The sequence below is a fragment of the Streptomyces sp. NPDC015125 genome (genome assembly GCF_043080045.1).
Classification (GTDB): Bacteria; Actinomycetota; Actinomycetes; order Streptomycetales; family Streptomycetaceae; genus Streptomyces.
On the sequence record NZ_JBIBVF010000015.1, the window covers coordinates 57,672 to 112,671 of the forward strand.

56 protein-coding genes and 1 pseudogene (2 of these 57 only partly in view) are annotated in these 55,000 nt (G+C 70.8%); 17 read left to right on the forward strand and 40 right to left on the reverse strand.

Going from position 1 to position 55,000, the window contains the following annotated elements; genetic code table 11:
• Together ACF088_RS27025 and ACF088_RS27030 are read right to left on the reverse strand one after the other, a co-directional pair.
• Positions 1-266, reverse strand: partial view of a Rossmann-like and DUF2520 domain-containing protein gene (locus ACF088_RS27025; protein ID WP_392378423.1) — the start only. The gene continues 817 nt to the left of window position 1, outside the view; the window shows 266 of its 1,083 coding nt (coding positions 1-266); it begins with the start codon at positions 264-266; its stop codon lies beyond the left edge, outside the window.
• Between the two features lie 518 nt (positions 267-784).
• The gene (locus ACF088_RS27030) at positions 785-1,039 is read right to left on the reverse strand and encodes a hypothetical protein (protein WP_392378424.1); all 255 of its coding nucleotides are present in this window, start codon (positions 1,037-1,039) and stop codon (positions 785-787) included.
• A 100-nt stretch (positions 1,040-1,139) separates the two neighbouring features.
• Here ACF088_RS27030 and ACF088_RS27035 point away from each other — a divergent pair, with 100 nt between their 5' ends.
• Positions 1,140-2,249: a DUF5937 family protein gene (locus ACF088_RS27035; RefSeq protein WP_392378425.1), complete on the forward strand. Its 1,110-nt coding sequence runs from the start codon at positions 1,140-1,142 to the stop codon at positions 2,247-2,249.
• A 239-nt stretch (positions 2,250-2,488) separates the two neighbouring features.
• On the opposite strand, the gene ACF088_RS27040 is transcribed toward ACF088_RS27035, so the two are convergent.
• Entirely contained in the window at positions 2,489-3,172 is a 684-nt protein-coding gene (locus tag ACF088_RS27040) for a response regulator (protein WP_392378426.1), read from the reverse strand.
• Positions 3,173-3,300: 128 nt separating this feature from the next.
• Entirely contained in the window at positions 3,301-4,506 is a 1,206-nt protein-coding gene (locus tag ACF088_RS27045; RefSeq protein ID WP_392378427.1) for a sensor histidine kinase, read from the reverse strand.
• 173 nt (positions 4,507-4,679) lie between these two features.
• Here ACF088_RS27045 and ACF088_RS27050 point away from each other — a divergent pair, with 173 nt between their 5' ends.
• Together ACF088_RS27050 and ACF088_RS27055 are read left to right on the forward strand one after the other, a co-directional pair.
• Positions 4,680-5,711: an SAM-dependent methyltransferase gene (locus ACF088_RS27050; RefSeq protein ID WP_392378429.1), complete on the forward strand. Its 1,032-nt coding sequence runs from the start codon at positions 4,680-4,682 to the stop codon at positions 5,709-5,711.
• A gap of 44 nt (positions 5,712-5,755) precedes the next feature.
• Positions 5,756-6,898 (forward strand): NADH-quinone oxidoreductase subunit D, encoded by a 1,143-nt coding sequence (locus ACF088_RS27055; RefSeq protein WP_392378430.1) that lies wholly within the window; start codon positions 5,756-5,758, stop codon positions 6,896-6,898.
• A 124-nt stretch (positions 6,899-7,022) separates the two neighbouring features.
• Here ACF088_RS27055 and ACF088_RS27060 read toward each other — a convergent pair whose 3' ends face one another.
• Together ACF088_RS27060 and ACF088_RS27065 are read right to left on the reverse strand one after the other, a co-directional pair.
• Positions 7,023-8,222: a hypothetical protein gene (locus ACF088_RS27060; protein ID WP_392378569.1), complete on the reverse strand. Its 1,200-nt coding sequence runs from the start codon at positions 8,220-8,222 to the stop codon at positions 7,023-7,025.
• 190 nt (positions 8,223-8,412) lie between these two features.
• The gene (locus ACF088_RS27065) at positions 8,413-9,327 is read right to left on the reverse strand and encodes an ABC transporter substrate-binding protein (protein WP_392378432.1); all 915 of its coding nucleotides are present in this window, start codon (positions 9,325-9,327) and stop codon (positions 8,413-8,415) included.
• Between the two features lie 422 nt (positions 9,328-9,749).
• Between ACF088_RS27065 and ACF088_RS27070 the strand changes: the two are divergent.
• Positions 9,750-10,118, forward strand: a pseudogene (locus tag ACF088_RS27070) (hypothetical protein); the annotation flags it as partial.
• A gap of 107 nt (positions 10,119-10,225) precedes the next feature.
• Here the strand turns inward: ACF088_RS27070 and ACF088_RS27075 are convergent.
• From ACF088_RS27075 to ACF088_RS27100, 6 genes are all read right to left on the reverse strand, one after another.
• Positions 10,226-10,717 carry a DUF3180 domain-containing protein gene (locus tag ACF088_RS27075; protein WP_350252714.1) on the reverse strand — a complete coding sequence of 164 codons (492 nt, stop codon included), beginning with the start codon at positions 10,715-10,717 and terminating at the stop codon, positions 10,226-10,228.
• A gap of 123 nt (positions 10,718-10,840) precedes the next feature.
• On the reverse strand, positions 10,841-11,488 hold the full coding sequence (gene folK / locus ACF088_RS27080) for a 2-amino-4-hydroxy-6-hydroxymethyldihydropteridine diphosphokinase (RefSeq protein ID WP_392378434.1): 648 nt from the start codon (positions 11,486-11,488) through the stop codon (positions 10,841-10,843).
• Positions 11,485-11,844 carry a dihydroneopterin aldolase gene (folB, locus tag ACF088_RS27085; RefSeq protein ID WP_392378435.1) on the reverse strand — a complete coding sequence of 120 codons (360 nt, stop codon included), beginning with the start codon at positions 11,842-11,844 and terminating at the stop codon, positions 11,485-11,487. Before folB ends, folK begins: the two co-directional genes overlap by 4 nt.
• Before the next feature lie 418 nt (positions 11,845-12,262).
• A complete protein-coding gene (locus tag ACF088_RS27090; protein ID WP_392378436.1) occupies positions 12,263-12,742 on the reverse strand; it encodes a nuclear transport factor 2 family protein in 480 nt (159 codons plus the stop codon).
• 5 nt (positions 12,743-12,747) lie between these two features.
• Positions 12,748-13,677, reverse strand: a complete 930-nt coding sequence (folP, locus tag ACF088_RS27095; RefSeq protein WP_392378437.1) for a dihydropteroate synthase — start codon at positions 13,675-13,677, stop codon at positions 12,748-12,750.
• Positions 13,678-13,813: 136 nt separating this feature from the next.
• Positions 13,814-15,661 carry a phosphatidylglycerol lysyltransferase domain-containing protein gene (locus ACF088_RS27100; protein ID WP_392378438.1) on the reverse strand — a complete coding sequence of 616 codons (1,848 nt, stop codon included), beginning with the start codon at positions 15,659-15,661 and terminating at the stop codon, positions 13,814-13,816.
• Between the two features lie 141 nt (positions 15,662-15,802).
• Between ACF088_RS27100 and ACF088_RS27105 the strand changes: the two genes are divergently transcribed.
• Entirely contained in the window at positions 15,803-16,918 is a 1,116-nt protein-coding gene (locus ACF088_RS27105; RefSeq protein WP_392378439.1) for an alpha/beta hydrolase, read from the forward strand.
• Positions 16,919-17,066: 148 nt separating this feature from the next.
• Here ACF088_RS27105 and folE read toward each other — a convergent pair whose 3' ends face one another.
• The 6 genes from folE to dacB all read right to left on the reverse strand — a co-directional run bounded on the left by folE (position 17,067) and on the right by dacB (position 25,045).
• Entirely contained in the window at positions 17,067-17,672 is a 606-nt protein-coding gene (folE, locus tag ACF088_RS27110) for a GTP cyclohydrolase I FolE (RefSeq protein ID WP_392378441.1), read from the reverse strand.
• 115 nt (positions 17,673-17,787) lie between these two features.
• Complete coding sequence (gene ftsH, locus ACF088_RS27115; protein WP_392378442.1) at positions 17,788-19,800, reverse strand: ATP-dependent zinc metalloprotease FtsH; 2,013 nt, start codon at positions 19,798-19,800, stop codon at positions 17,788-17,790.
• A gap of 282 nt (positions 19,801-20,082) precedes the next feature.
• Positions 20,083-20,622 carry a hypoxanthine phosphoribosyltransferase gene (gene hpt, locus ACF088_RS27120; protein ID WP_129298546.1) on the reverse strand — a complete coding sequence of 180 codons (540 nt, stop codon included), beginning with the start codon at positions 20,620-20,622 and terminating at the stop codon, positions 20,083-20,085.
• An 86-nt stretch (positions 20,623-20,708) separates the two neighbouring features.
• On the reverse strand, positions 20,709-21,767 hold the full coding sequence (gene tilS / locus ACF088_RS27125; protein WP_392378443.1) for a tRNA lysidine(34) synthetase TilS: 1,059 nt from the start codon (positions 21,765-21,767) through the stop codon (positions 20,709-20,711).
• Positions 21,768-21,955: 188 nt separating this feature from the next.
• Positions 21,956-23,104: a zinc-dependent metalloprotease gene (locus ACF088_RS27130; protein WP_392378444.1), complete on the reverse strand. Its 1,149-nt coding sequence runs from the start codon at positions 23,102-23,104 to the stop codon at positions 21,956-21,958.
• 366 nt (positions 23,105-23,470) lie between these two features.
• Positions 23,471-25,045 carry a D-alanyl-D-alanine carboxypeptidase/D-alanyl-D-alanine-endopeptidase gene (gene dacB, locus ACF088_RS27135; protein ID WP_392378445.1) on the reverse strand — a complete coding sequence of 525 codons (1,575 nt, stop codon included), beginning with the start codon at positions 25,043-25,045 and terminating at the stop codon, positions 23,471-23,473.
• 86 nt (positions 25,046-25,131) lie between these two features.
• On the opposite strand from dacB, the gene ACF088_RS27140 reads away from it, so the two are divergent.
• Positions 25,132-25,626 (forward strand): inorganic diphosphatase, encoded by a 495-nt coding sequence (locus ACF088_RS27140; protein WP_018514302.1) that lies wholly within the window; start codon positions 25,132-25,134, stop codon positions 25,624-25,626.
• 155 nt (positions 25,627-25,781) lie between these two features.
• Here the strand turns inward: ACF088_RS27140 and ACF088_RS27145 are convergent, their stop codons facing one another.
• Both ACF088_RS27145 and ACF088_RS27150 read right to left on the reverse strand, forming a co-directional pair.
• Complete coding sequence (locus ACF088_RS27145; RefSeq protein WP_392378446.1) at positions 25,782-27,530, reverse strand: threonine/serine exporter family protein; 1,749 nt, start codon at positions 27,528-27,530, stop codon at positions 25,782-25,784.
• A gap of 255 nt (positions 27,531-27,785) precedes the next feature.
• Positions 27,786-28,493 carry a DedA family protein gene (locus ACF088_RS27150; protein ID WP_392378447.1) on the reverse strand — a complete coding sequence of 236 codons (708 nt, stop codon included), beginning with the start codon at positions 28,491-28,493 and terminating at the stop codon, positions 27,786-27,788.
• Positions 28,494-28,702: 209 nt separating this feature from the next.
• On the opposite strand from ACF088_RS27150, the gene ACF088_RS27155 reads away from it, so the two are divergent.
• Positions 28,703-29,071 carry a YbjQ family protein gene (locus ACF088_RS27155; RefSeq protein WP_392378448.1) on the forward strand — a complete coding sequence of 123 codons (369 nt, stop codon included), beginning with the start codon at positions 28,703-28,705 and terminating at the stop codon, positions 29,069-29,071.
• Positions 29,072-29,168: 97 nt separating this feature from the next.
• On the opposite strand, the gene ACF088_RS27160 is transcribed toward ACF088_RS27155, so the two are convergent.
• Complete coding sequence (locus ACF088_RS27160) at positions 29,169-29,927, reverse strand: MerR family transcriptional regulator (RefSeq protein ID WP_392378449.1); 759 nt, start codon at positions 29,925-29,927, stop codon at positions 29,169-29,171.
• Positions 29,928-30,042: 115 nt separating this feature from the next.
• Between ACF088_RS27160 and leuE the strand changes: the two genes are divergently transcribed.
• The 3 genes from leuE to ACF088_RS27175 all read left to right on the forward strand — a co-directional run bounded on the left by leuE (position 30,043) and on the right by ACF088_RS27175 (position 32,935).
• Entirely contained in the window at positions 30,043-30,708 is a 666-nt protein-coding gene (gene leuE, locus ACF088_RS27165; protein WP_392378450.1) for a leucine efflux protein LeuE, read from the forward strand.
• Positions 30,709-30,879: 171 nt separating this feature from the next.
• On the forward strand, positions 30,880-31,503 hold the full coding sequence (wrbA, locus tag ACF088_RS27170) for an NAD(P)H:quinone oxidoreductase (protein WP_392378451.1): 624 nt from the start codon (positions 30,880-30,882) through the stop codon (positions 31,501-31,503).
• A 16-nt stretch (positions 31,504-31,519) separates the two neighbouring features.
• Positions 31,520-32,935 (forward strand): glutamate decarboxylase, encoded by a 1,416-nt coding sequence (locus ACF088_RS27175; protein WP_392378452.1) that lies wholly within the window; start codon positions 31,520-31,522, stop codon positions 32,933-32,935.
• Between the two features lie 148 nt (positions 32,936-33,083).
• Here ACF088_RS27175 and ACF088_RS27180 read toward each other — a convergent pair whose 3' ends face one another.
• From ACF088_RS27180 to ACF088_RS27205, 6 genes are all read right to left on the reverse strand, one after another.
• Positions 33,084-33,875: an ABC transporter permease gene (locus tag ACF088_RS27180; protein WP_392378453.1), complete on the reverse strand. Its 792-nt coding sequence runs from the start codon at positions 33,873-33,875 to the stop codon at positions 33,084-33,086.
• Positions 33,872-34,933 carry an ATP-binding cassette domain-containing protein gene (locus ACF088_RS27185; RefSeq protein WP_392378454.1) on the reverse strand — a complete coding sequence of 354 codons (1,062 nt, stop codon included), beginning with the start codon at positions 34,931-34,933 and terminating at the stop codon, positions 33,872-33,874. The genes ACF088_RS27180 and ACF088_RS27185 overlap by 4 nt, the downstream gene beginning before the upstream one ends.
• Before the next feature lie 85 nt (positions 34,934-35,018).
• Positions 35,019-35,771 carry a PadR family transcriptional regulator gene (locus tag ACF088_RS27190; RefSeq protein ID WP_392378455.1) on the reverse strand — a complete coding sequence of 251 codons (753 nt, stop codon included), beginning with the start codon at positions 35,769-35,771 and terminating at the stop codon, positions 35,019-35,021.
• Between the two features lie 61 nt (positions 35,772-35,832).
• Entirely contained in the window at positions 35,833-36,381 is a 549-nt protein-coding gene (locus tag ACF088_RS27195) for a DinB family protein (protein ID WP_392378456.1), read from the reverse strand.
• Positions 36,382-36,514: 133 nt separating this feature from the next.
• Complete coding sequence (locus tag ACF088_RS27200; protein WP_392378457.1) at positions 36,515-37,972, reverse strand: aldehyde dehydrogenase family protein; 1,458 nt, start codon at positions 37,970-37,972, stop codon at positions 36,515-36,517.
• 84 nt (positions 37,973-38,056) lie between these two features.
• The gene (locus ACF088_RS27205; protein WP_381654467.1) at positions 38,057-38,920 is read right to left on the reverse strand and encodes a helix-turn-helix domain-containing protein; all 864 of its coding nucleotides are present in this window, start codon (positions 38,918-38,920) and stop codon (positions 38,057-38,059) included.
• A gap of 313 nt (positions 38,921-39,233) precedes the next feature.
• Between ACF088_RS27205 and ACF088_RS27210 the strand changes: the two genes are divergently transcribed.
• Complete coding sequence (locus tag ACF088_RS27210) at positions 39,234-39,716, forward strand: ATP-binding protein (protein ID WP_350252671.1); 483 nt, start codon at positions 39,234-39,236, stop codon at positions 39,714-39,716.
• Positions 39,717-39,883: 167 nt separating this feature from the next.
• On the opposite strand, the gene ACF088_RS27215 is transcribed toward ACF088_RS27210, so the two are convergent.
• From ACF088_RS27215 to rpmG, 5 genes are all read right to left on the reverse strand, one after another.
• Positions 39,884-40,123, reverse strand: a complete 240-nt coding sequence (locus tag ACF088_RS27215) for a DUF397 domain-containing protein (protein WP_129294942.1) — start codon at positions 40,121-40,123, stop codon at positions 39,884-39,886.
• A 428-nt stretch (positions 40,124-40,551) separates the two neighbouring features.
• Positions 40,552-40,788, reverse strand: coding sequence for a 30S ribosomal protein S18 (gene rpsR / locus ACF088_RS27220; protein ID WP_392378458.1), 237 nt, complete (start codon positions 40,786-40,788; stop codon positions 40,552-40,554).
• Between the two features lie 89 nt (positions 40,789-40,877).
• A complete protein-coding gene (locus ACF088_RS27225) occupies positions 40,878-42,026 on the reverse strand; it encodes a CobW family GTP-binding protein (RefSeq protein ID WP_392378460.1) in 1,149 nt (382 codons plus the stop codon).
• Positions 42,026-42,280 (reverse strand): type B 50S ribosomal protein L31, encoded by a 255-nt coding sequence (locus ACF088_RS27230; protein WP_392378461.1) that lies wholly within the window; start codon positions 42,278-42,280, stop codon positions 42,026-42,028. The genes ACF088_RS27225 and ACF088_RS27230 overlap by 1 nt, the downstream gene beginning before the upstream one ends.
• A gap of 5 nt (positions 42,281-42,285) precedes the next feature.
• Positions 42,286-42,450, reverse strand: coding sequence for a 50S ribosomal protein L33 (gene rpmG / locus ACF088_RS27235; RefSeq protein WP_006604069.1), 165 nt, complete (start codon positions 42,448-42,450; stop codon positions 42,286-42,288).
• 73 nt (positions 42,451-42,523) lie between these two features.
• On the opposite strand from rpmG, the gene rpmB reads away from it, so the two are divergent.
• The 3 genes from rpmB to tatA all read left to right on the forward strand — a co-directional run bounded on the left by rpmB (position 42,524) and on the right by tatA (position 43,426).
• Positions 42,524-42,760, forward strand: coding sequence for a 50S ribosomal protein L28 (gene rpmB / locus ACF088_RS27240; protein WP_392378463.1), 237 nt, complete (start codon positions 42,524-42,526; stop codon positions 42,758-42,760).
• Complete coding sequence (rpsN, locus tag ACF088_RS27245) at positions 42,760-43,065, forward strand: 30S ribosomal protein S14 (RefSeq protein WP_392378464.1); 306 nt, start codon at positions 42,760-42,762, stop codon at positions 43,063-43,065. The genes rpmB and rpsN overlap by 1 nt, the downstream gene beginning before the upstream one ends.
• A 109-nt stretch (positions 43,066-43,174) precedes the next feature.
• Complete coding sequence (gene tatA / locus ACF088_RS27250; protein WP_392378465.1) at positions 43,175-43,426, forward strand: Sec-independent protein translocase subunit TatA; 252 nt, start codon at positions 43,175-43,177, stop codon at positions 43,424-43,426.
• 35 nt (positions 43,427-43,461) lie between these two features.
• Here tatA and ACF088_RS27255 read toward each other — a convergent pair whose 3' ends face one another.
• From ACF088_RS27255 to ACF088_RS27285, 7 genes are all read right to left on the reverse strand, one after another.
• The gene (locus ACF088_RS27255) at positions 43,462-44,307 is read right to left on the reverse strand and encodes a nitrilase-related carbon-nitrogen hydrolase (protein WP_392378467.1); all 846 of its coding nucleotides are present in this window, start codon (positions 44,305-44,307) and stop codon (positions 43,462-43,464) included.
• A 395-nt stretch (positions 44,308-44,702) separates the two neighbouring features.
• Positions 44,703-45,320, reverse strand: a complete 618-nt coding sequence (locus ACF088_RS27260; protein ID WP_392378468.1) for a chaplin family protein — start codon at positions 45,318-45,320, stop codon at positions 44,703-44,705.
• Positions 45,321-45,463: 143 nt separating this feature from the next.
• A complete protein-coding gene (locus ACF088_RS27265; protein ID WP_392378469.1) occupies positions 45,464-45,859 on the reverse strand; it encodes a rodlin in 396 nt (131 codons plus the stop codon).
• Between the two features lie 481 nt (positions 45,860-46,340).
• On the reverse strand, positions 46,341-46,739 hold the full coding sequence (locus ACF088_RS27270) for a rodlin (RefSeq protein ID WP_392378471.1): 399 nt from the start codon (positions 46,737-46,739) through the stop codon (positions 46,341-46,343).
• A 350-nt stretch (positions 46,740-47,089) separates the two neighbouring features.
• Entirely contained in the window at positions 47,090-47,377 is a 288-nt protein-coding gene (locus ACF088_RS27275; RefSeq protein ID WP_392378472.1) for a hypothetical protein, read from the reverse strand.
• A gap of 278 nt (positions 47,378-47,655) precedes the next feature.
• A complete protein-coding gene (locus ACF088_RS27280; RefSeq protein ID WP_392378473.1) occupies positions 47,656-47,889 on the reverse strand; it encodes a chaplin in 234 nt (77 codons plus the stop codon).
• Positions 47,890-48,254: 365 nt separating this feature from the next.
• The gene (locus ACF088_RS27285; protein WP_392378474.1) at positions 48,255-48,656 is read right to left on the reverse strand and encodes a rodlin; all 402 of its coding nucleotides are present in this window, start codon (positions 48,654-48,656) and stop codon (positions 48,255-48,257) included.
• Between the two features lie 480 nt (positions 48,657-49,136).
• Here ACF088_RS27285 and ACF088_RS27290 point away from each other — a divergent pair, with 480 nt between their 5' ends.
• The 3 genes from ACF088_RS27290 to ACF088_RS27300 all read left to right on the forward strand — a co-directional run bounded on the left by ACF088_RS27290 (position 49,137) and on the right by ACF088_RS27300 (position 53,425).
• Positions 49,137-50,819 carry a bifunctional 3'-5' exonuclease/DNA polymerase gene (locus ACF088_RS27290; RefSeq protein WP_392378476.1) on the forward strand — a complete coding sequence of 561 codons (1,683 nt, stop codon included), beginning with the start codon at positions 49,137-49,139 and terminating at the stop codon, positions 50,817-50,819.
• Between the two features lie 211 nt (positions 50,820-51,030).
• Positions 51,031-52,170 (forward strand): alpha/beta hydrolase, encoded by a 1,140-nt coding sequence (locus tag ACF088_RS27295; RefSeq protein ID WP_392378477.1) that lies wholly within the window; start codon positions 51,031-51,033, stop codon positions 52,168-52,170.
• A gap of 766 nt (positions 52,171-52,936) precedes the next feature.
• Positions 52,937-53,425 carry a RidA family protein gene (locus ACF088_RS27300; RefSeq protein WP_392378479.1) on the forward strand — a complete coding sequence of 163 codons (489 nt, stop codon included), beginning with the start codon at positions 52,937-52,939 and terminating at the stop codon, positions 53,423-53,425.
• A gap of 340 nt (positions 53,426-53,765) precedes the next feature.
• Here the strand turns inward: ACF088_RS27300 and ACF088_RS27305 are convergent, their stop codons facing one another.
• Positions 53,766-55,000, reverse strand: the 3' portion of a protein-coding gene (locus ACF088_RS27305; protein ID WP_392378481.1) for an acyltransferase family protein. 46 nt of this gene lie beyond the right edge of the window; 1,235 of the gene's 1,281 nt are visible here — the last part of the coding sequence; its start codon lies off the right edge, out of view; its stop codon occupies positions 53,766-53,768.

The following is a 55,000-nucleotide window of genomic DNA, read 5'->3' on the forward strand; positions in this document are numbered from 1 at the left end:
AGGTCGGCCAGGGCATCGTCGGGGACGGTCAGCAGCACGAGGTCGGCGCGGGCGAGCACCTCGGCCGGGGTGACCAGCGGGACATCGGGCAGCAGGTCGGCGGCGCGCCGTACGGAGGCATCGGAGACGCCCGACACGGCAACCGGACGATGCCCTGCGAGCTGCAGCGAAGCAGCGAGGGCGGGCCCGACACGGCCCGCGCCGACGACTCCGACGGTCAGCCGGGCGGGGCGGTCCTGGGCCTCGGTGGGTGGCATTGCATTCACGCGGCGATGGCCTTCCGTTCCAGTCCGCGGGGGGTACCGGACGATTCCTCGCCATGCTACGCGAGTGTTTCCGGCGGCCTTCAGAGCTGTACGGAAGGTGAGACGGGGGTCTCTCACGAGGTTATCCACAGGGGTCGCGGCTTCGCGCAGGTCTGAGCAATGCTCGGTGCAGTGCCGCGCAGAGGCGCGGCAGCGGCGTGGCAGAGGCGTGGCAGCGGGCCGTGAGAGAACAGCAGCCAGGGGGGCGCATGAAACACATGAAGCACATGAGGGAAGCGGGCGAAGGGGGCACGGGCACAGGTGTCACGGACACGGGTGTCACGGACGCGGGCTCGCGGGAAGCGCCGGAGGGCGATGCGGGTCGTCCTTCCGGGAGCACGCGCCGGAGGGTTCCGGGACAGCGCGGTTCCAGAGGTGGTTCGAGCCCGCCCCGGGCGGACCGCCCGGGGCGGCGTCGGCAGAGGTGACGGTTGCCGCCTCCGCCATGGCCTGGGCGGTCGGCGAGGTGTGGGCGGCCGTCAGGGAGTTCGTGGGGTTCGTTGGCCGGATCGGGCGGTGAGGCGGCGCAGCAAGGCCACGATGCCCGGTCGCCCGCCCCGCCGGGCACGTCCCCGAAGACGGCTGTCGGGGTCCGTGACGACGGCTTGGAAGCGGCGCCACTGCTGGATCTCGTGCGCGGTGCGGACGGTGTGGGTGCCCGGTGCGGGTGGGGCTGCTTCGCCTCGCCGGGCGGCCCGGTAGGTGTCGAGGAGGTGCTGCTGAGCGGCGTTCATGTCCCTCACTGTGGGGCGGCCCCGTGGCCGGTGGCCCGTCGATTGACGGGAGCCGTCAATCGACGTCCGTGCAGGTGGCGGCCTCGCGCATGATGGGCGCATGGCCAACGTCATCGACATCACCGGGCTGCCGCCGGAGCGCGTCGTCTTCTCCCCTTCGCCGTTGGCGGAGCTGGGCGCCGCGCTGCATGCACTCTCCGAGCCGGGCCACCACCCCGGGCTGCACGGCTGGGTCACCGCCACCAACGCGGCGCTGAAGCCCGACCTGGCCGACCGGCTGTGCGAGGCGGACTTCCTGTGGCGGTCCTCCCGTGCCGACATCCTGCTGCCGGCCCGTCCCGGGGCGACACTGGCCGGGGAGCTGGACGAGCTGGACACGATCGACGACGAGCGCTTCGTGGCCGCCGCGTTCGAGATCACCTGCTCGGCGCGCTACACCCGCCCCACCCCCTCGCCCCTCGTCGATGCGGACGAGCGGGCGCGGGTACGGGAGATGGCCGCCGCGCGCGGTCCGCGGCAGGCGGCCTTCACCGACCGGATGCTCACCGACCCCGACGGCCTGCGGGTATGGCTGCGCCGCCTGTTCGAGGACTGCGAGGAGGCGTTCTTCGGGGACATCTGGCGGCGGGTGGGCATCCAGTTGGCGGCGGATGCCCGGCACAAGACCGAGCTGCTGCGCCACAAGGGCCTGGCCGAGACGCTGTCCGCGACGTCGAAGGCGTTGTCCCTGGAGGACGCGCAGGGCGGCAGCGGCGGTACCCGCATCCTGGTCGACAAGCTGGCCCGGGGGCGTACGACGGCCTTTGCCAGTCCCGCGGATCCGGGCGTCACCTTCCTGCCGACGTCGTTCGGCTGGCCGCATCTGGTGTTCGGCCACGCCCCGGGCTGGCGCCCCGTGCTCCAGTACCCGGTCGCCGACCCGGAGTTGCCGGCGCCGGCCGCACTGGAACTCGTCCAGCAGCGGCTGGAGGCGCTGGGCCACCCGATGCGGATGCAGCTGTGCCGGACGCTGTCACGGGGGCCGCATACGACGGGAGAGCTGGCGCACGCGTTCGGGATCACCTCGCCGGAGGTCTCGCGGCATATCGCCACACTGAAGAAGGCCGGGCTGATCCAGACGCGCCGTCGCGGGCGCTATGTGCTGCACCAGCTGGACCTCCAGGTGGTGGCCCGGCTGGGCAGCGACTTCCTTGAAGGCGTGCTGCGTTGACGGCGTGATGCGTTAGCGGCGCGATGCGTTGACGGCGTGATGCGTTGACGGCGGCCCGCCCGGCGGAGGCCGGAGCGCGCAGAAGCAGAGCGCGCAGACGGCGTACGCCGTGGAGGGACACGGCGGGGGGAAAGCGGCCGGACGGCCCGGAGCCGCGGGGTGCGTCCCCCCGGCGCCCGCCCTGCGCCCGCCCCGGCGCCCGCGCCGCGCGCCCCTGCTACGCCCCTGCTACGCCCCGGCTACGCTCCCGCTCCCCCCGCCCGCACCAGCCCCGTCTCATACGCGAGTACCACTGCCTGGACCCGGTCCCGCAGGCTCAACTTGGTGAGGATGCGGCCCACATGGGTTTTGACGGTGGCCTCCGAGAGCACCAGCCGTGCCGCGATCTCACCGTTGGACAGGCCCTGGGCGACCAGCAGCAGCACCTCCCGCTCGCGCTCCGTCAGCCGCTCCAGCTCGGGCCGGGCGGGCTCGGCGGAGGTGGCGGGCAGCATGGGGGTGAAGCGGTCGAGGAGCCGGCGGGTGGTGGACGGGGCGACGACCGCGTCGCCGCTTTCCACCGCCCGGATCGCGGCGAGCAGGTCACCGGGCGGGACGTCCTTGAGCATAAAACCGCTGGCCCCGGCCTTCAGCGCGGAGAAGGCATACTCGTCGAGGTCGAAGGTGGTCAGGATGAGGACCTTCGGAGCGCCCTCCTTCTGCCCGCCCTCGCAGATCCGGCGGGTGGCCTCCACACCGTCGAGCTGCGGCATCCGTACGTCCATGAGGATCACGTCGACCTGGGTGGCGCGCAGCACCTCCAGGGCTTCCACACCGTTCCCCGCCTCCGCGACGACCTCCATGTCGGGCTGTGCGGCCAGCACCATCCGGAAACCGGTGCGCAGCAGCACCTGGTCGTCGACGAGCATCACACGGATGGTCATGGGCAGGGGGTCCTTTCGGGCAGGAGTGGGGGCCGAGCGTACGGGGTGAAGTGCGGCGGGGCGGATTCCCGGGTGAGCGTCGCCGGGCCGGCCGGCCGCAGCACCGTCCCGGTCGCCCCGCTCACCGCTCACCGCTCCGGTTTGAGCGGCAGGACGGCGCTGACCCGGAAGCCGCCCCCCGGCCGCGGTCCGGCCGCCAGGGTGCCGCCGACCATCCCGACCCGCTCGCGCATCCCGATCAGGCCGTGGCCGAGGCCGTCCGCCCCACCCTCTTCGTAGAGCTCGCGCTGCGCGCCCCGTCCGTCGTCCTCGATGAGCAGATCGAGATCGTCGTCCTGGTAGGAGAGCCGGACGGTCGCGGCGACAGCGGGGCCGCCGTGTTTGCGGGTGTTGGTGAGTGCTTCCTGGACGATGCGGTAGGCGGTGAGTTCGACGCTGCTGGGCAGCTCCCGCGGCTCGCCCCCGACCTGGAAGTCGACCGGCAGTCCGGCGCCGCGTACCTGCTCGATGAGGTCGCTGAGCTGGTCCACGCCCGGCTGGGGGACGTATTCGCCGCCCTCGGCCTGTTCGCCGGTGCGCAGGACGCCCAGCAGCCGGCGCATTTCGGCCAGCGCCTGGCGTCCCGTGCCGGAGATCGTCTCCAGGGCCTGCCGGGTCTGCTCGGGCGCGGCGTCGAGGACGTATGCGGCGCCGTCGGCCTGGACGACCATCACCGAAACGTTGTGGGCGACGACATCGTGCAGTTCACGGGCGATACGGGCGCGCTCGGCCGCGACCGCGATCCGGGACTGTGCCTCGCGCTCCTTCTCCAGCCGGGCGGCCTTCTCCTCCAGCTGCGCCCAGTAGGCGCGGCGGGTGCGCATGGAGTCGCCGAGCACCCAGGCCAGGACGAAGGGCACGGCGAGCAGCGTGGTGCCGAACAGGCTCTGCCCTATCGTCCGCCCGCCGAACACGTCGTTGAAGCGCACGGCGGAGAGGGCGGGGCCGAAGAGGGCGCCGGCGAGGGCGCAGCGGGAGGCCCAGCGGGGGACGGCGGGTGCGGACGCGACGGTGTAGGCGATCACGAACATCGCGAAGTCGGCGGGCATGGTCTGGATGCCGCAGATCAGTTGGCCGGTGCCGATGGCCGCCGTCAGCAGCAGCATTTTCACCGGCGCCTTGCGGCGCAGCGCGACGACGAGGCACAGGCCGACCGTGAAGATCGCGGCGCAGATCTGCCGGAGGCCACTGGCCTCGCTCGCTACCCACAGGACGCCGAACCCGAGCAGGAGGACGGCCCAGAAGGTGTCCACTCCCGTCGGGTGCCTGCGGAGGAAGTCATAGAGGCGCTGCACGTAACCCAGCGTAGGCACCGTGCATACGTGTACGAGTCAACCGGAGGAGCGATCCTGTGCGCCGGGCCTACTCCCCAAGGTGGAGACTCCATGCGCCAAATGTGTGGGAAGGGGGGACGGCCTGCGTGCCACCCCGTCCGCGCGGGGCGGTACCCGCCCGTACCGTGGGGCGCGTGACGAACGAGTGGTGCGGGTGGCGCGAGGCCACGGAACGGGCGCTGTACGGTCCCGACGACGGCTTCTACACACGCCCCGGGGGCCCCGGTCCGGCCGGCCATTTCCGTACCTCCGTGCACGCCTCCCCCCTGTACGCCGATGCCGTCGCCACCCTCCTGCGCCGGGTGGACACCGCGCTGGGCCGTCCGGACGAGCTGGCGCTGGTCGATGTGGGCGCGGGGCGCGGCGAGCTGCTGACCGGCGTGCTGGCCGCGCTGCCCGAAGAGGTCGCCGCGCGGCTGCGCCCGTGCGCGGTCGAGCGCGCCGTGCGCCCCGAGGGCCTCGATCCGCGGATCGCCTGGCGCGGCGAGCTGCCCGCCCCCGGCTCGGTCACCGGCCTGCTGTTCGCGAACGAATGGCTCGACAATGTGCCGGTGGACGTCGTCGAGACGGATGCGGACGGGGTGCCGCGCCGGGTTCTCGTACGCGCCGACGGCACGGAGCGGCTGGGCGAGCCGGTGGACGGCGGGGACGCACAGTGGCTCGGCCGGTGGTGGGCACCCCCGCCGGCCCCGGATGGCGCCGTCTCCCCCGGGCTGCGCGCCGAGATCGGCCGGCCCCGGGACGAGGCCTGGGCGCGGGCCGTCCGTGCGCTGCGCGCCGGGCTCGCCGTCGCCGTCGACTATGCGCACGAGCGGGGCGGCCGACCGCTCTTCGGCACGCTCACCGGCTTCCGCGACGGCCGCGAGGTGGCACCCGTTCCGGACGGGAGCTGCGACATCACGGCGCATGTGGCGCTGGACGCCTGCGCCGGGCCGTCGGCGCAGCGGCTGACCCAGCGCGCGGCGCTGCGCGCCCTGGGGGTGGACGGCCGGCGTCCGCCGCTCGCCTTGGCCGCCACCGACCCGGCCGGCTACGTACGGGCCCTGAGCGCGGCCGGGGCGGCGGCGGAACTGACCGATCCGGCGGGCCTCGGCGGCTTCGGATGGCTCCTGGAGCCGGTGGGCGAGGCGTGCGCGGGCCTGCTCGGGCCGCCGGACGCCGCCTGAGGGCCAGGGCGGCTCCCGCGGCGGCGTGCTGCAAGACTGTTCCCATGACGGAGACGACGGTCGGCATCGGCGGCGCGGCGGAGAGCACCGACATGGTGCTGAACATCGGCCCGCAGCATCCCTCGACGCACGGCGTGCTGCGGCTGCGCCTCGTCCTGGACGGCGAGCGCATCCAGCACGCCGAACCGGTGATCGGCTATATGCACCGCGGCGCCGAGAAGCTCTTCGAGGCGCGCGACTACCGCCAGATCATCATGCTCGCCAACCGGCACGACTGGCTGTCGGCGTTCTCCAACGAGCTGGGCGTGGTGCTGGCCGTCGAGCGGATGCTGGGCATGGAGGTGCCCGAGCGCGCCGTCTGGCTGCGGACGCTGCTCGCCGAGCTGAACCGGGTGCTGAACCATCTGATGTTCCTGGGCTCGTACCCCCTGGAGCTCGGCGGCATCACCCCCGTCTTCCACGCCTTCCGTGAGCGGGAGGAACTCCAGACCGTCATGGAGGAGATCTCCGGCGGCCGGATGCACTACATGTTCAACCGCGTCGGCGGCCTCAAGGAGGACCTGCCGGCGGGCTGGCCGGGCCGGGCCCGGCACGCCGTCGCCGAGGTGCGCTCCCGGATGGACGTCTTCGACAATCTGGTCCTGGGCAACGAGATCTTCCGCGGCCGTACCCGCGGGGTCGGTGTGCTCGCGCCGGAGACGGTGCACGGATTCGGCGTCTCCGGACCGATCGCCCGTGCCTCCGGTGTGGACTTCGATCTGCGGCGTGACGAGCCGTATCTGGCATACGGGGAGCTGCAGTCCACGCTCAAGGTCGTCACCCGCGAGGAGGGCGACTGTCTGGCCCGCTTCGAGTGCCTGCTGGAACAGAGCCACAACGCGCTGGATCTCGCGGACGCCTGCCTGGACCGGATCGCGGAGCTGCCGCCCGGGCCGGTCAATCAGCGCCTGCCCAAGGTGCTGAAGGCCCCCGAGGGCGCGACGTACGCCTGGACCGAGAACCCCCTGGGCATCAACGGCTACTACCTCGTCTCCAAGGGCGACAAGACCCCCTACCGTCTCAAGCTGCGCTCGGCGTCGTTCAACAACATCCAGGCACTGGTGGAGCTGCTGCCGGGCACGCTGGTCGCCGATATGGTCGCCATTCTCGGCTCGTTCTTCTTCGTCGTTGGGGACATCGACAAGTAATCGACACGTAGGCAGGCTGCGCGGCTTTGCGCCCTGCTCGTCACGGCCGGATCGGGCCCGACTGACAGCCGCCTGGCCCCGGAGCCGGTGAACGCTCCGAGGCCAGGCGGCTGTCAGTTCAGGGTCAGGAGATGGCGCTGCGCAGTGCGCCGAAGTCGAACTGCTCGGTCTCGTCGTGCGCGGTCAGGTCGATGACCTCGCCGGTGCCTGCGGTCGTTTCGCCGTCGGCCTGCTCGTCCGCGCGCTCACCGTCCGCCTGCTGCTCGTCGCGGGTGTGCCCGTCGCGGGTGTGCCCGTCACGGGTGTGCCCGCCGTCGGCCGCGGCGCCCTCCGTGGACGGCTGCGGCCGCGCGTCGGTACGGGCCGCGCGGGCCGTACGCGCCCGCGCCCGGGCCGACTGTTCGGCGAGGGCCTCGTCGCCGACGACATCCGCCAGGTCGTCCTCCAGCGGCGCGGTCAGCTCCCGGGGGCCGGAAGCGGTCGCATTGCCGAAGAAGTCGAAGCCGCCCTGCGCGCGGGATGCGCGGGATGCGGTGGGGCGGGACGGTGCAAGGGCGGCGGCGGTGGCCGGGACCGGGCGGAGCGCGGGTCCGAAGGCGGCGGCCGTACGGGCTGGTGCGTCGCCCGTGCGCTGTGCGGCGGCCGCCGACGGGTTCCCCCGGCTGTCCTCACCGTCCTGGCCATCCCGGGCACCACGGGCTGCGGGCGGTCCGGACGGGGTGGTCCCTTCGGCACCGGCGCCGTCCCGCGCCAGGCGTGCGGCCTTCTGCGCGGTGCGCTGCCGGGCGGCGTTGCGGGCCAGCTGACGCAGCGCCCGGTCGGCCTGGGCGTAGGTGGCGGTGGCCGGGGCCGGGGATGAGGCCGAGGCCGGGCCGTCCCCGTTCGCGGCGGGCTCGCGCCGGACCGGGACCGAGGCCGTTGAGGTCTCCCCTGCTCGGACGAAGTCGAGCGCGCGGGGAAGACCGGCGGCGGCCGGCAGCGCCTTGGCCGGGGCGGCGGCCTCGATGGCGAGCAGCCGGCGGCCTTCCAGGGCGCTGGCCCGCTCGGTCTCGGCCGTGGCGTAACGGCGCAGCAGGGCCGCGTGTTCGCTGCGCAGCCGGGCCAATTCGGCACGCTTGGCACGGAGTTTGACTTCCAGAGCGGCACGGAGCTCGCGGGATTCCTCCACATCCGTTTCGAGCTCGGCTATCCGCTCCTCGGTGCGCCACTCGTCGCGCACCCGGGCACGGTCCAGTTCGGCGACCCGCCGGCCGGCCGTACGGTCCCAGGTCCGCAGAAGGACGGCGCCGGTGAGGGCGGCGGCCGCCGCGCCCGCGGCGAGCACCCGTTGCACCAGATCGTCGCCGACAAACCACGCGCCCGCGGCGCAGGCTATTGACGCACCGGCGACCGTCGCGGGAGGAAGCAGCCGGTGGAGGGGTGGTGAATGGCGGTGGCGTCCTCGTGGCATGGCCAGAAACTTACCGTGCGTGCGGGACCTATGGGGCCCCGCACACCAATCCGTTTCCCGCTGGTTACTTCTTGACCAGGCCCTTGGACTCCACATAAGTCCGGGCGACATCCGCGGGCTTGAGCCGTTCGGCATCGACCTTGCGGTTCAGGTTGATCAGATCTTCGGTCGTCAGCGTCCGTGTGAGCTTCCCGAGGGCGGTCTCGATCTCCTTGTCACCGGCGCTCTCGGCATTCACCACCGGCAGCACATTGTCGGCGTTCTGGAGCTTCTTGTGGTCCTGGAGAAGCACCAGCCCGAAGTGGTCGAGGGTCGCGTCCGTGGTCGTGGCGAGCACCAGTTGGTCGGTGCCGTCCTTGACCGCCTGCTTGGCCTGCGGGGTCCCGACGCCCTTGGGGTCCAGGGCCGTGATGTCGATGCCGTACGTCTCCTCCAGGCCCGGCTTGCAGAACATCCGGGTCTCGCACTCCTCACCCGAAGCGAGTTTGATCTTCTGCTTCGATGTGCCGAGGTCGGAGAGGGTCTTCAAGGTGTGCTCGGCAGCGAATTCCTTGGTGACCGCGAACGCGTTCTGGTCCGTCGCCCCGCCTGCCGCCAGTACCTTGAGTCCGCGCGGTCCGGCGAGCTTCTTCAGGGCCGTCACCGTCTTGTCGATGTCGCTGGAGGCGACGGGCTTCGCCTTGGCACCGTTCTTCTTCGCGTTGAGGAATTCGGCGAGGGTGGAGGCGTATTCCGGAACGACGTCGATCTGGCCCTTCTCCAGAGCCGGTTCATACAGCTCGCGATTGGCCAGGGTCTGAACCCGCGTGCGGTAACCGGCATCGGCCAGGACCTGGGAATAGATCTCGGCGAGCACCTTCGACTCGGTGAAACCGGCCGAGCCGATGACGATCTCGTCCGTGCCCTGGCCCTTGCCGCCGCCCTTCTCCTCCAGGCTCTTGCCACCGCACGCGGCCGGCCCGGCCGCCAGTGTGATCACGTGCCCGCGGCCACCGCGGTGCGCGCCCTACGCGACGTGCTGCTGCTCATGGATGCCACCATTCAGTCCGCTCGGATCAGGTCAGATCAGGTCAGATCAGCTCAGATCAGGTCGAGCCGGGCCGGGCGGGTCGGGCCAACCCGGTCGGCCGGGCCGGGCCGGTCAGCCGGGCCGGGCCAAGCCGGTCGGCCGGTTCGGGCCGGTTCGGGCCGAGTCGCGTCGGGTTGCGTCGGGTTGCGTCGGAAAGATGCGGATCTGCTGGGGGCGGGTCAGCCCACGGCACTGCCTACGGGGTGTGTGCCGAGGCCGGTGCCGCCCGACCCGCCCCCGCCCCCACGTCCTTGGACGTACCCGACGCCCCACGCGAGCCCGTACGCGCTGCGCGCCGCCGTCCCCGCAGCGGATCGAGGAACCGCCCGGCCGCCGACCGGGGCCTGAAGCGGCTCTCCGTCACGCCCGTCGAGCCCGGCGACCTCGAAGCACCCCCGGTCGTCCGCCTCGACGACCCGGCAGCCCGCGCCGCCAACCGGCTCACCGCCGAGGGCATCAGACGGATCCGAGGGAGCCAAGCAATCCGAGGGGGCCGACGGAGCCGAGGGAGCAGAGGGAGCAGAGGGGGCAGAGGCAGGTACCGCTCCACCACGGCGGACGCGGCGAACCTCCCGCGCGCAGCGGTCGCGCTCGATACGGTCCCGGGCCCCGCCGGCAGCGCCACAGCCGCCGACGTCACCGCCACGGGCTCCGGCGTCACGGCCCAGGGCGGCGATGTCACGCCCCCGGGAGGCGCCTGACCCGGGCCCGCGCCTGCCCCGCGGTGGCGCCTGACGCGGGCGACGCCCCGGCCTCACACCGCCCGCCGGCCGGCCTGCCTCACACGGCCCCGCCGACCGCCCCGGCCTCACACCGACGCATCGGCCCCGCCGTTCCCGTTGCCGTCGTCCTCCGGGAGCTTGCACACCCGCTCCAGGAAGATCGCCGCGGCGACCACCGCCACCCCGGCGGCCACCGACAGACCGGCGTAGATCGCCTGGTCCCGGCGCGCCGCGGCATCGAGGCCGGTGGTCAGCAAGAAGACGCCGACACCGCCGTACAACCCCGCGACCAGCGACGCCACCAGCGCGCTCGCCTGGCCGAAGACCACCGCGCGGGCGGCCACCAGCGGATCGACGCCCTTGGCGCCCGGCCGGCGCTCACGCTGCGCGCGCAGCCGCGCCCGGAGCGCGAGCGCGGTGGCGGCGAGCACCGCGGCGATCAGCGCCAGCACGATCGGCGCGGCCACCGGAACGCTGGGGAGGGTGCCGAGGGAGTCCCACAGCCGGGCGCCTCCCCATGCCAGCACCCCGGCCGCCAGAAACAGCCCGACCAGCACCTTGATGTGTAGCTGCTTCACCGAGCGATCGCCCCTCGCGCCGTCATGACCATCCCTGCCGCGGCGACCATTCTTTCCGTTATGGCCGCCTTGTCCGTCCCGTACGCATGCATCCCGCAGGGAACCGACCCGCAACCCTAACGGCTACTCCGGCAGCCGCAGTTCCAGGTCCGCCCGCGGCGCCACCCCGTCACGGCCGATGGCCGACAGCAGCGCGGCCACCGCACCGTGTCCCGGAACCTCCGCCTCCGGGTCGATGTCGTGCCAGGGCACCAGCACGAACGCCCGCTCATGGGCCCGCGGGTGCGGCAGCGTCAGCTGCGGGTCGTCGGAGAGCACATCCTGATACGCCACGATGTCGACGTCGATCGTGCGCGGACCCCAGCGCTCGTCGCGGACCCGCTCGAAGGCCTCCTCGATCGCGTGCCCGCGCTCCAGGAGGGAGTCCGGCGGCAGCGTCGTCTTGATCAGCACCACGGCGTTGAAATACGTCGGCTGGGAACCCGGGGCCACGCCCCACGGCTCGGTCTCGTAGACCGGGGAGACCGCCTTGACCCGCAGGCCAGGGGTGTCCTCCAGGGCGTCGACGGCGCCCTGCAGCGTCTCCAGGCGGTTGCCGAGGTTGCTGCCGAGCGAGATCACGGCGCGTTTGGGGTTGGAGAGCGTCACATCCGCGGCGTCCACCTGCTCCACGACGGAGGCGGGCACCGGCTGTACGGTCGGGTCACCGGGCTGGGGGCGCCGCACGGCGGTGCCATCAGAGGTGGTGGTCGGCTGACGGGCGGAATTCATACTCGGCTCCGAGTGATGGTGATGGTCACGTCATCGAAGGGGACGGTGATGGGCGCGTCCGGCTTGTGCACCACCACCTCCACCTCCTGCACGCCCTCGTGCTTGAGGCACTGGCCGGCGATGCGCTCCGCCAGGGTCTCGATGAGGTCAACGGGCTCGCCCTGCACGACGGCCACCACCTCCTCGGCCACAACGCCGTAGTGCACGGTCTTCGCGAGATCGTCGGCGGCCGCTGCCGGGCGGGTGTCCAGGCCGAGCACCAGGTCGACGATGAAGGTCTGCCCGTCCTCGCGCTCCCGGGGAAACACCCCGTGGTGGCCCCGGGCCTTCAGCCCACGCAGCGCGACACGATCCACGCGAATCACTCCCACTGGTCCACGGCACCTCTGGCGCCACTGTTCGTCGGATTCCGGGCAGCCGCCGGAGCGATCCGGCAACACTGCCCCGGCGTCGAATCTACCTTCGAGGAACGACAGTCCTCGCCTACGGGGGCTATGGACAAGACCCGGCCCTGCTGCTAGAAGCCGCCCTTCGGGACAGCATCCGGCAAACCGGGAGATCGTCCGCGCGGCCTCTTACCCCCTCGCCCACGCCCCACCCCTACCCGTGCCGCACTTGGCTCGAACGGGTGCGCCCTCGCCCGGATGGCTGACCCCCACCGGTGACGACGGGGCAGAGCGCCGCCCCGGGCGCAAGGCGGGCGGCATGGCGAGGCTCACACCCCGTCCGCACCCGGATCGCATTCCCCGGGCACACCGCCCCCTGGCAGCGGGCTCAGAGCACGTCCTCGTCGCCGTCGCCGGCTCCCCCGGCCTCGTCGTCCTCGTCGTCCTCGTCGCGGTCCGCCAGCACCGGCGAGCCGTGGTGCGACCACACCCGCCAGCCGTCCTCCGTGCGCCGGAAGACATTGGTCGCCACGACCAGCTGGCCGATCAGCGGGCCCACCGAGCCGTCGTCCTCGGCGGGCCCGCCGCTGAGGATGTTCTCGGTACAGGTCACCAGCGCGGTGTCACCGACGACATCGATCTCGACATCGGTGAGGAAGAACTGGATGTACTCGGTGTTCGCCATGATCAGGGCGTAGGAGCGCAGCACCTCGCCGCGCCCCCGCAGCACCGGCCACCCGGGGTGGACCACACTCACCTGACCGTCCAGCCACAGCTCGGACAGCGCCTCGTGATCGCCGCGCTCGATGGTCTCGTACAGCGTGGTGTTCGCCTGCTCGACCAGCTCGATGTCCGTCCGTGGGCCCAAGCCGCTCACACCGTTCCCGTCGTGTTCGCCGTCGTGTCGCTCATCTCACCCGCACCGGCCGTACCGCCGCGCCCGGCCGCCGCCGCGTCCTCCACGGCACGGGCCACCCGTACCGCGTCCGCGCTCGCCCTGACCTCGTGCACCCGCACCGCCCAGGCCCCCTCTCGCGCCACGATCGCCGACACCGCCGCCGTCGCAGCGTCCCGCTCCCGGGCCGGCGGTGGGGCGGCTCCCTCGCCCCCTGCCAGCACCCTGCCCAGGAACCGTTTCCTCGATGCCGCCACCAGCAACGGGCGGCCCAGCGCCCGCAGCCGCGCAAGCCGGGCGACCAGCGCGAGATCGTGCTCCGCGTTCTTGGCGAAGCCCAGACCGGGGTCGATGACGATCCGGTCCGGATCGATCCCGCCGGCCACCGCGCGCTCCACGCTCCGGGCGAGTTCCTCGACGACCTCCGCGACCACGTCCCCGTAGACGGCGCGGTTGTTCATGTCGATGGACTGGCCGCGCCAGTGCATCACCACGAACGGGACGTGGTGCGTGGCCACCACGGGCACCATCGCCGGGTCGGCGGCGCCCCCGCTGACGTCGTTGACCAGGCGTGCCCCGGCCTCCACGGCCTGTTCGGCGACCGAGGCGCGCATGGTGTCGACGGAGACCACGACACCGGCCGCGGCGAGCTCCCGGACGACCGGGACGACCCGGCGCAGCTCCTCGGCCTCGTCCACCCGCGCCGCGCCCGGCCGGGTCGACTCGCCGCCCACGTCCACCATGTCGGCGCCCTGCGCCACCAGGTCGAGACCGTGTTTGACGGCGAGTTCGGTATCGAACCAGTCACCGCCGTCGGAGAACGAATCGGGCGTCACATTGACGACGCCCATCACCGCGCAGCGTTCCCAGTCCGGCAGTCCGGCCACCCGGCCACGCAAGCTACTCATGGCACCAGCCTAGGCCGTGTGCCGACCGGCCGGATTGCTGCCGTCGGCTGCGGGGCCGCCCGGACGCCGGCGCGATCCCGGACGATACGGAACGGCTCCCTCCGCTGCCTGGTCCGGCAGTCGGTCAGGCCGCCGGTCAGGCCGCCCGCCCGACCGCGCCCGCCGCCCCGACCGGCTCCGGCGTGTGCACGCACGGCCGTGGCTCGGCGGGCTTCCGGCGCCGCAGCACGCGCGGCAGGCCCAGCTCCAGATAGCCCTCGGCCTGCAGCGCCGCCAGGCCGATCCGGGGGATGTCGCGGCTGTTGCGGAAGACCACGAAGCGGGGCTCCCAGCGTGGCCGGAACTTGTCGTTGAACTTGTACAGCGACTCGATCTGGTACCAGCGGGACAGGAAGACCAGCATCCCGCGCCAGACCCGGATGACCGGCCCCGCGCCCAGCTTCTCGCCGCGCTCCAGGGAGGAGCGGAAGACCGCGAAGTTCAGCGACACCTGCTTGATCTTGAGGTCCGGGGCGGCCTGCAGCGCGGCGACGATCAGCAGCTCGTTCATGCCGGGGTCGGCGCTGCGGTCGCGCCGCATCAGCTCCAGGGAGATGCCGCTGTCGCCCCACGGCACGTAGTGCTGCATCGCCTTCAGGTCCCCGTACGGGCCGGGCTGCTCGCCCTCGCCGGCCGGCAGATGCGCGGTGGCGATCACCGCGTCGCCGTCGGCCACCGCATCGATCCGGCCCAGCGCCATGGAGAAGCCGCGCTCGGTGTCGGTGTCCCGCCAGGCATCCGCGGCCTTCTGGATCTGCGCCAGCTCGGCCGGGTCCAGATCCCGCACCCGGCGCACCCGGGTCTCGTAACCGTTGCGCTCGATGCGCTTGACCATCTGCCGCACGTTGCGCATCGCGCGGCCGGCGAGGGTGAAGTCGGCCACCTCCACGATCGCCTCGTCGCCGAGCTCCAGCGCGTCCATCCCGGTCTCCCGGGTCCACACCTGGCCGCCGGTCTCGCTGCAGCCGGTGACCGCCGGGGTCCAGGAGTGCGCCTTGGCCTCCTCCATGAAGCGCTCGATGGCGCCCGGCCAGGCCTCGACATCGCCTATCGGGTCGCCGCTGGCGAGCATCACACCGGAGATCACCCGGTAGCAGACCGCGGCCTTGCCGGTCGGGGAGAAGACCGCGCCCTTGTCGCGGCGCAGCGCGAAGTAACCGAGCGAGTCACGGGCGCCGTGCCGGGCGAGCAGCTCGCGCAGCTGCTGCTCGTCGTCGTCGGTCAGCCGGGCCGCCGGGTGCTCGGGGCGGAAGGCGAGGTACGCCGTGGTGGCGACCGTCAGCAGGCCGAGCGCGCCGAGGGAGTAGCCGACGGTGTAGTCCACCTGCTGGGTGTAGGCGATCGGGCCCTCGAAGCCGAACAGGCCCCACAGGACGTGCTGGACGCGGTCCCAGACGGAGGGCGAGCCGATGATCTTGTTGGGGTGCGAGCTGACGATGATCATGCCGATGCCGAAGGCGGCGCCACCGAGCACGATGAAGTTGGCCACCGCCTTCCAGCGGCTGCGCGGGTCGGGCAGCGCCGCGAACTCCCTGCGGTGCCACACCAGGAACGCCAGCAGGGCCAGCGAGAGCACCGCACCGAACACGGAGTGGCGGTAGACCAGCTGAGCGGCGATCCCCACCGGGAGCAGCGCCACGGCCGCCCCCCAGGCTCGCCGCTTACGCCGCTTGAGCCCGTGGGCCAAAAGGAGCAGCAGGATGCCCACGACGATGGACGCGGCGGCCGCCAGCGGGCTCACCGCGCCCGGAAGCACCTCCGCGAGGGCGTGCACCCGGCTGTGCCGGAACCGCGGGAACATCCCTGCGGCCAGGTTCAACAGGCCGACGACCACACCGGCCGTACCGACGCACCCCGGCACCGCTTCGGGCCGCGGACCGCGGAGCCAGCGTGGCGGACGCCACGCAACCTTCTCCGACTTTTCGCCATCTAGCCTGTCAGACATCACTTTCCCGTCGCCCCGGTCGAGAGAACGTGCGAGCCTTGTCGCAGCATCTGGACTTTATGCGCCCTGTATGACGGCGTTTCAGGGCTCGGGGTTCCACTAGCGGTACGGATGGCCCGGCCGCCCGGAAGAAAGCACCACATGGGTCTCACCAGCAAGAAAGTGCTGCTTCTTGCCGTCCTCGTCGCGGTGGCACTGTTCGTCCTCACCGTTTGGCTCTGGCCCCGCCTGTCCAAGGGGAACTGGCGCGCCGTTCTCGGCCGTGTCGGACTCCTGATGGCGACCCAGCTGTGCCTCTTCGCGGTGATCGGCCTCTACGCCAACAACTCGTTCGGCTTCTACGCCTCCTGGGCCGACCTCTTCGGCCAGGAGCAGGAGCCGGGCGTGGTCACCAATTACCAGACCGGGCCGAACGGCACCAAGCTGCAGATGCTGGGCACCGAGCGGGTCAGCGTCCGGAACGGGTCGCACCCGACGGTCGGCGGCCGGATCGACAAGGTGGTGGTCCGCGGCGAACACTCCCGGATCGCGAGCCCCGCCTTCGTCTATCTGCCGCCGCAGTACTTCCAGAAGGAATACGCGCACAAGAAATTCCCGGCGGCTCTGGTGCTCACCGGCTATCCGGGCACCGCCGAGGCGCTCTACAAAAAGCTGCATTTCCCGCAGACCCAGCACGAACTGCTCAAGAAGCACAAGATGCAGCCGACCATCCTGGTGATGATGCGCCCGACGGTCGCGCCGCCCCGCGACACCGAGTGCATGGACATACCGCGCGGCCCGCAGACCGAGACCTTCTTCACCAAGGACCTGCGTACGGATATCGCCGAGCACTACCGAATAGGGCGCGAGGCGAAGAGCTGGGGTGTCATCGGTGACTCCACCGGTGGATACTGCGCGCTGAAGATGACCATGCGCCACCCCGACGCGTACTCCAGCGCCGTCGCCCTCTCCGGCGTCTACAAGGCCCCCCTCGACGCCACCACCGGTGACCTCTTCGGCGGAAACCGGCAGCTGCAGCGCGAGAACAACCTGCTGTGGCGTCAGCAGCACCTGCCCGCCCCCGAGGTGAACCTGTTGGTCACCAGCAGCAAGCAGGGTGAGGGGAATTACCACCAGACGATGCGGTTCATCCAGCAGACGAAGTCGCCGAGCCGGGTCTCGTCGATCATCCTCGACAGCGGCGGCCACAACTTCAACACCTGGCGCCGGGAGATCCCGGCCGCCCTGGAGTGGCTGGGCAATCACCTCAAGGCCTGACGGGCCGGTACGCCTCCCCGTACGGCCCCGCCCACGGCCGGGTTCCTCAGCAGCGTCTGAGGGGCCCGGCCGTCGGCGTTACCGGGCACGCGCCGCAGCGGAGAGTCGCAGGCACGCGCCGCAGCGGACGAGTCACGGGGCACGCGCCTCAGCGGGCGAGTATCAGGCTCATCGCCTCGGCACGCGTGGCGGCGTCGCGCAGCTGGCCGCGCACGGCCGACGTCGTCGTCTTGGCTCCCGGCTTGCGTACGCCGCGCATGGTCATGCACATGTGCTCGCACTCGATGACGACGATCACCCCGCGCGGCTCCAGGATCTCCATCAGCGAGTCCGCGATCTGCGTGGTCAGGCGTTCCTGGACCTGCGGCCGCCGGGCGTACACATCGACCAGCCGGGCCAGCTTGGACAGGCCGGTGATCTTGCCGTCGGCGGACGGGATGTAGCCGACATGCGCCACTCCGACGAACGGCACCAGATGATGTTCACAGCTGGAGACCAGCTCGATGTCCTTGACCAGCACCATTTCGTCATGACCGAGGTCGAACGTGGTGGTGAGCACGTCCTCCGGCTTCTGCCACAGCCCGGCGAAGATCTCCTTGTACGCCCGCGCCACCCGTGCCGGGGTCTCCAGGAGCCCCTCTCGCTCCGGGTCCTCGCCCACCGCGATGAGCAGCTCGCGGACGGCGTTCTCGGCGCGCTTCTCGTCGAATGTGCCGATCTTGCCGTCGACGTCCAGCGTCACAGGGTCGGTCATGTGGTGCCTCGTTCCTTCTGTGCCCGCTCGTGATCGCGGTGGAATCGCGAAATGCCGCGCCCCCCAGATTAAGCCTGGGGGGCGCGGCATTTATTCCGGGGCCGTGGGCCCGGAATCAGCTCTCGGGACGCTGCTCCTCGGGAGCTTCCGCCTTCTCGGTCGAGACGGTGGCGGTCGTGGTCACCGAGCCGTTGGCCGGGGCCAGCTCCCGCGGCGAGAGCACCGGCGGGCGGCTGGAGGGCGTACGACGCGAGGAACCGGTCCAGGCCGGGCGGGCCGGGCGCTTGACCACGTGCTTGAAGAGCTCGGCGATCTCCTCCTTGTTGAGGGTCTCCTTCTCCAGCAGCGTCAGCACCAGGTTGTCCAGCACATCGCGGTTCTCGACCAGGATCTCCCACGCCTCGTTGTGCGCGGTCTCGATGAGCCTCTTGACTTCCTCATCGACCAGCGCGGCGACCTCTTCCGAATAGTCGCGCTGGTGACCCATCTCACGGCCCAGGAAGGGCTCGGAGTTGTCGCTACCGAACTTGATCGCGCCGAGCCGCTCGGTCATGCCGTACTGCGTGACCATCGCGCGGGCCGTTGCGGTGGCCTTCTCGATGTCGTTGGCGGCACCCGTGGTCGGGTCGTGGAAGACCAGCTCCTCGGCCGCGCGGCCGCCCAGCATGTACGCGAGCTGGTCGAGCATCTCGTTGCGGGTCGTGGAGTACTTGTCCTCGTCGGGCAGGACCATGGTGTAGCCCAGGGCCCGGCCGCGGGACAGGATGGTGATCTTGTGAACCGGGTCGGAGTTCGGTGAGGCCGCCGCGACCAGGGCGTGTCCGCCCTCGTGGTACGCGGTGATCTTCTTCTCCTTCTCGGACATGATCCGGGTCCGCTTCTGCGGGCCGGCCACGACGCGGTCGATCGCCTCGTCCAGGAAGTGGTTGTCGATCAGCTTCGCGTCGCCCCGGGCCGTCAGCAGCGCGGCCTCGTTGAGGACGTTCGACAGATCGGCACCGGTGAAGCCGGGGGTGCGCTTGGCGACGGCCGAGAGGTCGACGTCCGGGGCGACCGGCTTGCCCTTCTGGTGGACCTTGAGGATTTCGAGACGGCCCTGCAGGTCCGGGCGGTCGACGGCGATCTGCCGGTCGAACCGGCCGGGGCGCAGCAGCGCCGGGTCGAGGATGTCCGGACGGTTCGTGGCGGCGATCAGGATCACGCCGCCCTTCACGTCGAAGCCGTCCATCTCGACCAGGAGCTGGTTGAGGGTCTGCTCGCGCTCGTCGTGGCCACCGCCGAGGCCCGCACCGCGGTGCCGGCCGACGGCGTCGATCTCGTCGACGAAGACGATCGCCGGGGCGTTCGTCTTGGCCTGCTCGAAGAGGTCACGGACACGGGAGGCACCGACACCGACGAACATCTCGACGAAGTCGGAGCCGGAGATCGAGTAGAACGGGACGCCCGCCTCGCCGGCGACGGCGCGCGCCAGCAGCGTCTTGCCCGTTCCGGGCGGGCCGTACAGCAGCACACCCTTGGGGATCTTGGCGCCGACGGCCTGGAACTTCGCCGGCTCCTGCAGGAACTCCTTGATCTCGTGGAGCTCCTCGACCGCCTCGTCCGACCCCGCGACGTCCGAGAACGTCGTCTTGGGGGTGTCCTTGGTGATCAGCTTCGCCTTCGACTTCCCGAAGTTCATCACCCGGGAGCCGCCGCCCTGCATCTGGTTCATCAGGAACAGGAAGACGACCACGATGAGGACGAAGGGGAGCAGCGAAAGCAGCACCGAAACGAACGGGTTCTGCTTCGACGGGGAGACGGTGTACCCGTCCTTGATCTCGCCGGTCTGGTACTTGGCCTGCAGGTTCTTGGCCACATCGACGCCTTGGTCGCCGATGTAGCTCGCCTGGAGCTTGTTGGAGCCCTCAATCTTGTTGGAGCCCGACAGCTCGATCTTGATCTTGTTCTCGTCACCGGTCGTCAGCTCGGCGGATTTCACCTTGTTGTCAGCGATCGCCTTGACGACCTGACCGGTGTCCACCGTCTTGTAGCCGCCGGACGAGCCGACGACCTGCATCAACACGACCACGGCGAGGACGGCCAGCACGATCCACATGACCGGCCCACGGAAGTATCGCTTCACGTCCATCCATACGGAGCCGCTGAGGCCCCGTCCCTCCTGCCACAGTGAGGCACAACGCCCTGGGGAGGGCTGGTCGTGCGTACGGTGTATTACTGGCCCGAAAAAGAACTGCCTTCGGACGGTACCCCAGCATTGTCACCCGGCGCCTGCGCCGAGGGTGAACACGAAGCCGAGGATTCCGTTCTCCCTGCTCCAACGGCGGGAGGCCCCGAAGGGTTCCCGCCGCCCCGCAGCGGCCGGTCCGGGCCCCGTCCGGCCACATCGGCCGGACGGGCACGGAAAGCGCCCTCAGCCGCCGTAGACGTGCGGCGCGAGAGTACCGACGAACGGCAGATTGCGGTACTTCTCCGCGAAATCGAGGCCATACCCCACCACGAACTCGTTGGGGATGTCGAAGCCGATCCACTTCACGTCGATGGCGACCTTGGCCGCGTCCGGCTTGCGCAGCAGCGTGCAGACCTCCAGCGAGGCCGGCTCCCGCGAGCCGAGGTTCGACAGCAGCCACGACAGCGTCAGACCGGAGTCGATGATGTCCTCGACGATCAGGACGTGCTTGCCCTTGATGTCGGTGTCGAGGTCCTTGAGGATGCGGACCACACCGGAGGACTGGGTGCCCGCGCCGTAGGACGACACGGCCATCCAGTCCATCGTGACGGGGGTGGACAGCGCGCGCGCCAGGTCCGCCATGACCATCACGGCGCCCTTGAGGACGCCGACGATGAGCAGATCCTTGCCCGCGTACTCCGCGTCGATCTTCGCGGCCAGCTCAGCCAGCTTCGCGTCGATCTCTTCCTTGCTGATGAGTACCGACTCGAGGTCGGAACCCATGTCCTTGTCGTCCACCCGTGCCACTCTCGCTCTGTTCGGTGTTCGCGTCAGTCGTGAGACTTCGGATGCGGGGCAGCGTCTGCGGCTCAGCCCTGCCGGATCACCAGTCTGCCACCCTGCCGTCGCACACCCACGCGCCCGGGGAGGTTGATGGCCCCCTGCCCCCGCCAGGCCGTGATGAGCCGGTCCACTTCTTCGATGTGGCGGGCGAAGAGCGAACCGGCCGGTGCGCCGGCGCCGATGACGGCCCGGCGCAGTACCCGGCGGCGCACCGCGGGGGGCAGGACGAAGAGAGCGGCGATGTCGAGGGTGCCGGTGTCGTCGAGGACCGTGCCCTCGGCGTCGGCGGCCCAGGCGTCCAGGGCGTCGGCATCGTCGCGGGAGAGCTGGGCGGTACGGGCCAGCGCCTCGACGACGCCCTTGCCGAGCGCCTTCTCCAGCGCGGGCAGCCCCTCGTGGCGGAGGCGTGAGCGGGTGTAGGCGGGGTCGGTGTTGTGCGGGTCGTCCCAGACGGGCAGCGACTGGATCAGGCAGGCCTTGCGGGCGGTCTGGCGGTCCACGTCGAGGAAGGGCCGTCGATAGCGGCCGTCCCTGCCGCTGCTCGCCGCCATACCGGAGAGCGAGCGGGTCCCGGAGCCGCGGGCGAGACCGAGCAGCACCGTTTCCGCCTGGTCGTCGCGGGTGTGGCCGAGGAGGACCGCGGTGGCGCCGTGGCGCTCGGCGGTGGCGTCCAGGGCGGCGTAACGGGCGTCACGGGCGGCGGCTTCCGGCCCGCCCGCCCCTCGCCCCCCACCGCCCCGGTAGGAGGTGCTGTGCGCCACCCTGTTCGGCTGGTCCACATCGACGGCGACGACCTCGACGGGGTCCAGCCGCAGGCCCCGCAGCCGCAGGGCCACCTCGGCGGCGCGGAGGTCCGAGCCCTCCTGGAGGCCGTGGTCGATGGTGACGCCCCCGGCGCGGACCCCGAGCTTGGGGGCCTCGAAGGCGAGAGCGGAGGCGAGCGCCATCGAATCGGCGCCGCCGGAGCAGGCGACGAGCACGAGCGGGGGCTCGTGCCGGTCCTGCGCGCAGTGGTGGGTGAGGACGTCGTGGAGTACGCGGCGGACCGCCAGGCGTATCGCGGCGACCGCTGGATGGGGACCCATGTCCGTTTCCAATCGTTCAGCTGGGAGCCCGCCGGTGAGGGCATCTTCGTCACACAGAGTGCCTAGATGGTGACAGAGGCGAGCGGTTCCCCGAGCATTGCACGCCTATCCATCCGTAACGGTCCCTCAGACGGGTGATTGAAGGGGCGCGCTACTGCCACCCGGCGTGCCCAGCTCACGCCGTTCGATTACGGTGCCCCGTCCGCTTTGCGGTGCACCCGCGCGACCCAGTCCGCCGGTTTGGCGATCTCCTGTTTGGTCGGGAGCGTGTTCGGCGACGTCCAGACGCGGTTGAAGCCGTCCATCCCGACCTCCTCGACGACCGCGCTGACGAACCGCTCACCGTCGCGGTACTGCCGCAGCTTGGCGTCCAGGCCGAGCAGCTTGCGCAGCGCCTGGTCCAACCGCCCGGCGCCGCTGGCCCGGCGCCTTTGGAACTTCTCGCGGATCTCGGCGACCGACGGCACGACATCGGGTCCCACGCCGTCCATCACGTAGTCGGCGTGGCCCTCCAGCAGGGACATCACCGCCGTCAGCCGGCCGAGGATCTCGCGCTGCGCGGGCGTCTGGACGAGATCGACGAGGGAGCGGCTGCTCTCTTCCTCGCCCTCCTCGCCCTCGGGCTTGGCACCGGCCAGCGACTGGGCGGCCTCGCGCAGCCGCTCCAGGAGGGTGCCCGGATCGATGTCCGTCTCACCGAGGAACGCCTGGATCTCGCCCTCGATGTGGTCCCGCAGCCAGGGAACGGCGGTGAACTGGGTGCGGTGGGTCTCCTCATGGAGGCACACCCACAGCCGGAAGTCGTGCGGTTCCACCTCCAGCTCGCGCTCCACGTGCACGATGTTGGGCGCGACGAGCAGCAGCCGCCCGCCCTGCGCCCCCGCCGGCAGATCCCGGGAGGCCGGAGCGAAGGTCTCGTACTGGCCGAGGACCCGCGAGGCCAGGAACGACAGCAGCATGCCCAGCTCCACGCCGGTGACCTTGCCGCCCACCGCGCCGAGCACCGCGCCACCGGGGACCGCCGAGCGGCGGTCCTCCATCTTGGCCAGCAGCGGCTTGAGCACGGCCCGGAAGCCGGCGACGTTCGCCTTGATCCAGCCCGGCCGGTCCACGACGAGGACCGGTGTGTCATGCGGCGCCTCGCCCGTCGCGTCGGGCTGTGCCATCCGCGTAAAGGCCCGGACGTGCGCCTCGGAGGACTTGGCGTGCTTGCGCAGCTCGGCGACGATCGCGCGCGCCTCGTCCCGGCTCACCTCTGGCCCCGGCCGTACGAACCGGGTCGCGGTCGCGACCGCGAGGTTCCAGTCGACCATCTCGGTCCCACCGATGCTCGTCATGAGTTCACCGTACGTGGGCGCTTCGCCAGGGGGTAGCGGACTGCGGGTTTCGCGGTGCGCTGCGCTTTGTTTGCGGCCCGCGTTTGTGGCTTTCCCGCCGTGGGGGTTGCTCGCCGCTTGTCGCCCGCTGCGCGGTGCGCTCGCCGTGGCGCCTGCGGCGGGCGAGGGTCCGCTGCGCGGGGCTGTGGGTGCGGTGACGGGCCTGCGGGGCCTGGTGTGTGGACTGCTTCGCCTTACGCTCCGCTGCGCTCCGCCTTCGCGCTTTCCTGGAGCCTTCGGAAGCAAAGCCCCACACACCAGGCCCCTCCGGCCCGTCCCCTCCCGTGGGTGAGTAAGTGAACGGGAGGGGGGCGAGCGTCCGGGGGCTCAGCGGCAGCCGCAGTTGGCCACTGCGGAGGCGAGTTTGTCGAGGGCGTTCTGGGCGCCTTGGGGGTCGGTGGTGCCGGTGGTCATGAAGGAGAAGACCAGGAGCCGGCCGTCGGCGTCGACGACGGTGCCGGCCAGGGTGTTCACGCCGGTGAGAGTGCCGGTCTTGGCGCGTACGGCACCGGCGCCGGCGCTCTGGCCCCGGTAGCGGTTGCTGAGGGTGCCGGTGAAGGCGGCCACCGGAAGGCCCGTGACGACGGGGCGCAGCGCGGGCCGGTCGGGCGACGAGGCCTGCAGCAGGAGGTGGGAGAGCAGGGCGGCGGTGACCTTGTCGTCCCGGTCCAGGCCGCTGCCGTCCTCGAAGACGGCGCCGGACAGGGGCAGGTGCTGCCGGGCGAGGGCGGTGCGTACGGCCTTCCCGGCGCCGGCGAAGCCGGGCGGCTGCCGCAGGGCGAGGGCGGTCTGGCGGGCCAGGGCCTCCGCGATGTCGTTGTCGCTGTAGGTGAGCATCCGCTCGACGAGCGCGGACAGCGGCAGCGAGCGGACGGTGGCGATGCGGTCGGGCTTCTTGGGGGCCTTGGCGCCGGCCGGGCCGCCGTCGACCGTGATGCCGCGCTCGTGGAGCAGTCCGGCGAAGGTGCGGGCCGCGTCGCGGGCCGGGTCGGTGCTGCGGGGGGCGGTGCCGTGGTCGCTGTCGTCGAGGCGCCCTTCGTCGGCCATCAGGGCGGTGACGGGGGCGATGTTCTCGTTCGGGCCGATGGGGTGCAGGGCGGGGCCCGTGTACGCGCCGGTGTCGTAGCCGAGGCCGACCTTGGTGGTGTGGCGCTTTTTGAGGGCGCGGGCGGTGGCGTCGGCGAGGGTGCGCAGATTCGCGGGCTGCTCCTCGGCACCGTGCCGCGGGGCGCGGGCGGTGAGCGTGGGATCGCCGCCGCCCACCAGGACGATGCGGTTCTTGCCGCTCATGACGACGGTGGTGTCGATGCGGTGGTCGGGCCCGAGCGCGGAGAGCGCGGCGACGGCGGTGGCGAGCTTGACGGTCGAGGCGGGGGTGGCGGCCGTGCCCTGATCCTCGCCGAAGACTTCCCGGCCCGCGGCGACGTCCAGGACGGAGGCCGTACGCAGCGGGCCGAGCGCGGGGTCCTTCAGCAGCGGGGCGAGCGCGTCGGCGAGCCCGGCGTCGGTGGGCACGGGGGCCGCGCCGCGGCCCGCGGAACCGGGCGCCGCGTCGCCGAGCGCGGGCAGTACGGGCGGGGCGCTGGGCGCCGGTCCGGGATCTGCGGCGTGATGCTCACCACTGGCACCGTCCATGGAGCCCGCCTCCGCGCGCTCGGCCGTACGCTGACCCGAGTCCCACGGCCCTGCCGCTGCCACCGCGGCGAGCGCGACCGCCAGGCCGGTGGCTGCGGAGACCGCCGTCAGCCGCCAGGTTTGCCGGGTATGGCGCGGTGTGGCCTCCCAGGCCTGCCGCGCGGCATCGACCGCGCTCTGCGCCGAACGGACCGCCGCGCGCGTCGCCGCCCGCCCGGACCGCTGCGCCGACTGCCATCTGACCTGCCACTTTCCGGTCTCCGGCACCTCGGACCAGCCCCTTTCGCCACCACACACCTGCGTGGGGGACACTTAATCACCAGACGTATGTGTTGATCATGGAGGAGCCACCCGTGGAGTTCGACGTCACCATCGAGATCCCGAAGGGTTCGCGGAACAAGTACGAGGTGGACCACGAGACCGGTCGGATCCGCCTGGACCGTCGACTCTTCACCTCGACCAGCTACCCGGCCGACTACGGCTTTGTCGAGAACACCCTGGGCGAGGACGGCGACCCGCTGGACGCGCTGGTCATCCTGGACGAGCCGACTTTCCCCGGCTGCCTCATCAAGTGCCGCGCCATCGGCATGTTCCGGATGACGGACGAGGCCGGCGGCGACGACAAGCTGCTGTGCGTGCCGGCGTCCGACCCGCGGGTGGAGCACCTGCGGGACATCCACCACGTGTCGGAGTTCGACCGCCTGGAGATCCAGCACTTCTTCGAGGTCTACAAGGACCTGGAGCCCGGCAAGTCCGTCGAGGGCGCCGACTGGGTCGGCCGCACCGAGGCCGAGGCCGAGATCGAGGCCTCGTACAAGCGCCTCGAGGCGCAGGGCGGCAAGCACTGACACAGCCGTACGGTCCCGGCGTGCGGCGGGGTTTTCCTGACCGCGCCACGCCGGGACCTGCGGGCTGATTTTCGTACGCGAACGGGCGGCACCCGGTTGGGTTGCCGCCCGTTGTGCGTGTCGGAGGCAGCGTGCCGCCCGCTGGGGGCCGCCGGCTAGAAGCCGCGGGTGCGCTTGGCGGCGCGGCGGCCGCCGGCCTCCTGGAGGCCGGGCGCCCGCAGGAACAGCCGGGCGACCTCGGCGCCGAGGTTGACCCCCACCGCGATGGCCAGCGCCAGCGAGGCGGCCTGGACCAGCGACGTCAGGCCCTGCGGCAAATGCCCCTGGGCGAAGTTGAGCAAGCCGAAGTACGTGGCGCTACCGGGCAGCAGCGGGCCGATGGCCGCGGTGACGTACGGCAACGCGGACGCATAGCGGTAGCGGGAGAGCAACTGGCCGAAAAGGCCGACCAATCCGGCGGCGATCGCGGTGGCGGGCACGGCGTTTATGCCCGCGACGTAGGTGAGCGCGCCGTACATGACCCAGGCGACGCCACCGTTCAAGGTCGCAAACGCCACGGTGTGACGTTCCTGCTGGAGCAGCACACAGAACGCCAGCGCCAGCAGCATGGCCGCCGCGATCTGCACCAGCGGCTCGTTGTAGTCCCCCAGCGACTGCTCGGGGTTGAGCCGCCGCAGGCCGGGATTCAGCTGAAGACCGATGTAGAGCACGCTGAGCACGCCGACGACGATGCCGACGATGAGGTAGCCGACCTCCAGCAGACGGGCGGCGGCGGTGATGTAGTAGCCGGTCAGTCCGTCGTGGACGCCGGCGACCAGCGCCCGCCCCGGGATCAGCGCGAACAGTCCACCGGTGATCACCGCGGACGCCGACACATTGGCGTGCGCCAGACCGAAGGCGACACCCACCGCGGCGGGCGGCATCGCGGCAACCACGAACTGGTAGAACTCCGGCAATCCGCGCCCGGACGCCAGCCAGGCCAGCCGGTCGCCGAGCATCGAGCCCACCGCGGCCGCGACGAACACCAGCATCGTGCCGCCGACCAGCATGGAGGCCGCACCGGACAGCAGCCCGGAGGCCACCGTCAGCGCCCAGCTCGGGTAGGGGTGGCGGTTACGGCGGATCTCGGCGAGGCCGCGGTAGGCCTCTTCGAGGGTGATGCCCTCGGACGCGATCTCGTCGACGAGCTGGAAGACCGCGGACAGCCGGTTGTAGTCGACACCGCGGCGCCGCACCGTACGGCTGGCCGTGACCGGGTCGTCGACCAGCGACGGCTGGTAGGAGATCGACAGCAGGGTGAAGGTGACGGTCGGCTCGACGCGCTCCAGCCCGTAGGCGTGCGCCACGCCGAACATCGCGGCCTCGACGTCCTCCGCGCCCTCGCCGCCGGCGAGCAGGATCTCCCCGATACGCAGCGTCAGGTCGAGGACACGGGGTACGGCCGGGCCGGTCTCGTCGTCGGCCCGCTCCAGGCGCTCGGGGACCGGCCGCTCCCCCACCGGCATCCGGAGCATCGTGCGCATCCGGTCCTGCCAGGGCGCCTCCTTGGTGAGGCGGACGGCAGGGATGCCGTGCGGCGGGGTGAAGGCGTAGCTCAGGGCGGTGGAGCCGGCGGGCATCGGGGTCTGGCCGGTGGTACTGCTGGGCGGCGCGAACGCCGAGCCCTCCTGCTCGGCGGGAGACTCCGGGCGCAGGCCGGAGGGCAGCGCGAACTCGGAGGTGGGGTGCTCGTCCTCGGGCAGCGGCGGATACGGCACGCCCAGCGGCGGCGTGAAGGCGCTGTGCACCTCGTCCGGCTGGGGCTTGCGCTCCTCGGAATCTGCCTGGTCCGAGGCGCCGCTGCTGCCGCTGCTGCTGCCACTTCCGGTCGCGCCGCGCTGGCCGCGTTGTGGGTCCGACGCCACGGTTCTTCGCTCTCCTCGTACGCCTCCTGACGGATACGAAGGACACGATGCCTGATAGGGGTGGGCGGCGCGTGCACGGGGGCGACGTTTCGGCTACGGGTCCGCTGCGCTGTGCCGGCGGCGCGCCGGTCTTCGGCTGTCCCGCCGTGGCGCCTGCGGCGGGCGGGGGTCCGCTGCGCGGGGCTTTGGGTGTGGCGACGGGCCGGTGGGAAATGAGGTGGTGGGGGATGCGCCCGGGTGGCTCGTGGCTGATTGTCAGCGCTTGGCGTGGCGGCCGCGGCGGGTGTCGGGGGCGGGGCCGTGGGCACGGTCCGCCGGGTGGGGCGGGGCGGGCTGCTCGTTCTTGGCCTTGCCGCGGGCGCGGAGGTACTCGATGGCGATCGGTACGACGGAGATCAGCACGATCGCGACCAGGATCAGCTCGATGTGCCGGTGGACGAACGCGATGTTCCCCAGCGAGGCGCCGAGCAGGGTGACGCCGGCGCCCCACAGGGCGCCGCCGATCAGGTTGAAGGTGATGAAGGAGCGGTAGTTCATCCGGCTCACACCGGCGATGATCGGCGTGAAGGTCCGCACGATCGGTACGAAGCGGGCCAGGATCAGCGACTTGGGGCCGTGCTTCTCGAAGAACGCATGCGCCTTCTCGACGTTCTCCTGCTTGAAGAGGCGGGAGTCGGGGCGCTTGAAGAGCGAGGGGCCGACCTTGCGGCCGAAGAGATAGCCCGCCTGGTCACCGAGCACGGCGGCCAGCACGATCAGGGAGCACACCATCCACAGCGGCCGGTCCAGCTTGTTCGTCGTCACCAGCAGTCCGGTGGTGAACAGCAGCGAGTCGCCCGGCAGGAAGAAGCCGATCAGCAGGCCGGACTCCGCGAAGACGATGACCAGAACACCGACCAGGCCGAAGGTCGCGATCAGATAGTCCGGGTCCAGCCACTGGGGGCCGAGCGCGAGAGTATTCACGGGGTGAAGGCTCCTGGGTCGAGGGCGCCGGATCGTGCGGTGCGACGAGCGAAGCGACGAGGGTGCAGGCGTGTGTGCGGCCCAAAACTATCAACGCCACATGGCCCCCCTTGGTTCCAGGCGGGTCCCGCGGGCCCCACCCGAGCGCCCCCGACCGCTGGCCGCGCCCCAGGGTCCGGGTGATGCTGGCCGGAAAGGAGGTGCGTGCCATGGGCATCGATGAGTACGGCGGCGGGCAGCATGCGCAGTCCGATGTGCTGGTGGTGACGACCAACGACGTCCCGGGGTTTCACGTGGAACGTGTCATCGGCGAGGTCTTCGGCCTGACCGTGCGCTCGCGCCACCTCGGCAGCCAGATCGGCGCGGGCCTGAAGTCGATGATCGGCGGCGAGCTGCGGGGCCTGACCAAGACCCTGGTCGAGACCCGTAACCAGGCGATGGAACGGCTGGTGGAGCAGGCCCGCTCGCGCGGCGCGAATGCGGTGCTGATGTTCCGCTTCGATGTCACGGAGGCCGCGGACGTGGGCACCGAGGTGTGCGCCTACGGGACGGCTGTGGTGCTCTCCCCGCAGGGCTGAGCGCCGGGCCGGGCGGAGGGCGGCGCACCGCCCTCGAAGAAGCAGGCGTCGGAGAAGCAAGCCGTACGGGCCGGGGCGCGCTCCCGGCCCGTACGGGTCACAGCCGGCGGACGGCGTTGGCCAGCATCGCGTCCCGCATATAGACGGCGAGGCCGGGCCTGATGGCCTCGTAGGTGGCGGTGAACCGCTCGTCCGCGACATACATCTCGCCGAGTCCGCTGTGGATCTCGTAGGTGCAGTCGTAGTACGTGCCGCTGATGAACTGCCGGTGCTCCTCCGCGACCTCCATGGCGGCCTCGGAGTCCGCCGGCACGTCCCGCGCGAGCAGGTCCGCCATCTTGCGGTGCAGGGCGTCGAACTCCGCGGTCAGCCGCTGCCAGTCGTCCTTGGTGTACGCGGCCGTCCTGCGGTGCGATTCCTTGTAGGCGTCCGTGCCGCCCCAGCGTTCCCGGGCCTCCGCGGCGTACTCGTCGGGGTCGAAGTCCCCGAAGACCTCGAACTTCTCCTCCGGTGTGAGCCGTACCTTCATCCTGCGTGCCTCCATCGCGTGTTCGACGGCCGCGGCCATCTCCTGGAGTCTGGCGATCCGCCCGGTCAGCAGGTCGTGCTGGCGCCGCAGATGTTGCTGCGGGTCCGCGTGCGGGTCGTCCAGGAGGGCCGCGACCTCGTCGAGCGGAAACCCGAGCTCCCGGTAGAACAGGATCTGCTGCAGCCGGTCCAGGTCATCCTCGCCATAGCGCCGGTGACCTGCGAGGTTGCGTTCGCCGGGCAGCAGCAGCCCGATCTCGTCGTAGTGGTGCAAGGTGCGCACCGTGACGCCGGCGAAGGCGGCGACCTGCCCTACCGAATAGCTCACTTCCGCTCCCTTCTCGGTACGCGCTCCACGATGTGTCCTCACGTCGCGTGAGGTGCAAGTCCGCATCATGAAAAGCCGGTGAAGCGGCGAACAGGGGGATGAGACCCTGCCGCACATGCTGGGGATAACGGATCTGTCCACGTATCTGGTGGGTCTCGCACTGATCATTCTGCTGCCGGGGCCGAATTCGCTGTACGTCGTTTCGGTGGCGGCCCGGCGCGGCCCGCGGGTGGCCTACCGGGCGGCGGCCGGTGTGCTGTGCGGTGACACGGTGCTGATGACGCTGTCGGCCGGCGGGGTGGCCTCGCTGCTGCAGACCAGCCCCGTGCTGTTCACCGTCGTGAAGTTCGCCGGCGCGGGCTATCTGACGTGGCTGGCGGTCGGGATGCTGCGCGGCGCCCGGGCACTGTGGCACGGCCGGGAGGCCCGCCGGGCCGAGCGGCGGGGCGGGGCCGCCGAGGCGCCGAAGGAGACCGTGGAGCGGCCGTACCGCAGGGCGCTGGTGGTCAGCCTGCTCAACCCGAAGGCGATCCTGTTCTTCATCTCCTTCTTCGTGCAGTTCGTCGACCCGTCCTATGCCCATCCGGTGCTGTCGTTCCTGACGCTGGGCGCCTGGGCGCAGTTGTTCAGCTTCACGTACCTGTCGGTCCTGATCTTCAGCGGGACGTTCCTGGCGGCGACCTTCCGCCGCCGCAAGCGGCTGACGGCCGGGCTGTCCGCGGGTGCGGGTGCGGCGTTCCTCGGCTTCGCCGCGAAGCTGTCGCTGGCGAGCGCGAGCTGAGACGCCGCCGGGCGGGCGAGCCCGGCGGCGTCTCGTAAAGATGGATAAAGACGGATACGGGCGGGTGGCGGTCCCTCGGAACGGCCGCCCGCCCGCTGCGCTTCCACTGGGTGAACCCTGGAGGCCACTCATCCCCTATGCCCTTATTGTCGGGTTCCAGGAGGTGTGCCGATGTCCGTGCACGATGTGAAGGTCGCCGTCATCTACTACTCGTCGACCGGCACCATCGCCGAGCTCGCGCAGCGGATCGCGGACGCCGCCGAACACGCCGGGGCCGATGTGCGACTGCGCCGGACCGCGGAACTCGCCCCGCAGGCCGCGATCGACGCCAACCCGGCATGGGCGGCGAACGCCGCGGCCACCGCCGACATCATGGAGGCCACTCACGAGGACATGCTCTGGGCGGACGCGGTGATCTTCGGGACCCCCACCCGCTTCGGGAATGTGACCTCGCAGCTCAAGCAGTACCTCGACACCCTGGGCGGCCTCTGGCAGCAGGGCAAACTGGCCGACAAGATCTACAGCGGCTTCACCGCGAGCGCCACCAAGCACGGCGGCCAGGAATCCACCCTGCTCGCGCTCTACCAGTCCGTCCACCATTTCGGCGGCATCCTCGTGACACCGGGCTACACCGACCCGGCGAAGTTCACCGACGGCAATCCCTACGGCACCTCCCATGTCGGCGGCCCGGACACCCCGCCCGACGACGATGCGCGCACCGCCGCCCGCATCCAGGCGGAGCGCGTAGTGAAGTTCACCAAGGCCGTCAAACACGGCCTTTCAGCGGCCAGTTGACGGGTAAGGGCGAGAGATGACTCTGCACAAAGGCGCATCGGCTTCCGACCGCAAGCACATCGGGCACCCGGTCAACCCGTTCTACGGGGAGGCCGACCCGGTCGCCGGTATGGAGTCCGCCCCACCACGGCACGCCCTGCCCGACGGCCCGGTCTCCCCGCGCACCGCCTACCAGTTCGTGCACGACGAGCTGATGCTGGACGGCAACTCCCGGCTGAATCTGGCGACGTTCGTCACGACCTGGATGGAGCCGCAGGCCGGTGTGCTGATGGCGGAGTGCCGGGACAAGAACATGATCGACAAGGACGAGTACCCGCGCACCGCCGAACTGGAGAAGCGGTGTGTGGCGATGCTCGCCGACCTGTGGCACGCCCCCGTCCCGTCCGACGCCGTCGGCTGCTCCACCACCGGGTCGAGCGAGGCCTGCATGCTCGCCGGAATGGCCCTCAAACGGCGCTGGATGCAGCGGAACAAGGACCGGTATCCGGGCCGGGCCCGGCCCAACCTCGTCATGGGCGCCAACGTCCAGGTCTGCTGGGAGAAGTTCTGCAACTTCTGGGAGGTCGAGGCACGCATGGTCCCGATGGAGGGCGACCGCTTCCATCTGGATGCGGCCTCCGCCGCCGGGCTGTGCGACGAGAACACCATCGGCGTGGTGGCGATCCTCGGCTCGACCTTCGACGGGTCGTACGAGCCGGTGGCCGAGATCTGTGCGGCGCTCGACGCGGTCCAGAAGGAGAAGGGCTGGGACATCCCGGTCCATGTGGACGGCGCGTCCGGCGCCATGATCGCGCCGTTCCTCGACCCGGACGTGGTCTGGGACTTCCGGCTGCCGCGGGTCGCCTCCATCAACACCTCGGGGCACAAATACGGCCTGGTCTACCCGGGCGTCGGCTGGGCGCTGTGGCGCAATACGGAGGCGCTGCCCGAGGAGCTGGTCTTCCGCGTCAACTACCTGGGCGGCGATATGCCGACCTTCGCGCTCAACTTCTCCCGGCCCGGCGCCCAGGTGGCCGCGCAGTACTACACCTTCCTCCGGCTCGGCCGGGCCGGCTTCCGCGCCGTACAACAGGCGACCCGCGACGTGGCCCGGTCGATGGCCGAACGGATCGCCGCACTGGGCGACTTCAGACTGCTCACCCAGGGCGACCAGCTGCCGGTCTTCGCCTTCACCACCGCGGACGGCGTCACCGCCTTCGACGTCTTCGATGTCTCCCGGCGGATGAAGGAACGCGGCTGGCTGATCCCCGCCTACACCTTCCCGCCGAAGCGCGACGACCTGTCCGTCCTGCGGGTGGTCTGCCGCAACGGCTTCTCCATGGATCTCGCCGACCTGTTCATCGCGGACCTCGAAGAGCTGCTGACCGAACTCCGGGAACAGCCCGGGCCGCTGCAGCGCCCGGAGAACGTCGCGACGGCGTTCCACCACTAGCGAGCCGTCCAGCGGCGGCTGCCGGAGCCGACCGCCGCGTCCCCCCTTTCGCCTGCCGCGAGGCCCGCACCACGACGGCCGGCCGGCCGTCGTCGCGGCGGAAACCGCTCCGCCGCGACGACGTGCAGACCCCGGACGCCTCGTCGCCCTAACGCCCCAGCCCCCGGTACCTCCGCACCGCCGCCGGGAAGAACACCGCGAGCAGCACCAGCGGCCACACCACGGCCAGCAGCCCGGCGTGGCCCGCCGCCCAGCCGTCCCCGGACCACCGCGGGTTGGCGAACAGCTCACGTACCGCGCCGGCGGTCGCCGACATCGGGTTCCACTCGGCGACCGCGCCCAGCCAGCCGGGCATCGACGCGGCGGAGACAAAAGCGTTGGAGAGGAAGCCCACCGGCCAGACCAGGATCTGTACCGCCTGCACCAGCTCCGGTCTGCCCGCGAGCAGGCCGAGATGGATGCCGACCCACAGCATCGCGAACCGCAGCAGAAGCAGCAGCCCCACCGCGGCCACCGCATCGGCCACGCCGGCGTGCCAGCGCCAGCCCATCGCCAGCCCGACGCCGATCATCACCAGCAGGCTCAGCGCCGACTGCAGCATGTCCAGGACGCTCCGTCCGACCAGCACCGCGGACGGCACCATCGGCATCGACCGGAAGCGGTCGAGCACCCCTTTGCCGAGGTCCTGGGTCACCGCGATCATCGTCGATTCGAGCCCGAACACCATGGTGAGCGCGAACATCCCCGGGACCAGGTACTCCTGGTAATCGCCGCCGCCCGGCACGGCCATCCCACCGCCCAGGAAGTACCCGAACATCAGCAGCAGCAGTACCGGAAAGGCCAGTTGCACGACCACCTGCACCGGCTGTCTCGCCCAGTGCGCAAGACCGCGCCGGGTCATCGTCCAGGAATCGGTGACCGCCCACGCCATGCCGCTCATACCGTTGTGCCCTCCTTGTCCGCGCACCCCACCGCGGCAGCCGACGGGCCTGCCCCGGCCGCACCGCCGGTCCGGCCCGCACCACCCGCGCCGCCGGCCGCCCCGTCCCCTGTCAGCTGCAGAAACACCTCGTCCAGCGTCGGCCGCCGCACCGCGAGGTCCGCCGCCTCGATCCCCGCCGCGGCCAGCACCCGTACCGCCTCCGCCAGCCCCGCCATCCGGTCGGCGACGGGCACGCTCAGCCGCCGGACCTCCGCGTCCGCGGCGACCGCACCGCCGCCCGCCGCGCTCCCCAGCGACTCCTCCAAAAGGACGGCTGCCCGGCCCAGTTGGCCGACGTCGCGCAGGACGACATCGATCCGGTCGCCTCCCGTCGCGGACTTCAGCTCGTCGGGGGTACCGTCCGCGACCACCCGGCCGCCGTCCACCACCGAGATCCGGTCCGCGAGCTGGTCGGCCTCCTCCAGATACTGCGTGGTCAGCAGCACCGTCGTACCGTCGTCCACCAGCGAGCGCACCGCCTGCCACACCTCGGTACGGCCCCGCGGATCGAGCCCGGTCGTGGGCTCGTCCAGAAACAGGATCCGCGGCGCCCGCACCAGACTTGCCGCCAGATCGAGCCGGCGCCGCATCCCGCCGCTGTAGTGGCGTACCGCCTTACGGCCGGTATCGCCGAGCCCGAACCGCGTCAGCAGCTCGTCCGCGCGCTCGCCCGCCCTGCGCGCCCCGAGGTGGCAGAGCCGCCCGAACATCTCCAGGTTCTGCCGCCCGCCGAGCTCCTCGTCGACCGCCGCGTGCTGGCCGAGCAGCCCGATCCGCAGCCGCACCTCGTCCGGCTGCCGCAGCACATCGAAGCCGGCGACCTCGGCCCGGCCGCCGTCGTGCCGCAGCAGAGTGGACAGGATCCGTACGAGGGTGGTCTTACCTGCGCCGTTGGGCCCGAGGACACCGTGCACCACGCCGTGCGCAACGGTCAGGTCCAGCCCGTCCAGGGCCGCTTCGGTGCCGTAGTGCTTGTGCAGTTCTTCGACGACGATCGCCTGATCGCGGTCCGTCACGACATATCTCCTCCCCGGCCGTAGTCAAGTTTGACTACGTGCTCGTCGAAAGGTAATTCCCGCCGCAACAGTTAGTCAAACTTGATTAATGGCCCTCACGGCCCTCACGGCCCTCATGGGCTTCATGCGTTTCGTGCGCTTCCGTGGCGCCGCCGTCGCCACCGCCCTCGCGCCCCGCAGCCCCGCCGCCCTCGGGCCCCGCGCCCTCTCCACGGCGCACGTCCTTCGTCGCGTACGGGTTCTCCTGCCCCTCGGCGAGCACGCCGACGAAGGGCTCCCCCTCGCCGGCGAAGACATACGCCCCACCCTCGATCCGCTCGATCAGCCCGCGCGTCCACACGGCGCCGCTGTCCGCGGAGTGCACCCACATATTCATGATCTCGCCGATATGGCCCAGCTGTTCGGGCCCTTCCTCGGGCGTGTAGTACCCGGTGACCGTGCTCCGCCACTCCTCCAGCGCCCGCACCCGCTCCTTGAGCAGCGCCACCGCCTCGGCCCGCGGCAGGTCGACGACGAAGCCGATGGCCGCGCTGAGCATGTCGACCTTCTGGTCGTGCTGGGCGAGCGCCGCGCGCAGCAGCGCCAAGTACTCCGCCTCGCCCGCCGCGGTCAGCTCGTACTCGGTCCGCGGCGGGCCGCCCACGGTGCTGGGCGCGATGTCATGGGCGTGCAGCAGCCCTTGCTTGGCCATCTGCTTGAGCGCGTGGTAGATCGAGCCGGGCTTGGCGTTGGACCACTCATGGGCGCCCCAGTACTCCAGGTCGTTGCGCACCTGATAGCCGTGCGCCCGGCCGTGCTGCCGCACGGCGCCCAATACCAACAGCCGGATCGCCGACATCTTCTCCTCTATCCCTCGCGCCCCTGCCGTCAGCCTAGAGCGCCCCGGCAGGGCCCCGCGCTCACCCCTGCCGCGCCGCCCGCTCCTCGTCCACCAGGGCAAAGGCCGTCTTGCCGTCCAGGGACTCACGGAGGATGTCGGCGTGACCGGCGTGCCGGGCCGTCTCCTCGATCAGGTGCAGCACCAGCCAGCGCATCGACTGCCGGGCCTGTGGCGGGAACCAGGGCGCCTCGGGCAGCGGGAAGGTGTCGTTCAGGCTCGGCACGGAGCGGATGAACTCCTCCGTACGCCGCGCGACCTTGTCCCAGAACGCCAGCACCTCCGCCAGGTTCTCGCCGTCCGCGAGCTGGAAGCTCAGGTGCCAGGTCTCGGCGGTCCGCTCGATGGAGTGCGGCTGTTCCTGGGCGGTCTCGATCCAGCCCTGCTCGGTCTCCGCGACATGTTTGACCAGGCCGGCCAGCGACAGCTCACTGGCGCTGGGGCGCCGGGCCGCCTCGGCGTCGGTCAGCCCCAGGACCGCCCGCCGCAGCCCGCCCCGCTGGGCCTCCAGGAAGGCCAGCAGTGCGCCGGCCTCGTCGCCGTGGGCCTCGGCAAGAACGTGAGTGGGCATGAGATCCGCCTTTCGTGACATCCCTCGGCGGCCGGCTTGTCGCCGTCCGCCTTCGACATCACTCAAGGTAGGAGCCCATGCGGTCAGCTTCTGTCCGCAATCCGCGGCGGATGCCCACGGATTGCCCCGCTCCTCAGAACGGGAACTGCGACCGCCCGTGCTGGATGGAGATCCACTTGGTGGTGGTGAAGGCCTCCACCATCGCATCGCCGTTCAGCCGCCCCACGCCCGAGCTCTTCGCGCCGCCGAACGGCACGATCGGCTCGTCGTGCACCGTGGCGTCGTTGACGTGGAACATCCCGGTCTCGATCCGCTTGGCGAACCGCACACCGCGCTCGATGTCGGCGGTGTGCACGGCGCCGCTGAGGCCGTACGGCGTGGTGTTGGTGAGCCGCACCGCCTCGTCGTCCCCGTCGAAGGGCACCAGCACCACCACCGGCCCGAAGATCTCCTGCTGCAGCAGCGGGGAGTCGTCCGGCAGCCCGCTCAGCACGCTCGGCGCCACCAGCGTGCCCCGGGTCTCACCGTGCAGGAGCGCCGAGGCGCCGTCGGCGACCGCGCGGTCCACCAACGCGGTGATCGCCTCGGCCTGCCCCTCGTTGATCAGCGGACCGATATGGGTCTGCGGGTCGGTGGGGTCCCCCACCTTCAGGGCCGCGACCCGGGCGACGAACTTCTCGGTGAACTCCTGCTCCACGGCGCGGTCCACGAGCACACGGTTGGCGGCCATACAGACCTGACCCTGGTGGACGAAGCGGCTGAAGACGGCCGCGTCCACCGCGTAGTCGATATCCGCGTCGTCGAGAACGACCAGTGCGCTGTTGCCGCCCAGCTCCAGCACGGAGTGCTTGAAGTGGGCCGCGGCGACCGTGGCGACATGCCGGCCGACCTTCTCGGAGCCGGTGAAGGAGATGGTCTTGGGCACCGGGTGCTCGATGAGCGCATCACCGATCTCGGCGATATCGGTGACCACGACGTTGAGCACCCCCGCCGGCAGCCCTGCCTCCTCGAAGATCTTGGCGACCAGACCGCCGCCGCACACCGGGGTGTTCTGGTGCGGCTTGAGGACCACCGCATTACCGAGCGCAAGGGCCGGCGCAACGGACTTGAGCGACAGCAGGAAGGGGAAGTTGAAGGGGCTGATGACGCCGACGACACCGACCGGCAGCCGGTAGAGACGGTTCTCCTTGCCGTCGATGGGCGAGGGCAGGATGCGGCCCTCGGCACGCAGCGCCAGCTGGATCGCCTCGCGCAGGAACTCCCTGGCCAGATGCAGCTCGAAGCCCACCTTGACGAGCGTGCCGCCGACCTCCGCGGCGATCGTCTCGGCCAGCTCCGCCTCACGGTCGTCGATGATCCGCAGCACGCGCTCGAAGACCAGCCGCCGGGTGTACGGATTGGTGGCGCCCCACTCCCGCTGTGCGCGCTCGGCGGCACGGTAGGCCTGGTCGATCTCCTCGACCGTGGCGACGGGTATGGAGGTCAGCTTCTCACCGTTATAGGGATTGAAGTCGACGATGTCCCACGAACCGCTGCCGGACCGCCACTCGCCGTCGATGAACTGATACGCCAACTCGTCGAAGTAGGACATGCCATCCCGATCTGGAGAACAGGGCGCTCAGGGCGCCGCATTGGGGGGTGCTGACTCCTGATGGTGCGCCATCCTACCGATGCGTCACATCAGTTGGAGTAGACCACGTAGCAGGTCCCTGGTCTCGGCCGGATTCGGCCCCTCCTCCTGGAGGCGGTCCATCACCCGGGCGTACTGCGCCACCTCTTCGGGCTTGTCCACATAGAGCGCACTCGTCAGCTGCTCCAGATAAACGACGTCCGGCAGACCGGACTCCTGGAAGCCGAGCATCGTGAAGGCTCCGCTCTCGCCCGCATGCCCGCCCAGACTGAAGGGCATCACCTGAAGCCGCACATTCGGTCTCTCGGACACCTCGATCAGATGCTTCACCTGCTCGCGCATCACGGACCGTTCGCCGTAGGGGCGACGCAGCGCGGCCTCGTCCAGGACACAGTGGAACTGCGCCGACCGCTCGGTCACCAGCAGCTTCTGGCGCTCCATGCGCAGCGCGACGCGGCGCTCTATCTCGGCGGGCCCGGCATCCGGCATGCCCCGTCTGACGACGGCCTGCGCATAGCTCTCCGTCTGCAACAGCCCGTGCACGAACTGGACTTCGTAGACCCGGAGGAGGGACGTGGCGCCTTCCAGACCCACATACGTCTGGAACCAGCCGGGCAGCACATCGGTGTAGCTGTGCCACCAGCCGGCCACATTCGCCTCGCGCGCCAGGGACAGCAGCGCCTCGCGCTCCTGGGCGTCACCGACCCCGTACAGCGTGAGCAGGTCCTCCACATCCCGTGCCTTGAAGCTCACGCGGCCCAACTCCATGCGGCTGATCTTCGATTCGGACGCACGGATCGAGTAGCCGGCCGCCTCACGGGTTATCCCGCGCGATTCACGCAGCCGACGGAGCTGCGACCCGAGCAGGATTCGCCGCACCACCGACCCGCTCGACTCACTTGCGGACACCTCTCAGACCCTCCTGTGACCCCACCCCGTCCAACAGTGGGCCGCAGTCTGCCACGTTCGGGCTTCGTTGAGTGCTCATCCGGTTACTGAGGTGTGAGGCCCTCGCAACCCCTCCACACGAACTGACGGGAAGAATCCGGAACAAATCGGTCCGCACTGGCGCAATCACGTCACGTGCACGTGCATCTGCCCTTGCATCTGTCCCGCGCATTGGGAACCATAGGCGTCGCACGCATGCACGCTCGTGAAAGATCCGCCAGATCCAGCTGACCGGCCAGGGTCATGACGTCCGCGAACGCCAGGAGTGCCTCGCATGGGGACCAAGGTTTTGACCATGCTCGAGCCGTTATGGCAGGGCTTTCCTCCCGTCGACCCCTTGGCTGTCTCCGGATCGGCGTCCCGCACCCTCCCGGCGCGCTATGAATCGGTGCGCAGTGCACGTGCGTTCACTCGCGAGACCCTGCAGGGCTGGGATCTGGACGATCTCTTCGACTCGGTCGCCCTCGTGGTCTCCGAGCTCGTCACCAATGCCCTGCGGCACGCGATCCTGGCCGCCCCGGAGCACCACGACGCCACCCCGCCCGCCCGGCTGCATCTGATGCGCTGGTCCTCCCGGCTGATCTGCGCCGTACGGGACCCGAGTGATGATTCACCGGTCGCCGGAGAGGCGGATTCCGCCGCGGAGTCGGGTCGTGGGCTGTATCTCGTGGACTCCTTCAGCGACAGCTGGGGCTGGCATCCGCTGGCCGGTGCCGCGCACGGCAAGATCGTGTGGGCCCTCTTCCGGCTGCCGTAGCCGTGCCCTCACACCGGGCGCACCGTCACCTACGGGCGCCCGGTTGCCGGGCGCGGACACCGCGCAGAGTGTGGACACCGCGCCGGGCGGGGACACCGCGCCCGCTGCGCGACGCGCCCGCACACCCCCACGGCCGGCCGGACGCCCAGGCACTCCCCCACGGGCACTCAGTCCCGTACGAGATGGTCGAACTCCCCGTCCTTGATGCCGAGCAGCATCGCCCGGACCTCGGCCGGCGTGTAGACGAGCGCAGGGCCCTCCGGGAAGCGGGAGTTGCGGACCGCGATGTCACCCCCGGGCAGCTTGGCGAACTCCACGCAGGAGCCCTGGGAGTTGCTGTGCCTGCTCTTCTGCCATGCCACATCACGGAGATCTGTGGCGGCCATGCCGTTGTATGCGTGGAGCACAGGGGTCTCCCGGTGATAAATGGTGTCAACTGCCCGGGAGCATAGCCGCGTTCTCATGCGGATGCATGCGCAGATGCACGTGCACGACAGCCGGTGCAGAGGCGGTCACAGCTCGTCGAACGCCCTGGCCGGCCGCTCGCCCTCGGCCGGCTTCCGCTTGTCGCCCCTGCTCAGGTGCGCCCTGTACCTGGTACGCATCGCGGGACCGAAGCCCTCACGACCTTGGAAGAGACGTGCGCCACGCCCTGTGGGTTCCAGGGCGGGCGGGCGTCCGGCCGATCCGCGGACGCCGCGCCGGGGGCGCCCCCGGCCCCCGTTCATACCGGGAGGCCCCCTGCGCGTCACCCGCAGGGGGCCTCCCGCCGTCACCGGACGGCACCCCGTCACCGGACGGCACCCGTGAGGCGGCCGTCACCAGGAGGCGGCCGTCACCGTGACGGGTACGGGAGCAGCGCCATCTCCCGTGCGTTCTTGATCGCCCGGGAGAGCAGCCGCTGTTGCTGGGCGCTGACCCGGGTGATCCGGCGGCTGCGTACCTTGCCGCGGTCCGAGAGGAATTTCCGCAGCAGCTCGGTGTCCTTGTAGTCGATGTAGGTGATGCCTGCCGCATCCAGCGGGTTGGGGCGGGGCGTGGACGTCCGGCGCGGGTCGTGCCGACGGGGCATGGGAGCTTCCTTGTACGGGGTGCGGGGGCGTGCTGACGTGGACGAGCCGGGGGTGACCGGCTCCGTAGTGGCGGACGGACGCGGCCGGCTCACGAAACGGGGTCGAGGAGGGCGTCGAAGGCGGACGGCAGGCTCTTCCAGGCCGACCGGCCGCCCGCGTACTCGGCGTCGGTGAGCAGACAGGACTCCAGGAGGGACGCGAGGCCCTCGCGGTCCAGGCCCGGCGAGGTGAAGACCAGATGCTGGGCGCGGTCCCCGTGCTCGGGATGCCAGTCCAGCGCGGCGGCGGCCCGGCGCATCGGCGGCACCATCTCCCAGGCGGCGTCCGGCAGTGCGGCCAGCCAGGGGCCGGCGTTCTCCACGCACAGCGCCCCGCCGGCCGCATCCCACGACAGCAGGGTGTCGGGGCGGTCGGCCAGCCAGAACCGGCCCCGGCTGCGCGCGGCCGCACAGGTCAGGTCCTCCAGCGCGCCGTAGAGCCGCTCGGGGTGGAAGGGCCGGGTGTGCTGCCACACGAGCGTGCCGACCCCCTCCGCATCGGCCTCCTGCGGCAGCAGCGCACAGGCCGGGTGCTGGCGCGCCGCGGCCGCCGCCACATCGAAACCGGCCATCGCGGCGGCCGCCAACTCCCCGGATTCGACGGGGACCTGGTGCGCCATCGGATGCAGCTGGGCGAGCAGCGCAAGGTCGGCCGGATCCGCCGCCTCCTGCCCCGTGGCGATCGCCAGCACCGGCGCGTACTCCAGCTGCCGCGCCCAGGTGTCGGCGACCGTGCGCTGGTCGGAGGCCGCGGCGGCCAGACCGGCCTCCGCGAGGTCGTCACCGCAGCCGAGGTAGGGCAGCAGCAGCGCCGGGTCGACGGCGGTGATCACCCCCGTCAGCGCGAAGTTCTCGCTCCCGCACGCGGTGACCACCTCGGCCATCGCCTTGGGCTCGACCGAGTCCCACAGTTCGACGATCGCCAGCCGGCAGGTGCGCCCGGCGGCCAGCCGCTCCAGCTCGGGCACCAGGTCCTCGCGCAGCGCACAGCAGGCACAGTCGTTGACCAGCGGTGCGTCACCGGTGTCGAGCGTGCCGCCCGCGTCACGGACGGTGCGCCGCACGGTGCCTTCGGCGGCCGAGGCGAGGTCGTGGTGGAGGGCGACGCTGCCGGGGACGGAGCGCAGCAGCCGTTCGACGGCGGCCTGCCGCGCCTCCGCATGCAGGCCGCCCACCAGCACGACGTGAAGCGGCTCCATCAGCGGGCCCCGCGGGTGCCGTAGCGGCGCTCGAACCGCTCGACGCGGCCCGCGGTGTCCATCACCCGGGCGTTGCCCGTGTAGAAGGGGTGGCTCGCCGAGGAGATCTCGACGTCGATGACGGGATAGGTGCGGCCGTCCTCCCATTCGACCGTCTTGTCGCTGGTGGCGGTCGAACGGGTCAGGAAGGCGACGTCAGCGGCCCGGTCGCGGAAGACGACCGGCCCGTAGGCGGGGTGGATTCCAGGCTTCACGGTGCTCAGCGCTCCTCTCGGAAGGCCACGTGACGGCCGGCCACCGGGTCGTACTTGCGCAGTTCCAGGCGGTCGGGGTCGTTACGGCGGTTCTTGCGGGTCACGTAGGTGTAGCCGGTGCCGGCGGTGGACCGGAGCTTGACGACCGGGCGTAGTTCGTTGCGGGCCATGGGGCTAGTATACGGAAATGGTTTCCATTTTCAATAGGCTCTCATCGGGGGCCCCGCCCGAAAGGACCGCACCGTGTCCGCCCACTGCCAGCTGACCGGCCGCACGCCGGGCTTCGGCAACTCCGTCTCCCATTCGCACCGGCGCACCTCGCGCCGCTTCGACCCCAACATCCAGCGCAAGCGCTACTGGCTGGAGAGCGAGGGCCGGCACATCCGGCTCACGCTGAGCGCCAAGGGCATCAAGACCGTGGACACGATCGGGATCGAGGCGGCCGTCGCCCGTATCCGCGCACGAGGGGAGAAGGTCTGATGGCCAAGCAGAGCAAGATCGCCAAGAACGAGAAGCGCCGGGTGACCGTCGCCCGCTACGCGGCCCGGCGCGCCCTCCTCAAGTCCGTCATCCGCAGCCCGCACACACCCGAGGAGGAGCGCACCGCCGCCCGGCGCGAGCTCTCCCGCCAGCCGCGGGACGCCAGCGCCACCCGGGTGCGCAACCGCGACGGCGTCGACGGGCGCCCGCGCGGCTACTTCCGCGCCTTCGGCCTGTCCCGCGTACGGCTGCGCGAACAGGCGCACGCGGGCTACCTGCCGGGGGTCCGCAAGTCGAGCTGGTAGCCGCGCCGCCGGCCGTCCGGCCCGGGGGCGACCCCTGGACCGGACGGCCGGACCGTTGGGGTAATACTGGACAGAACGTCCGCCGCCCCCGACGAAAGCGAGCGCGCGCATGCTCCGCAACGCCTTCGAGCCCTGGCATCTGATCCTGATCATCGCGGTACTCGTGCTGCTCTTCGGCTCGAAGAAGCTGCCCGACATGGCGCGCGGCCTGGGCCGCTCGATGCGCATCCTCAAGGCCGAGGCCAAGACGCTCAAGGCCGACGAGCCGGATGCGACGCCCCACGCGGACCCGACGCCCCACGCGGACCCGACGCCCCACGCGGACGCGACGCCCCGCCCGGAGGCCGCCGCCCGGCACTGAGGCCGGGCCGCCGCCGCTCAGCGATCTCGGTGATCTCAGTGATCGCCGCCCTCGTCGATCAGCCGCCGCACCTCGCGGTCGATCAGCCCCAGCCGGGCCTCGGCGACCAGCGGCACCGCGCGACGCTGCCGCCGCGCCTCGGCGAGATCGATCTCGACGGTGACCAGCGAGGGTTCCCACTTGGGCGCCTGCGCCACCACCGCGCCCCGCGGGTCCACCACCCGCGAGCCGCCCCAGAACGCCGCGCCGTGCTCATTGCCCACCCGGTTGACGAAGACCACCCAGCACTGCAGCATCCGCGCCGTATAGGACAGCAGGGTGTCCCAGTACATGCCGGTGTCCATCGCCTCCGGATCCAGGCTCGCCGCACTGTTCGTCGGGACGAACAGCACCTCGGCACCGTCCTGCACCGCCAGCCACGGCAGGGTCGGCTGCCAGGCGTCATTGCACACCAGCGTCGCGCCCCGGCCCCCGCTCTTGTCCCGCTTCAGCTCATACGCACGCAGTGACTGCCCCGGACTGACGTGCTTGCGCTCCTCCCAGGCCAGGTAGTTGGGGAGATACAGCTTGCGGTGGGCATGCACCAGTTCACCGGCCGCGTAGTGGGCCGCGGTGTTGTAGGCCCGCAGACTGGTGTGCTCGTGGAAGCCGACCAGCACATCGGGGCCGAGGGTGCTCAGCTCCAGCAGCCTCGGATCGCTCGCCGCGATCGACTCATCGCGCTCCAGCGCGCCCAAGTGGTAGCCGTGCAGGCTGAGTTCGGGAAAGACGACAAGATCCGCACCCTGCGCCGCCGCCTGCTCGATCTGCTCACGGGCGACATCGAGGTTCTCCGCCACCCCGCCCAGCACACAGTCCGTCTGCGCCAGCGCAACGAGCATGGCCCCACCTCATCGACCCATCACCTTTGCGGCTTACACCCCAATTTTGCCAGAGGGTGCAGCGCACGGCACGGCCCCGCGGCGCTTCCGGCTCCGCCCTGCTTCAAACACCCGGAAGACGGGTCCCCACCAATGAGCGAAAGAACGATCCTTCCCGTGCCGGACACGGCCTTCACGCGTTGATCCGCACGATCCGTCGTACGACCCGCAGGGCCGCTTCCAGCCGCAGCGCCGCCCTGGCAGCGTGGCACGACGGCCCGCGGTCGAGTCGTCCGGCGATGCCGACGGCCGGCTCGACCAGGCGGACCGGGCCGAGCGGCCCGCCGGACCCGCTCGGCCGGCCGTCGAGCCTGCGGATCCCCCCGGCCCCCGCCCTCCGCCTACGGCCCTCGCGCTCATCGGCGACGCGTACGGGACCGGCGCAGCAGCAGCGCCCCTCCCACCAGCAGCCCGCCGCCCATACCGGCCACCACGCCCAGCTCGCCGGGCCCGGTGGACGCCAGCAGCGCGGAGCCCGCCGACGCCCCGGCCCGCGCCTGTGCTCCCACCCGTGCGTCCCGTGCGGACCGCGGCGCGGGCGCCGCCTCGGGGTCCTCCGCGGATTTCCGGGCGTGCTTCGGCGCCGCCTTCGCCGGTTGCGCCTGGGGCGGTCGCTCCCGGTGGGGCGTCCCTTCCGGGGCCGGGTGCCGCCGGGCCTGCTCAGCGGCAGGCCGCTGAGCCACCGGGGGCGGCGGGGCGGCGTTCAGGAGCCGCCGGGCCGCCGCTCCGGGTGCCGCACCGTTCCCGCACGAAGCACCCATTGCCGGGTTGAGCGCCGCGCCCCCGTCCACCGAGTTGCCACACGCATTGACCGGGGTGTCCACGGTCACCTGGATGCTGTTCCCGGACAGCACCCCGGGAGAGTGCGTCGCACCGCCCCCGGCACCGGCATCCGCATACGCCACCCCGCCGCCCGCGCCCAGCACGCCCGACGCCGCCGCCACGAACACACACGCCTTCAGGCTCTGTCGCATCTCTCGTCCCTCCTCTGCAGTCATTGCACACGGACCGCCGCCCGCAACCCCCGTCCTGCTCGCACGACCGGGCGGCCGGCAGCGCATGCGCGGCACCGGCCGCCCGGAGACACAAGCGGTGGAACGGCCGAGGCCGTTGGCGGTCAGCGGTTGCCGACACCGTTCCCGGAGAGGATCGGAATGTCGTCGATGATGTGCGACAGCGGCTCGTCACCCTTGGCCTGTGTCGAGTTGTGGGTGCACTGCTGGTTCTGCGGCGACGACAGGATGTTGAGGTCCTGCGCCTGGATCGGGGAGAGGGCCTGGACGTTGACCTTGCCCAGACCGAGGCACAGGTCGTTCAGCGAGCCCTGGACGAGCCCGAGCTGGGTGCTCAGGTTGCCGCGGGTGGTGGAGTTGCCGTAGACCGACGCCGCCCCGTTTCCGTTGACCGTGCTGGTGCCCCTCTGGTCACCGATCGCCATGGCGTCAGGAGCGGCCGCAGCGGAAATACCGATCAGCGACGCCGCCACAGCCGCGCCCGCCATCATCTTCTTCATCACGCAAACCCTTCAGGAGAAGAAACTCCCGACACGGGAGCCCTGTTTGAACAACCCGCCATACGGGCTTGGGTTCTGCACCGTCACCCGAATAGCTCGCACCAGACCTGCCGCATAAGCCTCAGCTGCCGCTGCCGCCGACACCCTCGCCCCAATTCGCGCACCGAAAATGCGACTTGTCGCCCCTGGAGCGCCCCCGGAGCACCCCGAGCATCAATTGTCTTCGCACGACGCAGGGCCTGCGAATCCGTTCAGTGGTTTCGCAGGCCCTGTTCTCGTTACGGACGGCATGCCAATACCCTCGCAGCCCCATCAATTTCGCAAGGGCATTGGCATGCTTCCCTCCACACACCATTCCTAACGACCGGGTGCACCGGAGTTCAGTCACGAGCGAATAACATTTCCACCGCGACGCCGGACAGCAGAAACCCGGGCCGCCCGGAAGAAGGAGGACCGGGCGGCCCGGGTGCTCATCCGCCGATCAGCGGTTGCCGGCGCCGTTGCCGGAAAGGACCGGGATGTTGTCCAGGATGTGCGACAGCGGCTCGTCGCCCTTGGCCTGCGTGGAATTCTCGGTGCACTGCTGGTTCTGCGGCGACGACAGGACGTTGAGGTCCTGCAGCAGGAGACCGCCCGCACCCTGGAGGTTCAGCTTGCCCAGAGCCAGGCAGGGCTTGTTGAGCGAGCCCTGGATCAGGCCGATCTGCGGGCTCATGTAGCCGTACGTGGTGGAGTTTCCGAAATACTGCTGCGCGCCGTTGCCGTTGACGGAAGACGTTCCGTGCTGGTTACCGATCGCCATCGCCTGGGGGGCGGCAGCGGCGGCCACGCCGACAATGGACGCAGCCGCGGCTGCGGTGGCCAAAGCCTTCTTGATCATTTTGATCCTTCGTGTTTCGGGATGCCCTTGGGCCGGGCAGTCTGCCCAACTCACAAGGATGTTTTTGGTTGTTCTCATTCACTCAAATGAGCTGGCCACCGGAGTCGCCTGTTTTGCGGATCGACATCACGGCCGGAACTCGGCTCCGAACCCGGGCCCGGAGCGAGAAAGCGCGGGGGTGGTGGAGCTTCGGGCGCCGCACGTCACCAGTCGGGTAACACGAAATTCCGATACCGCGTCGAACTCACCGGGCGCAGCCGAAGGGCAGTGAAATCCGTGCCTGCGTCGCGTGCCTGGGACGGACAGCTCCGATATCCGCCTTGTGGCGGCCCACGCCGGGCGACCGGGAATTACTTGAGCGGAAGGCCACCGAGCAGCGGAGTCTTCCTGGCCGCCCCGGTGACACCACGGAGCAGCTTCTTCGCATTGGTCGACCTGACCTTGCCCCCCGCGGTCTTGACCGTGTTGACCAGCGGCGTGAGCTGGTGGCCGTCCAGCTGCTTGCTGCTCAGCGCGTCGGTCAGCCCGCCGTTGAGGCTCATGGTCGGGGCTCCGGGCTGGGCGGCGAATGCGGGGGCGGCGACCCCCAGCGCCATGACGGAACCGGCAACAACCGCGGCAGACTTTGCGTACTTCACTTCAACTGTCCCTTCTCGGACGGTGCTTGACGGTCCGGCGGCAGCAACGCCACATGAGCAATCACTTCGCTGCTCGGATGACCGATTTCAGCGTGACTAACGAGTGCCAACGCCCCGAGAAACCCTGAAGTTTCACTCTTCTCGGACAAGCCGCCCGAAAATTGCGGGCGTTATACATCCACCCGTATAAAGCGAATGGCGAATGGCGACCGGCCCCGGTGCGCAGGGGGCCGCGCACCGGGGCCAGGTCACATCGACATGGCTCGAATTCCTTCGAGTCAGGTGTTCAGGCAGTTGTTGCCGAACGCCGGGTTCAGCAGCGCAACGATGTTGACGGTGTTGCCGCAGACGTTGACCGGGATATGCACCGGGACCTGGATGGCGTTGCCGGAGAGCACACCGGGCGAGTTCTTGGCGCCACCCGCGACACCTGCGTCGGCGAAGGCCGGCGCCGCCGAGCCCATGGCCATGATCGTTCCGGCAGTGATCGCTGCGACCTTTGCGTACTTCACTTTCAGCCCTTCCTTGCAGCGGGTCCGTGGCGAACACGACCCTCGTGTCGCACGGGCGTTGTTCTGCTCGCCCGTAACGCCGCTGCCGATATTGGTAACGATTTCCCCTCGTGCACGAAACTCTTGCCGGGAGGTTTTCGGAGGAATCGCCCGAACGATGCAACACCGCTTCAGGAGATTGTCACCGCGCATACGACGCGGAAAAAACACCGGAGTTCGAACAGGCGAGGTACCCGCCGAATACGAATTCCTACCGAGAGGGGGGTCGGGAAATTCCGTCCCTACGGTTCGTAACGGGGTGCGACAGGTCCGGGACCGCTCTGGAAGCGAGAGCCGGCGGTCCGGCCCTGTGGCCGATGGCCGGCTCAGCGGTTGCCGACACCGTTCCCGGACAGGATCGGGAGGTCGCTGAGGATGTGCGACAGCGCCTCGTCGCCCTTGGCCTGGGTGGAGTTCTCCGTGCACTGCTGGTTCTGCGGCGAGGCCAGGATGTTGACGTCCTGCACGTTGGCCACGACTGCGGCGAGCTGGGCGTTGACCTTGCCCAGGCCGAGGCACGGCTTGTTCAGCGAGCCCTGGATGAGCTCCAGCTGGGGGCTCATCTTGCCCACGGTGGTGGAGTTGCCGAACGCGCTCTTGGCACCGTTGCCGTTGACCGTCGACGTGCCGTTGTGGTTGCCGATCGCCATTGCCTGGGGGGCGACCGTTGCCGAGATGCCGACGACGGACGCGGCTACAGCCGTCGTGGCCAGGACCTTCTTGATCACGATTTACCCTTCTCGAAGCGGAGTGCCCGTTTCCGGAGCGCACTGGTCAACTCGCTTCTGGGGGTGCGGTTTCGCCGTTTCACCCGAATGCCACGAAACCATAGATACATATCACTGCACCCGGGCCAAGTTCGCCTTCCGGATGCCGTTTTGGCATTTCAAAGGCCGGTACGAAGAATTCGTACCGGCCTTTGCCGGCGGACGGCCGGCCCACTGGATTCCGTCCTCAAATGTCATGGAGAGAACCTGAGTTGACGCAGGTGTTGCCGCACGCCGGGTTCGGCCGGGCGGCAACATGAGGGGCGGTGCGCACACCACACGGCGCGCGAAATGCCAACCTGCCGGAGATCACGTCCGGTTGGGGTCGGCACCGTGGGCAAGGGTGCCAGGAGGTGACCGTCGCCGGCATAAGAGGTGCCGGGGTCGTGTCGTCCGCGCTGGTCAGGGCGAATGTCAGACCCTGGTGGAAGACTCTGAGGCATGAGATGGGCGGTGGTGGAGACGGGCGACGGGGGTGCTCGTCTCTGCCCGCTCGACCGGGACGGGCGGCCCGCCGGACCGGTGTTGCGGGAGCCCTCGCTCGCCGAGGCCGTGCGTACCCGGCCCGAGGTCGAGCGGTGGGTGTGGCGGTCCACGGCGGAGATCTACCGGCGGCTGCTGGCGACGGGGGTGCGGGTCGAGCGGTGCTATGACGTGGAGGCCGCGGAGGCGCTGCTGATCGGCCATGAGGAGGGCCAGTCGGGCCAGCCGCATTCGCTGGCCGCCGCCTGGGCGCGGCTCCACGGCCGGCCCGTCCCGCAGGACGCGCCGGTCCGTACGGCTCAGGCCCAGCCGTCCCTGTTCGAGCCGGGCCCGGTGCCGCTGCCGCCCGGCACGGACGAGCTCACGGCGCTGCTGGAGGTCTACGCCGGCCACCTGGCGCGTACGGAGAGGGCGGAACACCCGGACCGGATGCGGCTGCTGCTCGCCGCCGAATCCGCGGGCATGCTGGTCGCCACGGAAATGGGGCGGGCCGGGGTGCCCTGGCGCGCCGATGTGCACCGCAAGCTGCTCGACGCGCTGCTGGGAGAGCGCTATCCGGGCGGCGGAGAGCCCCGCCGGATGGCGGAGCTGGCCGACGCAGTGTCCCGGGCCTTCGGGGCGGGCCAGCGGGTGCGCCCCGATCTGCCCAACGACATCATCAAGGCCTTTGCCCGCGCCGGGATTTCCCTCACCTCGACGCGTAAATGGGAGCTGCAGCAGATCGATCATCCCGCGGTGGCACCGCTGCTGGAGTACAAGACGCTCTACCGCCTCTACACCGCCCATGGGTGGGCATGGCTCCAGCAGTGGGTGCACGACGGCCGTTTCCGCCCCGAGTATCTGCCCGGTGGCACGGTCTCCGGCCGCTGGACCACCAACGGCGGGGGTGCACTGCAGATCCCCAAGGTGATCCGGCAGGCCGTGCTCGCCGACCCGGGGTGGCGCCTGGTGGTCGCCGACGCCGCCCAGATGGAACCCCGGGTACTGGCGGCCGTCTCCCGTGACCGGGGCCTGATGGAGCTGGCCGGCAGCGGCGAGGATCTGTACGCGGATCTGGCCGCCCGCGCGTTCGGCGGCGACCGCGCCCGGGCCAAGCTCGGTCTGCTGGGTGCCATTTACGGCCAGACGTCCGGCGACGCCCTCAAGCACATGGCCGATCTGCGCCGCCGCTATCCGGCCGCGGTGGCGTATGTGGACGAGGCGGCGCGCGCGGGCGAGGAAGGCCGGCTGGTGCGCACCTGGATGGGCCGTACCTGCCCGCCCGCTTCCGTGACACCACCCGACGAGGCGGGCCTGCCCCAGGAGGATGCGCCGTCCCCGGCCTACGGCACCGGCTCGGCGGCCGCCCGAGCGCGCGGCCGGTTCACCCGCAACTTCGTTGTCCAGGGCAGCGCCGCCGACTGGGCACTGCTGCTGCTGGCCGCGCTGCGCCGCTCGCTGTCGGAGGGCGGGCTCCGCGCCGAACTGGTCTTTTTCCAGCATGACGAGGTGATCGTGCACTGCCCCGCACGGGAGGCGGCGACGGTCGCCGAGGCGATCACGGCGGCCGCGGAGACTGCCGGGCGGATCGCGTTCGGGGAGACTCCGGTCCGCTTCCCGTTCACCACGGCGGTGGTGGAGTGTTATGCCGAGGCGAAGTGAGCGGGGGCGGCGAGGCGGCGGGGCGGCGGGCACGGCGGGGCCGGTGCAGCGGGGACACCGTGCGGCGGGGCCGGTTGCAGGCTGTGGGCGGGCCCGGGCGGGCGGGCTGCGAGGCGGGCGCAGTCGGGCTGCGGGGCGGGCGCGGGCGCGTGCGGGCGGAGATCGTGAGCAGAAGCTGTGGCATGTCCGTCCTGAACGAGGAGCACTCCGTATGAGCGTCCAGCCCGAGACGAATGACCGGACCGCGATGCGGGTGCACCCCGAACTCGTGTCGGCCTTTGAGGCGTTGCCGCAGGTCTCCGATCCGTATGAGGACATCGAGGCCGCGCGCGCCGGATTCCACGAGATGCTGGCCGCCTTCCCGGCGGACCGTACGGGCGTGTGCAGCGAACGGTTCGGCATCCCGCGAACGGGCGGCGGCACCTCTGCGGACAGGGGCAGGCTGACGGATGGCGGCACGCTGACGGTCGAGGTTTACCGTCCGGAGGGGACGGTGGGCGCCGGTCCGGGTGCCGATCCGAGCGCCGATCCAGAAGCCGACCCAGAAGCCGATCCGGGAGAGGGCGCGCACGGTGATGCCCCCGAGGGCACCGGGAGCACCGGGGACGTGCTGCCCGCCGTACTGCATTTCCACGGTGGTGGGTTCGCCCTCGGCCGGTCGCTGCCGGGACAGGACCGGGTGGCCATCGAGCTCTGCCGTGAACTGCCCGCGGTCGTCATCACCGTCGAATACCGCCTCGCCCCGGAGCACCGCTATCCGGCGGCGGTGGAGGACTGCTATCTCGCGCTGGAATGGGTGGCGGGGCGGGCCGCCGGGCTGGGCATCGATCCCGAGCGGATCGCTGTGGCGGGCAAGTCCGCGGGCGGTGGTCTCAGCGCCGCGGTCGCCCTGATGGCTCGCGACCGCGGCGGGCCGGAGCTCGCCTACCAGTCGCTGTGCGTCCCGGATCTGGATGACCGGGTCGGGGCGGTCGAGGCGGCGGAAGCGGCGGGAGCCCTGGACGCGCGGGTGCTCAATGGGCACGGTATCCAGTCGTCGTGGAAGCACTACCTTCCAGAAGGGACGAGGGAGGCGGAGGCCTATGCCGCGCCCTCTCGCGCCACCGAGCTGTCGGGGCTGCCACCGGCCCATGTCCTGGTCTGCGATCTCGATCCGATGCGCGAGGCGGGGCTGGCCTACGCCCGGCGCCTGATGGACGCGGGGGTGCCGGTCACGGTCCGCAATGTGCCCGGTGCCTGGCACGGCTTCGAGCTCTACGCGCCGGACACCCGGGTGGCGAAGGAGATGACGGCCCACTGGACGGGGCAGTTGCGAGCGGCGCTCCATCCGGCGTCTCCGACGGTGGTGTGAGACCGCTCAGTCCGTCCCTCCCGGCGGGCCGGCAGTGCCCTCCCCCGCCGACGTCCCGGCGGCTTCGACGCCCCTCCACGATGCCCCGGTGCCCGCCGCTCGGGGCCTCGACGATGGAGATCAGGCCACGGGTGATCCGTACCATCGTCGCGACCAGCAGCGCGGGCGGGCAGGCGGGCAGGCAGGCGGGCCGCTCCAGCCACCACGGCGCGAGCCCGTACAGCGAACTGCGGAGCGCCTCTCCGAGGGCTCCCTCTCGGCCTCGGGGATGCCGGGCACGAACTCGCGAAGCAGCGCCACGTCCGTCCCCCGCTGTCTGCGCTGCAGCTCACGGTGGAAGGCCGCCACCTGCGCGTCGCCCGTGGCGTCCCGGAACATCCGGCAGCCCGGCGGCCTTGTGTGTCGGTGTGCCGGTGTCCCGATGTCCGATGTCCCGATGCCCCGATGCCCCGATGCCCCGATGCCCCGGGGGAGAGCGCGCCGCGGGCCCTCGTCGATCCGCCGGGCGCCCTAAACTCCCCGGGTAGGGGTCGGCAACCACTCGGGAGGGATCGCCGGAAGCGGATCGCCGACCGGGGCCCGGCCGAGAGCCAGATGAACGGTAAAGGGCTTCCCCGGGCGGATCGGAGCACGCTTCAATTCGCGGGTGTGCGAGACACGTTGGCGACGAGCCACGTTGGCGGCGCGACACATGGTCGACGGGACACATGGGCGACGAGACACATGGGCGACGAGACACGTTGACGGCGGAGGGGAGCCGGTGAGGATGAGTGACGAGAGCGGGACGGACGCGGACGCGAGGGCGGGAAGGAGTGCCGGGAACGGCGAAAACGGTGCTGCCACGGGCCCGCGCGGCGGCGAGCTGGAGCGCATCAATCCACCGCATCTCGCGCCGCCGACCGGATTCAGCCATGCCGTGCGCGCCGCCCCGGGAACCCTGGTCTTCCTCGCCGGACAGACCGCTCTCGACGGTTTTGGCCGGATCGTCGGGGACGGCATCGTCGAGCAGTTCGAGCGGGCGCTGACGAACCTCCTGGACGTCGCGTCGGCCTCCGGCGCCCGCCCGTCCGACCTCGCCAAGCTCACCGTCTTCGCCGTCGATGTCGCCGACTACCGCCGCCATGCCCGTGACCTCGGCGCGGTGTGGAAGCGCCTGGTCGGCAGCGACTACCCGGCGATGGCCGTGATCGGCGCCACCCGTCTGTGGGACGAGACGGCCCTGGTCGAGATCGAAGGCATCGCCGTCGTCCGCTAACGGCACGACGCCGATACCCGGCCATTGCGGCTCCCTTGCACACCCGGGGCGCGCGGGCGCCCCGGGCGATGCACGTCCCCCTTACGCACCAGGGGACGCCCGGCTGATGCCACTCCCTTACGTGTCAGGGGCGCCCGCCCCGCCGGTCTCCCGGCGGAACGAGCGCCCCTGGCGCTGTTCACGGACGTACGCTTCCGTCGCCCACCCGCTGACACATCACCACGCTCCGAGCGGATCGCGGCCCTCGGAGCGGATCACGGCCCTCGGTGCGGGGCGTGATCGCTCGTATGGACCGTGATGGCTCGTACGGCGCACGACCGCTCGCACGGAGCGCCACCGCTCAGTTCCGGCCGCGGGCCATCCCCACCGGGTCCTTCTTGAAGGCCCAGGTCATCTTGGGCTCCATGGCGAATCGGAAGATCCGCTGCACAGGTGGTGTGCACAGCAGCGTGATGACGGTGCCCGCGATGAGCGTCAGCAGTACCGCGCCCCACGGGGTCTGCATCCAGTCCGCGTCGTACCAGTTCCAAAAGCGCGACCCCTTGGCGAGGAAGCCGTGCAGCAGATAGCCGTAGAGAGTGCCTGCACCCAGCGACGTGCACCACATCGTGCGCCCCGGAATCCAGGCGAAGAAGCAGGCCACCAGAACGAGTGAGCAGCCGAACATCGCCAGCGTCATCACGGCACCGCTCCACCACGGGGCGGCCAGTTCCTGCGCGGCGTCGCGGTGGTAGAACCATGCGGCGTTCATCCGCGGCGCCGCCCAGTACGCGAAGACCAGCGCGGTCGCGAAGACCGGTACGGCCAGGATCCGCGCCTTCCTGCGGCGTACGAGCTTGAAGTGCTCCGGCCGGAGCGACAGCCCGATCACGAAGAACGGCAGGAACTGCAGCACCCGCTGGAGGTCCAGGTCATCGCCGATGTCCGGTGAGAGGGACGCAAGCGCGGCGATGGCCAGGGCGAGCGGGACCGGCCAGCGCACGATCTTCCACAGCGGAGTGGTCAGCCGCCAGATGAACAGGGCGGCCAGGAACCACGTCAGATACCAGGGGTCCATCAGACTGATCGGATAACCCGGATCGTCGTCCGCCCACCTCTTGAAGAGCGTGTAGGCGACTTCGAAGAGGATGTAGGGAACCGCGACGCCGGTAATCAGCCGCTGCAGCCGGTCCTTGCGCATATCGAAACTGCGCGAGAAATAGCCGGAGATGATGATGAACGCCGGCATATGGAAGGCGTAGACGGTGATGTAGAGCGCCGCCGCCGTCCGGCTGCCGTCGCGCAGCGGCTCCCAGGAGTGGCCCATCGCCACGAGCACGATGGCCAGGTACTTCGCATTGTCGAAGAACGCGTCGCGCGGCTTCGCCTTGGCGTCGGCCGCCTCGGCGGTCTTGGCGCGTCCCGTGCCCCGGCTCTTGGCATGACTGCGAGGTCCGGCAGATGAAGTGACGCCCTGGGACGCAAATTGACGGTCCGTCGCCGAGCCGGGGACGGTCGCCGTCGCCGGCCCGGAAGCGGTCGCCGTCGCAGACCCGGAGGCGGTCGCCGTCGCCGGTGCCATCGTTGCCGTCGCAC

What these genes read in the sequence shown, in the direction of transcription:
- ACF088_RS27030 (WP_392378424.1), bottom strand. Translation starts at nt 1,039, where the DNA reads ATGAACGCCGCTCAGCAGCACCTCCTCGACACCTACCGGGCCGCCCGG.
- ACF088_RS27035 (WP_392378425.1), top strand. Translation starts at nt 1,140, where the DNA reads ATGGCCAACGTCATCGACATCACCGGGCTGCCGCCGGAGCGCGTCGTC.
- ACF088_RS27040 (WP_392378426.1), bottom strand. Translation starts at nt 3,172, where the DNA reads ATGACCATCCGTGTGATGCTCGTCGACGACCAGGTGCTGCTGCGCACC.
- ACF088_RS27055 (WP_392378430.1), top strand. Translation starts at nt 5,756, where the DNA reads ATGACGGAGACGACGGTCGGCATCGGCGGCGCGGCGGAGAGCACCGAC.
- folK (WP_392378434.1), bottom strand. Translation starts at nt 11,488, where the DNA reads ATGAATTCCGCCCGTCAGCCGACCACCACCTCTGATGGCACCGCCGTG.
- folP (WP_392378437.1), bottom strand. Translation starts at nt 13,677, where the DNA reads ATGAGTAGCTTGCGTGGCCGGGTGGCCGGACTGCCGGACTGGGAACGC.
- ACF088_RS27100 (WP_392378438.1), bottom strand. Translation starts at nt 15,661, where the DNA reads ATGTCTGACAGGCTAGATGGCGAAAAGTCGGAGAAGGTTGCGTGGCGT.
- ACF088_RS27105 (WP_392378439.1), top strand. Translation starts at nt 15,803, where the DNA reads ATGGGTCTCACCAGCAAGAAAGTGCTGCTTCTTGCCGTCCTCGTCGCG.
- folE (WP_392378441.1), bottom strand. Translation starts at nt 17,672, where the DNA reads ATGACCGACCCTGTGACGCTGGACGTCGACGGCAAGATCGGCACATTC.
- ftsH (WP_392378442.1), bottom strand. Translation starts at nt 19,800, where the DNA reads ATGGACGTGAAGCGATACTTCCGTGGGCCGGTCATGTGGATCGTGCTG.
- hpt (WP_129298546.1), bottom strand. Translation starts at nt 20,622, where the DNA reads ATGGGTTCCGACCTCGAGTCGGTACTCATCAGCAAGGAAGAGATCGAC.
- tilS (WP_392378443.1), bottom strand. Translation starts at nt 21,767, where the DNA reads ATGGGTCCCCATCCAGCGGTCGCCGCGATACGCCTGGCGGTCCGCCGC.
- ACF088_RS27130 (WP_392378444.1), bottom strand. Translation starts at nt 23,104, where the DNA reads ATGACGAGCATCGGTGGGACCGAGATGGTCGACTGGAACCTCGCGGTC.
- ACF088_RS27155 (WP_392378448.1), top strand. Translation starts at nt 28,703, where the DNA reads ATGGGCATCGATGAGTACGGCGGCGGGCAGCATGCGCAGTCCGATGTG.
- leuE (WP_392378450.1), top strand. Translation starts at nt 30,043, where the DNA reads ATGCTGGGGATAACGGATCTGTCCACGTATCTGGTGGGTCTCGCACTG.
- wrbA (WP_392378451.1), top strand. Translation starts at nt 30,880, where the DNA reads ATGTCCGTGCACGATGTGAAGGTCGCCGTCATCTACTACTCGTCGACC.
- ACF088_RS27175 (WP_392378452.1), top strand. Translation starts at nt 31,520, where the DNA reads ATGACTCTGCACAAAGGCGCATCGGCTTCCGACCGCAAGCACATCGGG.
- ACF088_RS27180 (WP_392378453.1), bottom strand. Translation starts at nt 33,875, where the DNA reads ATGAGCGGCATGGCGTGGGCGGTCACCGATTCCTGGACGATGACCCGG.
- ACF088_RS27190 (WP_392378455.1), bottom strand. Translation starts at nt 35,771, where the DNA reads ATGTCGGCGATCCGGCTGTTGGTATTGGGCGCCGTGCGGCAGCACGGC.
- ACF088_RS27195 (WP_392378456.1), bottom strand. Translation starts at nt 36,381, where the DNA reads ATGCCCACTCACGTTCTTGCCGAGGCCCACGGCGACGAGGCCGGCGCA.
- ACF088_RS27200 (WP_392378457.1), bottom strand. Translation starts at nt 37,972, where the DNA reads ATGTCCTACTTCGACGAGTTGGCGTATCAGTTCATCGACGGCGAGTGG.
- ACF088_RS27210 (WP_350252671.1), top strand. Translation starts at nt 39,234, where the DNA reads ATGGGGACCAAGGTTTTGACCATGCTCGAGCCGTTATGGCAGGGCTTT.
- rpsR (WP_392378458.1), bottom strand. Translation starts at nt 40,788, where the DNA reads ATGCCCCGTCGGCACGACCCGCGCCGGACGTCCACGCCCCGCCCCAAC.
- ACF088_RS27225 (WP_392378460.1), bottom strand. Translation starts at nt 42,026, where the DNA reads ATGGAGCCGCTTCACGTCGTGCTGGTGGGCGGCCTGCATGCGGAGGCG.
- rpmG (WP_006604069.1), bottom strand. Translation starts at nt 42,450, where the DNA reads ATGGCCCGCAACGAACTACGCCCGGTCGTCAAGCTCCGGTCCACCGCC.
- rpsN (WP_392378464.1), top strand. Translation starts at nt 42,760, where the DNA reads ATGGCCAAGCAGAGCAAGATCGCCAAGAACGAGAAGCGCCGGGTGACC.
- tatA (WP_392378465.1), top strand. Translation starts at nt 43,175, where the DNA reads ATGCTCCGCAACGCCTTCGAGCCCTGGCATCTGATCCTGATCATCGCG.
- ACF088_RS27255 (WP_392378467.1), bottom strand. Translation starts at nt 44,307, where the DNA reads ATGCTCGTTGCGCTGGCGCAGACGGACTGTGTGCTGGGCGGGGTGGCG.
- ACF088_RS27260 (WP_392378468.1), bottom strand. Translation starts at nt 45,320, where the DNA reads ATGCGACAGAGCCTGAAGGCGTGTGTGTTCGTGGCGGCGGCGTCGGGC.
- ACF088_RS27265 (WP_392378469.1), bottom strand. Translation starts at nt 45,859, where the DNA reads ATGAAGAAGATGATGGCGGGCGCGGCTGTGGCGGCGTCGCTGATCGGT.
- ACF088_RS27270 (WP_392378471.1), bottom strand. Translation starts at nt 46,739, where the DNA reads ATGATCAAGAAGGCTTTGGCCACCGCAGCCGCGGCTGCGTCCATTGTC.
- ACF088_RS27290 (WP_392378476.1), top strand. Translation starts at nt 49,137, where the DNA reads ATGAGATGGGCGGTGGTGGAGACGGGCGACGGGGGTGCTCGTCTCTGC.
- ACF088_RS27295 (WP_392378477.1), top strand. Translation starts at nt 51,031, where the DNA reads ATGAGCGTCCAGCCCGAGACGAATGACCGGACCGCGATGCGGGTGCAC.
- ACF088_RS27300 (WP_392378479.1), top strand. Translation starts at nt 52,937, where the DNA reads ATGAGTGACGAGAGCGGGACGGACGCGGACGCGAGGGCGGGAAGGAGT.